Source organism: Psychrobacter sp., from assembly GCF_049295055.1.
Classification (GTDB): Bacteria; Pseudomonadota; Gammaproteobacteria; order Pseudomonadales; family Moraxellaceae; genus Psychrobacter.
Window position 1 is genome coordinate 1 of sequence record NZ_JBAQQF010000003.1, and the last position, 57671, is coordinate 57671.

A 57671-nucleotide genomic window follows, 5' to 3' on the forward strand; every position below is an offset into this window, starting at 1 on the left:
ACCCTATCGAAAAGAAATGGGCGCAAGCTAAGTTTATACGCCAAGGTTGGATGGAGAATAATCTACCTAAACTGTTTCGTGATATTTGTCCTGGCCATAACAATTTTATTTTGAACTGACTATATTATGGATAGTGTTCTTTCAAAGTTTTTAATTTATTATAAATGTCTATCTAATATATAAAATCATTAACCCAGTACGTTAATCGGTACTTTTAAATAACGGGTACCATTGCTTTCGGGTTTTGGCAGATGACCAGCATCAATATTGATTTGTACTGATGGAATAATCAGCCGCGGCATCTCAAGATTGACATCGCGGCGCTCACGCATCTCGACGAATTCCGCTTCATTAATACCATCTTTCACATGAATATTGGCTAGTTTTTGCGCAGCTACCGTAGTGGTTGGGCAATGCTTTCGTCCTTTACTTGGATAATCATGACACAGATACATGATTGTCTCCTCAGGCAGTGCCAGCAGCTTTTTGATCGACTGATACAGAGTTTTGGCATCGCCACCTGGGAAATCACAACGCGCCGTACCTACATCTGGCGCGAATAGAGTATCACCTACGAAAACCACGGTTTTTTCATCATCGGTGGCAATGTAGGCCATATCAGCACGCGTGTGACCTGGCACATACATAGCAGTGATAGTGATGCTACCAAGCGCTAAGGTTTCGCCGTCATCTGTCAAAATATCGAACTGACTGGCATCGGTGCGAAAGCTGGTATCAAAGTTAAAAATTTGCTTAAATATTTTTTGTACTTCAGTGATGTGTTGACCGATCACCAATTGTCCACCAAGCGTTTCTTTGACGTGTATAGCGCCTGATATATGGTCGGCATGGGCATGGGTTTCTATAATATACACCAGCTCCCAACCATGACCTTTGACAAACGCTATGACTTCATCGATGCTAATAGTGGCAGTACGTCCTGACTTTGGATTAAAGTCTAGTACTGGGTCGACAATGGCACAGACTTGCTGCTGAACATCTGCAAGTACGTGAGTATAAGTTTCTGTGTCGCGATGTAAGAATGAGTGAACTTGCATGGCTACCTCTTGATTATTATATGAATTTTTAACTTTTTATTATGTATTAAGTATAATATGTATTTATAATATTTGAATATACATAGTTTTTATCTCTTAATACTAATATAGCAACCATCACTTAATTTAACAATTTATATAATGTAAATAAATATAATTTAATATTGCTTGCGTTATCCTTGATAATTAACTGTATATAACGATATCTTATCTATAAACTCTGCACTTTCTATTTATATTTCATATAAGGAGCTCGCTCTGACTACTTCCACTTTAGCATTGAGCACACCTGCTACTAACACTAGCGACAATATGTCTCCCAGCGTAGTAGACTTTGCTCCCAATGACCTTGCTAAACAAATGCAACAAGCCTCACTGCAAGCTAGCCAATTATTAAAGTCGCTATCGCACCCTGATCGCTTATTACTCCTATGTCAGCTGACTCAAGGCGAATACTGTGTCAGTGAGCTTGAGCACTTGGTCGGTGTCGGTCAGCCAAGCTTATCGCAGCAGCTGGGTATCCTACGTAAGGATGAGTTGGTCTCAACACGCCGCGACGGCAAGCAAATCTATTACAGTATCGCCAGTGATGATGCTTTAGCGGTATTACAGCTGCTGTATCAGCGCTTTTGTGATGCACCTGACGACGATGCTAATGCCTAACTTGTTAGCTTAACGCTTGCTGTTAATTAATTTTCTTTATTGTGATGATGTATTGCTATGCCTTCTATCGCCGCTCGTCTGATTCCTGCTTGGTTGCGCCACTATCAGATGTCGGCTTTACCGGCTGACATCATCGCAGGACTGGTAGTCGGCGTGCTTGTTATTCCACAAAGCTTAGGCTACGCGGTATTAGCAGGGCTACCACCAGTTTATGGTTTATATGCGGCGATTGTGCCAGTCGCCGTTTATGCGTGGCTAGGCTCTAGTAATGTACAAGCAGTCGGACCAGCCGCTGTTACCGCTATCATGACCGCTAGTGCTTTGCATCCTTATGCTGATAAAGGCGCTGAGCAGTATGTACTGATGGCAGGTTTACTGGCGTTGATGTTAGGCGCTATTTTGTGGCTTGCAGGACAGCTCAAATTGGGCTGGATTATGCAGTTTATCAGCCGTGGTGTATCGGCTGGCTTTATTAGCGGCGCAGCAGTACTCATCTTTATCAGTCAGCTTAAATATTTGACCGCTATACCTATCGCTGGAAACGGCTTAATCGGTTATTTATCTAGCATGCGGATGTATGCCAGTCAATTGCATCCATTGACGCTACTCATTGGCGTGATTGCATTCGTACTTATGGTTATGAATCGCTACGGTAAAAAATGGATTTGGCTATCGTGGCTGTCGCCATCCTATGCTAAATGGGCAGAACGTTTATTTCCACTGATACTGCTCGGTATCGCAATCACCCTGAGCATCAGCTTGCATTGGACAGCCAATGGCGTGGCGACTATCGGTAGTGTTCCGCAAGGACTACCAAGCTTTACTCTTACTTACTTGCCAGACTTCTCTGAAATCCTAAATTTGTTACCTACAGCAGGACTGATGGCGCTAATTGCTTTTGTATCAAGCAGCTCAGTCGCCAGCACTTATGCGCGTCTGCGCGGTGAGACTTTTGATGCCAATCGTGAGCTAACCGGACTAGGGCTTGCCAATATTGCCGGCGGCTTCTTTCAAAGCTTTCCCATCGCTGGTGGCTTTTCACGTACCGCTATTAATGTCGATTCAGGGGCAAAAACACCACTGGCTAGCCTAGTAACCGTACTAGTAATGATTGCCGCCTTGATAGCGTTTGGCGATATTCTTGCCCCTCTACCCTATGCCATTTTGGGTGCGACTATCATGGCTGCTATCATCGGTCTTATCGATATAGCAACTTTAAAATCTGCATGGCAACGTGATCGCTTAGATGCCGCCAGCTTTATGGCAGCATTTGCAGGTGTGTTGATATTTGGGCTAAATACAGGACTAATTATTGGCTTAATGGTGTCTTTTGCCAGCTTGATTTGGCAATCGAGCCAACCACATGTCGCTATTGTTGGTCAACTGGCAGGTACGGGGCATTTCCGTAATATCAACCGCCATGATGTGGTGACATTCCATAATTTATTGATGCTACGTATCGATGAGAGCTTATTTTTTGGTAATAGTGAATCGGTACATCGCCGTGTGATACAAGCGACCCAGCAATATCCAGAAGCGCATGAGATTATTCTTATTATGTCAGCGGTTAATCACATTGATTTTACCGGACAAGAGATGCTCATTAGCCTCAATCAAGAACTTTTGAACCAAAACAAGCATTTAAGCTTTAGCTTTATCAAAGGACCAGTGATGGATATTATTGGGCATACTCCAGTCATTACCAAGCTATCAGGGTACGTTTATTTAAGTACGATGGATGCGGTGAATGCCTTAAAAGACATTTAATCGCTCTTTAATATTTATGTTATTAAGTTAATAATAATTATTGTCTGTGACAACATATAGTTATGATAAAAGCTGTGTTATGCTAAATTATTATAATATCCAAAACTACAGCTTCTAAAACTACAGCCTCTAAAACTACAGCCTCTAAAACCTCTAAAACTACATTTTCTAAAGCTAAAGCCTCTAGAAAATGTGCTTAGCTACAATGCTCTACTTCCTAACGCCCTTTCATATACATGACCGAACTTACTTATGACCGATGACTTAACTATTTATAAGCAAATTTATCCAAGCCAATGCATCAAGATTGCGGAGCTTGGCTACTGTTCTGTGCTCAATATTCGCCCAGATGCTGAAACAGAAACGCAGCCTAATAGCTGTGACTTAGCGCGTGCAACCGCAAAAGCCAACTTGACCTATCATCATCTACCATTTGATGATGAGCGCTTGAGTATGGCAACTGTCGAGCAGTTTGCTGCCTTTTATCGTACGATGCCTAAACCGATATTGATGTTTTGTGGTACAGGCGCACGCGCCAAGCTGCTTTATCAAAGCGCCTTGATGCAAGGTCTGCTATAAAGACTGCTGTAAAGGGTGGCTATAAAAATAGCTATCACGTTTACATACTTCATCTTTAGAAAGCTATCCATTCAGATTAGGCTCTGTAGTTGCATATCAAACTACTCATTTTTAATATAAAAAATAAAAGGAGCTCCTATGAGCCATCAAATTAGCATTACCGGACAAATCACCCCTGATCAAGTGCCTATGCTTGCTGAAAACGGTTTTAAAACCATTATTAATAACCGTCCAGATGGTGAAGAGCCGAATCAGCCAACCAGTGCTGAGATTGCTGCTGCCGCTGAAAAAGCCGGTCTTGCTTATAAAGAAATCTCCTTTGCAGGTAGTGAGCTCAATCAAACTCACGTCGAAGCATTTGCTGACTTTTTTAACCAAGCCGAACAGCCTATTTTAATATATTGCCGTACCGGTGCTCGTTCAACGGGTATCTATGAAGCAGCAAAGCGTATGGATTTATTGGACGACTGATATCATAAGCAATAATGTAAAGCAATAAACCAAGAAGCCCATATAAATATATGGGCTTTTATAATATTTGAGACTATATTTTAAATGACATTAAAACTTCAATCATATTAAGAAACATAGCGCCACAAGGAAAGGGCGTTATGGCATAGCACAATTATAATTGTCAATATTACAAGGAATGTTCTATGAGTAATACCGCATTAGCTCTGCTGCCGCTAGCCCTTGCCTACATTATGTTTACCTTAGGAACAGGGCTCAAACCTAGTGACTTTAAGGTTATCGCAAGTCACCCAAAACCCTTCATTGTAGGCTTAGTTAATCAAGTTATTTTTGTACCACTCGTGGCTTTAGCAGTGGTATTACTAATGTCGCCACCACCTGCCATCGCCTTCGGTATCATGCTGATTAGCTTTTGCCCCGGTGGCGTGACCAGTAATATGCTCACCTACTATGCCAAGGGTAACGTAGCACTGTCAGTTGCTCTCACTGGCGTAGTCAGCCTTTTATCAGTGGTGACCTTGCCTATCTTAATCACTTTGGCTTTCAATCACTTTATGAAAGACCAAGCAGGCTCGATCAGTGCGGTAAAAATAGGCTTAGTCATGTTTTTACTGACCACTTTACCAGTGACCCTTGGTATGCTCGCCCGCTATAAGTTCACTGATTTTATGGTACGTAAAAGCGGTATTCTTAATGGCTTAGCCAGTATCTTTTTTGTCCTAATTGTTTTTGCTGCGATTGCTACCAATTGGCAGCTACTACAAGAGCAATTGGCATCTATTGGGCTCGAGCTTGTGCTGATTATTGTCATATTATTTATAGTCAGTATTTTGACGGCAAAGGCGTTAAAGCTTAGCTGGTTTGATACCAAAACTATCGCCATTGAAACCAGCATTCAAAACAGTACGACCGCGATTACTTTGGCACCTATCATCATGGGCGTCAGTACATTACCAGTCATTGCCCTACCCGCTGCCTTATATGGTGTGCTGATGTATGTGATTGCACTGCCCATTATTTTTCTGATTAGGAATAAAAACTGATTATAGCTCAACGATTTCTATAGTCGATTTAATTTAAGAAAGATATAGTGCTAGTGCTAGTGCTAGTGCTATGAATTTTTCGTAGCCTCTATCACGCTTGTACACAGCAGACTAGAAAAATTTATAGTAGTAGCACCTCGTGATAAATGTATCTTTAAATAAAAATAGACCTACGCTAAAAAATGCTTGTCCAGAACTGGTATTGGTATTTTTTGAAAATTACTAAACTATAGACTGGTTAATTTCTAATATTGAGGACATAATAAATTTTTATTTATACAGCTTAATAGGATTCTTTTTATGCAAAAACCTCTCCTTATCATCGGTAATAAAAACTACTCCTCATGGTCACTGCGAGCTTGGCTATTATTAAAAGCCTTTGACGTTGATTTTGATGAACAGTCTATCCAACTGTTTGCCCCGTCCGCCATACCTACTCTTAAAGCACATTCGCCTACAGGAAAAGTTCCTATCTTAATAAGTGAACAGGGCGAGGAAAAAGTCACTGTTTGGGATTGTCTAGCTATTATAACGTATGCCAATGACTATTTGACGACTACAGACATTTGGTCAGGTAACCCTAAGTCTACCTTAGAAAACAATGACTCTAATTTAAGAAAGAACAGAGCCTATTGCCAAAGTATCGTCGCTGAGATGCATTCTGGTCTGATGGGAATTCGCAGTGAGATGCCAATGAATATCCGAGCAACGGCGCGTATTAAACCAAGCACTGCATGTTTGACTGATATTGCCCGTATTGAGCATATCTTTACAGAATGTCTAACAAACAGATCAGCAGATAGTTATTTATTTGGGCATTTTACGGCTGCTGATGCATTTTTTGCGCCTGTTGTCTTACGACTGCAAACCTATGCCAAGGCTTCAGGAATAATATTAAAACCGTCTACTGAACAATATTGTCAGACTATGCTAAACAATCCTCATGTTCAAGCATGGCAACAAGCAGCTTTACAAGAAGATTATGTTATCGAATCAGACGAAGCAGGTGAGATATTGTCTGTAGAGGGAATCTTAGCTGAGTAGCAATTAGTTACTTTATACTTATAAGCAAAAAACCCGACGCATTAGCATCGGGTTTTTTTATTGGGCGTATAGAAAACTAATTTAAAACTTACTGCATCACTAAATAATCAAACGCTGATAATGCCGCTTTAGAACCTTCACCCATCGCAATATTAATCTGCTTAAAAGGTACGGTCGTTACATCACCACAAGCAAAGATACCTTTGCGATCCGTACGGCAGCGCTCATCAATCTCAATCTCACCAAAGCGGTTCAAGTCGACAAAGCCTTTAACAAACCCAGTATTAGGTATTAAGCCAATTTGGACAAATACTGCTGATAAATCAATCTCTTTAGTCTCGCTAGTATGACGATCTTCATAGACGATAGAGCTGACTTTACCATCAGTCGCTTTAATTTCTTTAGTCGCGGCACTGGTGATGATATCGATGTTAGATTTTTCTTTGGCTTTATTAATCAATACCTGATCCGCTTTTAGCTCATCTGCAAATTCAAATACCGTCACATGCTTAACAATACCTGCTAAGTCAATTGCCGCTTCGATACCTGAGTTACCACCACCAATGACAGAGACGTCTTTACCTTTGAAGAACGGACCATCGCAATGAGCACAGTAGGCCACGCCTTGACCAACGTTTTCATCTTCACCAGGGACACCAAGCTTACGCCATTGCGCACCTGTCGCTAAGATGATACTGCGCGTCTCAAATATCTCGCCAGTATTTAGCTGAATGCTATAGTTCTCATCTTTAGTCTCATTAATCTCTTTGACGCTCACATGTTCTTTCAGCGTAATATTATATTCATGCAAATGTTTAACAAAATTATTCGACAATTCAGTGCCTGTTGTTAAAGGCACAGAAATTAAGTTTTCAATATCTTGGGTATCTTTGACCTGACCACCAATACGATCAGCAACCATCGTCACTTTTAAGCCTTTACGAGCCGTATAAATAGCAGCCGCAATACCTGCAGGACCTGCACCTATGATTGTCACATCTTGCTGCTCTAACTGCTCAGCGTCATCTGTACTGCCTTCGCTTAACAAGTCAGGGAATTGCTCTTGTAACTTTTCAATCAATTTTGCTGTGTCAATTTTACCATTGGCAAAAGGCTTACCGTTTAGGAATACCGCTGGCACACCTTGGATATTATTGGCATCAACTTGTTCTTGGAACAAGGCGCCATCGATCATCTCGTTACTAATACCATCGTTAAGCAATGCAAATTGGTTTAACGCTTGCACAACATCTGGGCAGCTATGGCAAGAAAGTGATACATAAGTCTGAAACTGTAGAGGCTTATTAAAACGCTTCACCAGCTTCTGAATACCTTCGTCCAGTTTTAGCGTATGACCGCCCGCTTGCAAAATCGCTAAGATGAGCGAGGTAAATTCATGTCCGCCAGGAATACCACTAAACACGATACCGTTATCGATCAACTCGCCGTCTATATGACTACGAACGGCAAAGCTAATCGGGCTTGGTAAGCTGTCATCATTATCTGTGCTATTAAAATTAATTTTATCCGTTGTACCAGCGATTTTAGTCAAAAATTCAATCAGCTCGGCACGCTTGCTATGTTCGCCACTACCCAATACAAAGGTAATTGGGCGAGTCATATTTTCACTATAGCTTTTAACCGCGTCTAATAAGCCTTGGTCTATCATGTTTGTTCCTCATTATTATTCAATATGTAACGGCAACTAAGCAGTTGTACGTTTAAAGATAGAAAGTCTAAAGTAAGTAATACTGTTTAAAACGTAATTTGAATAAGGCTTATGCCTTTCGATGTCCCTATTATCATAGGTTTCATAGATTTGAGCAAGCTGAGAAACTCAAACCTTATGTTTAATAAAACCAATCGTAATTTCTTATTCATACTTAATTTTAAAACTACTAGCGAATAACAATCAATGATAATCATAGTATCTACTAATATTTTTCGCTACAATCGAGTGACACCGATAGGAAAAAACCCTTATTAGTGTTATGGCAGATTCGCTTTTAAGCGTGTTTATTAAAAGTCATTTCTGCTTGTATTAAGCCTTATCGCTACCCAGTCAAACAGCGGTCTGTCTTAATATCATCTAGGTCTATAAATCATAGCAATTCATGATAGCAACTCATTACAGCAATCTTAACTAAAATGCGCGGATGCTTATTACAAGCTTGCGCTTCATAACAAGGATGACAACATGAGAAAGACTGACACATGGCAAGATAATAAAGAGATTATTGCGGAGCTTAAGCAGAAAGACAGCCACTTTGCGACTATTTTTGATGAGCATACTCAGCTTGATCAGCACATTAATCAGCTGGATAAAAATTTGGTCACGCATGCCAGTTGCGACGAAGAAATCGAACAAATGAAACGGCGAAAACTGTATTTAAAAGATGAGATTTATAAAATAATTGATAAAAATAGATTAGAGTCTCATGCTTAAATAGTAGCGGTTTTAGATGATCAGATACTATAAGAATTATAATATTAAAGTAAAAAAAAGACCCCGTTAGCATAAGTTAACGGGGTCCCTTTTTAACACTTTATTTAGTATTATCAATCAGCAAACACAGCTTTAAATAATACTAAAATCTTAATCTAATCAATAGCTGCTTAGATTTTACCGACTAGATCAAGACTTGGTTTTAACGTCGCTTGACCGGCTTCCCAAGCTGCTGGGCAAACTTCACCGTCATTTTCACGAACGTATTGTGCTGCTTTTACTTTACGTAGCATGTCTTTTGCACTACGGCCGATACCACCAGCATGAATTTCAGCAACTTGAATCAAGCCATCAGGATCTACTAAGAATGTACCACGCTCAGCAAGACCAGCTTCTTCAATCATGACGTTAAAGCCACGAGTGATACGACCAGTAGGATCGCCAATCATTGGGTAAGTTACTTTACCGATGGCTTCTGAAGAATCATGCCATGCTTTATGGGTGAAATGGGTATCGGTTGATACTGAGTACACTTCTACGCCTAAGCCTTTTAGCTCTTCGTAATGGGCTGCCATATCTTCAAGTTCAGTTGGGCAAACAAAGGTAAAATCGGCTGGGTAAAATAGGAAAATCGCCCAGCTACCTTTTACGTCTTCAGAAGTGATAGTTTTGAACTCACCATTTACAAAAGCTTCTGCTGAAAATTCTGGGATTTCTTGATTAATAATAGACGCCATGAGTGGCTCCTTTTTTGATTGATTAACAGTAAGTGGTTTAAAATTTATTTATAGGTTGGTATCTACTAGCCTTTCTAATATCTGGGCTACCTGACAAACTATACGCGAATTCTATGTTTAATCCAATTAAAAGTATTTAATTTGATGTTTTGTTTTATTAAACTTGTTAAACTATTCTATCTGCTTTTTTTATCTATGTATCAACGCTAATAGATCGTTGACATAAGATAAATAAGTACAATAAATTGCCTAAAAAACCCATTAATAGAGAGGTTTTATGATTACTTTACGCCAACTCGAGTTTGCCTTAGCCGTTGCTAAACACCGTCATTTTAAACGGGCAGCAGAGGACTGTAATATCTCGCAGTCTGCGCTAAGCCTTGGTATCGCAGAGTTAGAAAAGCAGCTTGATACCCAGATTTTTGAGCGTAATAACAAGCAAGTATTGATTACCCCTATCGGTGAAGACATCTTAGTACGGGCACAGCGGGTATTCTCAGAAGTAAATGATTTGACCACGCGCGCGCATAGCCATCAGTCACCGCTTGCCTACCCTATGACCGTAGGTATCATTCCAACGATTGCGCCTTATCTGCTACCAAAGGTACTACCTGCACTGCGTGAGCACTATCCAGAATTTCGCATGACCATCGTTGAGCAGCAAACCGAGCGCTTACTAGAACAAGTACGTTACGGTCATATCGATACCGCTATTATTGCGCTGCCTTATGCCGTAGATGGTTTACATAGCTTTGAGTTTTGGAGCGAAGATTTCTTTGCAGTATTCCCAAAAGATGATGTACATGCAAAGCTAAAAACCATCAATGCTGATGAGCTGGCAACCGCTAACCTTATGCTATTAGGTGAAGGACATTGCCTGACTGATCAGACGTTATCAGTTTGTCACTTCGACCGTGCGCAGATGAAATCTAGCTTTTCGGATGCCAGCTTAAATACGTTAATTCAAATGGCACTTGCTAATATGGGTACAACCTTGGTGCCAGAAATGGCGCTCGATCAATTGCATCTGCAAAACCAAAACGCGGTCGCTGTGCCGCTGGCAGAAAAAGGCCCGCATCGTCATATCGCCTTTGTTACTCGTCTCAATTATGCGCGTGTCGATGATGTCAATTTGCTTGGTAAGCTATTTAAACAAGCGTTTGAAGATGCCGCTGATAAAAGCTAGAAATCTATATATCGTAGGTTAACGATGAATGACGTTTTGCAGGTAAAAATTGAGTTTGGTGAGCGCTTTCAACAGCACTTATCTGCGTTGAATAATGCTGTCGCGCCAGCAGCAGTAAAAGCACTTTGGCTAGATATTGCGACTTACTATAATGAACCACAGCGTGCTTATCATACCTTAAAACATATTCAGAAATTATTTGGAGAGTTTGAGCAGATAAAGCATAACCTGCATGAGCCACATATCATCGCCTTGGCGCTTTATTATCATGACGTGATATATGAGCCAACGCGCTCAGATAATGAATTGAAAAGTGCAGAATATGCAGTAGCAACGTTAAGATGCTATCTGAGTGAGGCGCAATGCCAACATATCTATGCGCTTATTATGATGACTGCTACTCATCAACTTCATAAGTTAGTAGATGAGGATAACGTCAGCGACGCCGCGTATTTATTAGATATGGACTTAAGTATTTTAGGTGCGCCTTGGGCTGAGTATCGACAATATACGCAAGCCGTCCGTCAAGAATATGTACACGTAATAAAAGAGAATTACCGTGTTGGACGCATTGCCATATTAGAAAAACTATTAACACACCAAACGCTGTATCTAACAGCGTATTATCGCGCACGCTTAGAAGAACAAGCTCGAGACAATATCAAATATGAAATCAGTCTTTTACGTGCATCTTGATAAATAACTCGCTACCTTGACGCGCTGGATGTGAATTATAACTCCGCTCCATAGTTTCAATATCAAAATGAGTCTCAAAACACTGCTGATATTCTTCTCTTGTACCGCCGAATGGTGGCTCTTTTCGCCCAAAGTCTTTATCAAATAGTAAACCAACCAACTTACCTTTAGGTTTAAGTAACGCTGCCATGTGCTGGACGTACTCATCACGGCGCGCAGGATTTATCGCACAAAAAAACGTTTGCTCAAGCACCCAGTCAAATTGATATTGCTTAGGCGATAAGTTGAAGAAATCTGCGCAGAGTAAATGCTCAGCTGGAAAATCAGGATAACGCTCAACAAATGCCTCAATTGGTGATGGCGCAAAATCAACCAAGGTAACATTGGTAAAACCTTGCTCATGTAAGTAGCCGACTTCATAAGCATTACCTGCACCCGCCACCAAAACAGCCTGACCTTTAGCCGACTCAGGCAACTGGTCAATATAAGCTTTAAGCGGTGGCGACACCTGTCCCATATCCCAACCGATACTGTCTTGCTCGTAACGCTGCTGCCAAAACTCTACTTGATTGACATTTTCCATAAGACATCCTTGTATGTACGATAGATAAGAATATTATTTAAACGAAATAATTTGTATCGTTATGATTAATCATATCAGTCTTATGACGCTTGTTGATAGTATTCAGATGAAGGGTTTAATCTAACTGTCCCGTCTTCCCTGCCAGCATATTATGCCAACGTTGATAGTCAGGCATCGCTATTGCCACCGTTTGCCAGAACGCAGCACTGTGATTGGCATAATGTAAATGACAGAGCTCATGGACAATAACGTATTCAGTACACTCAATCGGATAAGCAGGTAAATAGACAGACAGCCAAATTCGACGTGCGCGAGTGTTACAGCTACCCCAGCGCGTATGCATCTTTTTTAGGCGTATTTCATTAGCTGTCGCACCGACTATCGGTTGCCATTTATCAAACAATGAAGGTATTACTTCGGAGAGATGTTGCCGATAGTAGGCAATCTTTTCATCGTGGTTTAAAGTGAACGGTTGCGTGATACTCCACAATAAAATTGGGCTATCAGCAATTGAAGATTCGGACGAGGTGCTTTGTTTACGCTTGTATTGTTCTAAAACTTGCGCGTGATTTTCTATCGCCCACGGTACTCTTTTGGCAATAGACGTTGCCATCTGTGCAGAGCTAATAAACTTGGGCACAGATACCATCAATATATTTGGCTTTAAGCGAAAATTGATATTTTTGACGCGCTTTTTGGTTACTTGTAAATTAATACCTGCCTCTAACAAACGCTGAATAGCACTCTCTAATAAAGGCATACTATATACAGGATATTCAGGTGGCAAGTTCATTCTCAAAGCGCTTGTAAATGGTTATCAAAAGACATCATATGGCGTTTACTGTCTATGCCGATAGTATTATTTTTGGCGATAGCATCTGAATTTAGTTCTGGGTCTACTATGGTTAAATTATGGATATTTAATCTGGTTAATTGACCTTGTCCATCACTAACGATAAAGCTTGATTCCTCACCTTTACTATCATTACTAATATCACTATCTATGTTATTAATCCACACTGATGCGCCTGCACAATCTAGCAGACTGACATCATCAATCAGCGCGCGGGTATTTAGGTCAAATATTGCCGCACAACCGCCGATTGGCGTGGTCACACACAGCTGATTACGTTTACTATCGACCGCTACGCTAGCGATATATTGATGAAAGCGTTGCCACTGATTATTGGGCATTATCAAAGGGGTAAAATCGATGTCGCCGCGCTTATGGGTTAGAACTAACGGCACATTGATATGTTTCTCACCTTGAAACTGAATGCCAATCATCACTGTGCCATCATCGTACATGGCTAAATGACGTACACTCATCTGATTATGTTCAGGGACAATTTGCTCAAGTAATGCACCATCATGGCGGTTTAGATACACCAGTGAAGGGTGCATAGTATCAAGATTGAGCTCTTCGCGTGAAGCTTGCTCAGTTTTAATACCACCATTAGCAATCACTAAAGTTTCGCTATCAGGATGCATTATCAGCTCATGAGGACCGATGCCGTGCGAGTCAAATTCTGCTACTTTTTGATAACTATCATAAGCATCATAAACACCGATCTTACCGTCTAAACTTAGCGTATCATTTTCGGTCACATATAACTTTGAACCATCTAAGCTATAGCAAGCATGCCCATAAAAATGGCGATTGCTTGCAGCATTGATCGCAAACTTTACTTGCCCTGTCGCAGTATCAAGCACCCAGAATTTTTCACTAGGACGACGTCCCATAACCACAACGTCACGATTGCTGTGATTGTTCACCGTACTATCTTGATCACTAAACACAGGTTGAACGACGATATCGTGGACACGCTCTGGCATGGTAGTTTGCCATACTATCTCTCTATCAGCATCGATACCAACTACCCCAAAGTCGTTTTCATTTAACAATGAGCTATCTTTTGGCATAGAAGCCACGCCACTGACCCAGCAAACTGGTCGCGCCAGCATAGTAGTAGTATGTATTATGCTAAAATCATTGGTCGCTAAATCATGGCTATTAGTCTGCTTCTCATTCATTGGCAGGCGATATGCTTGATGCCACGCAGAAGCAGCTTGCTGACAGGCAGAGCTAAAACGTATTAACTGCGGCTTCGATATTGATGGCAATACGTGCAACTGCGAGCGAATACCGATCACATAATCTTGCAGACTTGCATGAGGATGACGCTGCTTACGATAGCGATGATGGATACCAACGAGTGTCACTGTACCCATTACAGTACCAAGCGCTGTCAAAACCGACATTACTAGCAACTCATTACTTGAATGTTCAGGTGCTTGCTCATTTATTGACGAATTGAACTGACAGCTATTTGCAAGTCCAGATGCTAAAATATCGGCTTTAGTAGTGTGCATGATTTAATCACCATCGTTACTGTTAAAGCCGACACGGAGACCAAGTGCCGGAATCAATTGACGCTTAATTAAGCGCGTAACAGTAGTAAGATGATCATATAATTCTTGCTGCGTGGCTTTATCGGCAGTCCCTAGATCTTCTGGCATTTGTGCTAATAACGTAGTGGTATCAGCGAGCGCAGTTGATAGATTGTCCGCCACTGTGTTTTCATTGTTGCTACCTAAAATAGCAGTCAGTACCGGGTCGGTCATGGCTTGATTTAATGTGGCCAATTTAGCATTGATAATCGCGCGACTTTGCCCTGCAGTCGCAGCTGGTAGATGACCCTTCGCCTTTCCCGTTAAGCCTAACGGCTGATCGATGGCGTTAGATTTCATGGTCTCAACCAATGAGAGTAAAGAGTTAAACCATTGGTTCAACCCTTGGTCACTTTCAGCGGTTTTATCAATCGCTAATAAATCAGTTGAATTTTGCTGCCAGTTTTTCTCAATATCTTTGAGGCGTGTACTCAATGCGCTGCTTGCGCTTATAACATAGGCGCACTGACCAGCGTCTAAACTTTCATTAGCATATAGCGCTTCTTCTAAACCTGGTACACCTTGAACGATGGCACTTTCATTAGCAAGCTGCTCTGCCGTCAGCTTTGGATTGGCAGTAATAAGATCGGCCACGCCGCCATGTACCAAACCGCGCTCGTCAGGATAGTAGTTGATATATAGATTGCTCATACTGGCAGTCGCAGGACCAAAATTGACCATTTCAGCACTTGCCCATGCTTGTGCTAATACTAGCCACTGGTCACGCAGCGCTTGCAGTTCATCGCCACTGACTGGCGCTTTTTGACAATGTTTTTGTGCCAAATCATGCAATAAATCACTTTGTTTCGCCGCGTCAGCATAAGCGGGAATGACAATGTCATTAGCCACATGGGTTAAATAGGTTTTTTCAGTTTCAGCACTGATATCAACAGCGACTATCTTTTCAGCATTCTGGTCAACATTTTTATCTACACTGTCATTAACCGCAGCATTTTCGCCAGTTTTCGGCGCGGCACTGTCTTGGGCAACTTGGCTATCTACTTCAGCAGCCTTATTGTCATCAGCAGGTTTGACGCAGCTAATGAGTATGCCGGCACTCAATGCCGATAGCGCCATTGCTAGCGCATGGTTTATTTTCATAGGATTCTCAGTAATATTATCAATCGTTATTGTAGAGCATCAGTATCGTAGTGACAGAGCAGGCAGGCGGATAACCTTACCTATCTGTCATTTAAATATTAAAAATACACAGTCAGATGCTTATAATGACTGTAAAAAGGCGTTCAATTCAGCACGCCCTTGTTTGTCGAGCTTTAGTACTTTTTGCTGCTGTTTTTTAGCTTCTCCGCCATGCCACAATACTGCTTCCATCAGCGTACGGGCACGGCCATCATGTAAAAATGTCGCTTGTGGATCAACCGTTTGCGCAAGCCCAATACCCCATAATGCCGGTGTACGCCATTCATAAGAGTTGGCCAAAAACTCAACCTGCAAGTTTTTTGACGGCAGTTTACCAGCGATGTTACGATCAGCAAGATCATCACCCATATCATGAAGCAATAAATCGGTATAAGGATAAATCACTTGTCCATGCTGCTCAAGATGATCATCAGCGGTTTTTGGTAGCTGATATCTTGGCGTATGGCAGCTTTGACAGCCCATATCATAAAAGCGTTTTTTGCCAGCCAGTACCAGCTTATCATCAGCATTACGCCGATGCGGCACCGCCAAATTACGAGTATAAAACTCTACAAATTTTGCCACTTCATCACTAACTTCAACCGGTGATTTGCCGTTACCCTGCTCGTCCGCGCCCGTTATCGCTTTTATACAAGCGGTTTGCGTTGGCATACAGGATTCATGTGGGCGAATATTTGACGTCAAACCCATATCTTCATTAAAAGCACTTTGGTTTTGGGTAATCAGCTTGGTTTGACCTGCTTTCCAGCCAAAGCGACCTAAGACCACTTTACCGGTTTGCGGATCCATGACTAAATTGAATTTACCTTTAATATCACTGCTATTTTTATGATTGCTAGCCGCTTGTTTTTTAATATCAGCGTCTGGGATTTGATCGAGTAGCCCAAGACCAATCATAGGTAAGGCAATACGCGGCGATACCATGAGATCATCATCAAATGACCCATAACCTGGATTGGTTAAGTTAAAGGTCGGTGCACGCAAGGTTTCGACATGCCCATCAGCAAAGGTAACAGGCTTATCCGTCCACTGTATGGCAATTCTTGCTTCTGCTGGAACGCCTTGGATACCGCGATCTTGCAATTGACCACCATACATGGGATGAGCAACCTTCTCGATAAGTGAATTCTGTAACTGTTGCCGCTGCTTATCCGTTGTGGCTGGCATGGCCAAACGAATCAGTAAACTGTCTGCATCATCGTCACTAGTCATAGGCGCGTGACCACGACCGTCTTTGACATGACATGATTGACAGGCGGCGACGTTAAATAATGCGCCAAGACCATCACGGCTATCAGTGCTAGCAGGTGCAATCACCCACGGCTGGCGAAAGAACGCATTGCCAATAAAGAAAGAGCCTTTACGTGAGGCGGTTATATTTGATGAAGGTTTAGAATAGCTCTCACTACTCGTAATACTAATACCAGTATCACCACCTTGCTTAATCTCTTGCGGATCAAACGATGCAAGCTGCTGCATAGACACACCAGCCAGCGCCTCGACAGTTTTTACGCGTTCAGAAGTTAATGCTTGAGATTGTGAGCTTTTCTGAGTTTTACGGTCACTTTTAGCAGCATTGTTAGCAACATCATCAGCTGGCTGACAGGCACTTATCAATAGTAAACATAGCATACTTAGCGATAGTTTTAACGGCGCAGTTTTGCGTATAAGAGAAGAGTCAAACAAGGCGAATTGTTTACCTGTTAAAACATTTGCGGTGTTCATAGAGAGTACCTTAGTTCTAGTATAGAACCATTAAAATCGCGTGCTATAAAGTGTTTCACTTCTAGTCGATAAGTGACAGCTACGCACTGACCTTATCTAACCTGTCCGGCTATTTTAATACGCTATAAAAAAACACGCTGCCAACCAAAATCGACAACGTGTTTATTATACATAATTTACTTTCTTATGAAAATAATTCTCATTCACTTATAGCGACTTATCAGGCATTATAAATATATATACTTGATAAGATTAAATAGTGGTAATTTAAAACAGTGATAGTTTTAAAAAGCGACAACTTAAAACTGTGAGCCTGCATCTGCATCCAAATTGTCAATACCAACGGCTTTTGCGGCATTTTCGATACCAGCGGTCAGCTCTTGCAAGCTTGTGATACTGCTTTCAATCCAACCACGACGCTTATTTTGCTCTTCAGCAGAAACACCGTGTTTACTCGCCTGCCCTACGGTGGCAATCATCTGATCAATCTTGATATTTTCTTTTTCGCCTTTTTCAACAATGACGTTAAATGCCGCTTCTACTTTTGCAAAATCAGCAGCTAATTTATCAGCAGCTTCAGTGTTGCCTGTATCGACAAGATAGTTTTTAAGTCCATAACCACCTATGGTTTTGCCCGCGACGGTTTTGTAGCTACCATTAAAGACATTTTGAATACCGCGAGCGTTATTGGCATAGCTTAAATGGGTCAAATCACTAAAACACTCATGCTCATCTTCAGTAGAGCCAGTGACAAACGCTACCTGGATGCGCTGAGAGGCAAGCTCCCCAAGTGCTAAACTGCCCATTTGATACATGATTTGGCGCAGACTATTACTATCCTTACGTGCCATCATGTCGCTGCGTAAAGTATTTTCACTCTCAGGCTGCCACTGTGCTTCCATCGCGGTCAAATCATCAACCAGCAGTTGAGTTGCTGCTTTTAAATACTGTCCTCGGCGCTCGCAGATACTAACATCAGGATTGACAGTCTCGCCGCTAGTGCATTGACCATCAGTCGTTAGATAATCACTGAACGGGCGGTTGCCAGCACCTTCAGCGACGCCATTGGTATCTTGACCCCATAGCATAAACTCAATAGCATGATAACCTGTGGTCACATTGGATTCACTACCGCCAATCTCATTCATCTCTGCGAGCAGCTCAGGCGTGATAGTACCGGTATCTTGCTTGAGGCTGCCAACGCTAATAATATCGCTATTGATAATATTGTCTTTACTGTTGTACTCGCCTTCATAGTCAGCGTTTACGTAGTCAATTAAAGCTTCATCTAATGGCCAAGCATTCACCTGCCCCTCCCAACTATCTGTACTAGCAATTTTACGCTGCTCATTAGGTGTCACAAAACCTTCATCGAATCGGAATACTTCAGTCTGTGAGTAGGGCTGGCGTGCCGCTTTATATGCGGCCTTTGCTGCATCCAAATTGACTTGTGTTGGGGTTTCTACATAGGTATTCACTGCAGTTTGTAAAATTTTTGCCGTATCCAAAGAATCTTTATAGGCAGCATGCGCCATATCAGCATAACTAATCAGCAAGCGATCCGTATGTGCTTGGTCAGCCGCTGATGAGGTTTTGCTGTCTTTATTTTCTGTGCCTTTTACTTCAGCTTGCGTATCCGTCGTCGCCTTCTCATCAGACTGTTTGGTACAACCTGATAACATTAATATCCCTGCCAGTGCAGCAGCTAAAGTAGTCGGTAAAATTTTACGGCTTGTCACTGTAGTGATATTCATATATGTCCTTGATGGGCTACACTAAAATAAAAAAGAAAGGGGAATAAGAGGGATATTCAACATTGATACCAGTAACGTGCTTAAGCTGACGACACTAGACGCTGGTTAATAATCGTCTATTCAGTCGTAAAGTACGGACGGAATATAAATATCTAGCAGTTGAATAATTGGGAATTATAATGTTATTGATAACTATTATCAAATATAATTTTGCAAAAACATGGACAAAATTTAGTCAAAAAAAAGGTCAGCTTTCGCTGACCTTTTTATCTGAATCTTTATACTGTCAACTTAGCGAGAATTAACGAACGCTGTTTGGCGCATTAACCGTTAGCTCAACACGGCGGTTTTGCTGACGACCATATTCACTGTTGTTGTCGGCAACTGGACGAGATTCACCATAGGCTACTACGCTGATACGGTTAGAAGATACACCACGTGCGCTTAGGTAATTAGCAACTGCATAAGCACGGTCACGTGATAACTTCATGTTATAAGCATCAGTACCTTTGCTGTCTGTATGACCAGCGATGGTTATTGTATTTTGGTTGTACTCATTCATAGTAGAGGCAAGCTTTTCAAGCGTTGGCTTAAACGAGTTATTCAAAGTCGCGTCATCAAACGAGAAAGTGATGCTACCTGGCATAACTAGGTCGATATTACCATTAGCATTTGGCTTAACTGTCACGCCAGTACCAGCCATTTGCTGCTCAAGCTGACGAGCTTGACGCTCCATGTAGTAACCAACACCAGCACCAAGTACACCGCCAATAGCAGCATCACGACCGGTTTTGTCGCCACCAGTCGCTTTAGAGATAGCTGCGCCACCTGCCGCACCAGCTAGAGCACCGATAGCAGATTTATTAAGACGTTGTTGTCCAGTGTTAGGATCCGTCGCACAGCCAGTAAGAGCCAAACCTGATGCTAGTGCTGCAACCATTAATGTATTACGCATAATATTTCCTCATAAGTTTTAAATAAAATAATAGATAAGTTGTGCTTTTTATGAAAATTGCTCATGACCAATATCACTTAATAATCACTTAGCAACATCGTTTAGTTTTTTATCTACGCTGTTTATATTATGGCAAACTCATTCTAATTCTGTGTAACATTTTGTCACATCTATGTGTTAGAAGTGCATAAGTGTTCACAGATAATTCTCTATACCTATTCATTATTTGCTATGACAAGTCACGTTTACAGCCGTACACTCTAATTTTTTTCTGCTAGAATCGTGCAGTAAAGTGATTATCTGGTAGATAACTCGCCTCTTGCACCAACAACACTTTGCTACCTTGCTATGATAAAACGTCAAGGGCTAGCGATGATGATACAAATAATTTAATGCTAGAGTAGAAAATAAAAAACTGGGCTTATATAAACAGTCTTAGCTTTTATAAATATTTTCTTGGCTTTTATAGATATTTTATAGCCACTTTAGCTTTCTTCATTAATCATTTTTTACTTGTACTAGGTTAAACATATCATCGCTTCATATAGCAATCAAACTAGTAGCAATCAAACTAGGCTCCCATGCCGCCACCTTGCATTATAATCAACAAAAAGACAGATATTTTTGCGGTAATTGATAAATAGCGATTCTCTAGAAACAGGCTTAATAGATTCATAAAACTAATATAAAGAGATTGGATATGCGATTGAACTCCACTATGCAAAAAATACATAAGCGTGCTCCTAGACTGGGGAAAGCCGTATCGCTGGCGACTGCCACAAGTGTACTAATGGTCAATAGCTTTGGTGGCAGTATTCCTCTATGGTTGATGGGTGCGACCAAAATACTTACCGGCTCACAAATTGCCGATAAGACAGTGATTAGCATTACCAATCATTGGATTAGCAGTAATAATATGGTAATCGACAATATTTTACCTAAAAAAGACTGGCGTATCAGCTTACCTGATGATGTTAATACGCAAGGTAAGTATTTATTGGTTAGCAACCATCAGTCGTGGGTTGATACCAGTATCGTGCAATATATTAGTGAAAACCGCTTACCTTTAACACGATTTTTCACCAAATTTGAGCTGATTTATATTCCTGTGGTTGGGCAAGCGTTTTACTTTTTAGACTTCCCTATGATGCGTAGACACTCTAAAGAGGCAATCGCCAAGAATCCAGCGCTGCAAGGCAAAGATATCGAAGAAGCAAAGCGCGCTTGTGCGCTATTAAAAAATAAACCATTTACTTTGCTAAACTATTTAGAAGGTACGCGCTTTACAGTCATGAAACGTGATAAACAGCACTCACCTTATAAGAATTTATTAAAACCACGTGCGGGTGGTTTGTCACTGGCAATCAATGCGCTAGGTGATGATATGGATGGTATTTTGGATATGACCATTGTTTATCCTGATGGTGTACCGACGTATGGCGACTTATGGAAAGGCAATATCAAACGCCTCGGCGTCGATGTTCGCCATATCAAGATGCCAGATACATTATTTATGGCCATCCAAAATGGCGGTTATGAAAATGACGAGACTGTTAAAGCGCAAATGTTCGATTGGGTCGAGCAAATTTGGCAGCAAAAAGACCAGCGTATTACGGATATGTTGGCTGAGTTTACTGAGACAGCTGAGATTGAAAATTAAGTTAATCAAAAATGCGGGTTCTGTATAAAAAAATAATTTGTAAAATATCAAATTATAATGGTTGATGGCTTGTTTTTTGGTGTTATTCATTGATAATGTGAATAACCATTAAACTCATTATTTATTTAGTAGTGATTGGCGTAAAGCTATTCATTACTGATGCCATTTACTATTTATAAGGTATGACTGTGCCCGCCTCTTCTACTACTAGCCCGCCTATAGAGTCAACGTCAGCGCTCAATCAGTCCTCAGCAGCTTACTCAGAGTTACCAGATAGCCTATCACCATTATCACCGAAACCTAATCGTCCACAGCCAAACCGATTGCGGTTGACCTATGATATTGTGATGATTGTCGCGATCAGTATCGATTTATTACTGATTAGTATTGATACTATCTTGATGAGTGACTTTATTAGCGCTAATGTTGCAGGTAGGCTATCACTTAGTGATGCTTTGGTCTGGTATCAAAATACGATACACGACTCACTGCGTACTACGGGCGGATTTTTTACTATATTCTTAGTGATTGAGTTATTACTACGCTGGGCCATTGCTATTAAACAAAAGATCTATTATCGCTGGTTCTTTTTCCCTTTTGTACATTGGTATGAAGTGCTTGGTTGCTTTCCGCAGCTACGAGCGCTACGTTTATTCCGAGCCGTCATCATCGGACGACGCTTACACCAGCTCGGCTATCAAGTGTTACCACAACCTTGGATCAACCGGATTAAATTCTATATCAATTTACTGTTAGAAGAGTTGTCGGATCGCGTTGTTCTGACCACCATTCATAACTATCGGCAGCAATTGACTGATCCCAAGATGCAAAAGTCGTTGATTGATGCGACCTTTAATCGCAATCGTAATGAGATTGAAGCCGCGCTTCTCTCCTTATTACGCAAAGAGCTTGCGCCAAAACTACAAAACCTGAACAGCAACTCAGAAAGTGGCAAAATGCTCGCCATTGATATTGGTAATGCCGTCGAAAATGCATTGGCGAACACCCCAGAGTTGCACCGTTTGCTGCGCTTAATTCCAATCGCCGGTAAACTAATTGAGGGGCAATTACTAGATATCGGTCATAATATTGGTGAAAACGTTGTCAATACCCTTAATGAGTGCTTGCTCGATCCTGAGCGCATCGATACGCTAATGGTGGTAATTGCAGAGGGTGTCGCCCAACTTGATACTAATAATACTGAACTTGAAAGTCTTATAGCCCGTGTCTTCTCTGAGAGCTTGTTAGAATTTGAATCAAATTTGAAAATACAACAATGGAAGAATAAAGACATACTTAACTTATAGAATTTTTAAAATAGCGACTTGATAATAAAAAACGGCACCGTGAATACAGCAATATGACCATCTTTTGAGGATTTATACTATGACAATTTCAGACAATGACAACACTACCCTCGCCTCGACAACCACGCCAGCCTTAGCTTTTTATGGCAAAATGTTGACCTTTTCACGGTTGCAGTTGAGCACTGATGATTTCGCTGCGATTACAGCCCAGCTGCAAACAACGCTAAGTAACAAGAGCAGTCATATCCCAGTATTGATTGATAGTGAAGTAGAGCAAGATTTATCAGCATTGGTAGAGCTACTTTGGTCTTGGGGCTTGCAACCTATCGGCGTGGTGACCGGTCTGCTTGACGCACAAGCGCGCGAGTTACGCTTGGCGATATTCCCAGCAGATGGTAAGCGTATCGAGCGCATTTTACCGAGTAAAAAAGCCATGACTCAGCTAAGCCAAGTAGCCGCCACTACAACAGCTACTGATGCTAATAGCGACTCTAAAACCACTACCGATAACGCTGATTCAATAGCCAGTAATCAAGCGGCTGAAACGAGTGCACCAAATGAAGCAGCTTTGCCTGCCGAAACACTTATTAGTGCTGAACACATTACTAGCCTCATCTATGATCAAATGCTGCGCTCAGGACAAAGCCTCAATCATGTTGGCGGTGATTTAATTCTGACCAACAGTGTCAATAGTGGCGCAGAAGCAATCACTGATAATAATTTACATGTGTATGGGCGCGCTCAAGGACGTTTGGTCGCAGGTGCCACTGGTGATAAGGACGCGCGTATCTTCTGCCAGATATTTAACCCTTCTCTTGTGTCAGTGGCAGGTACCTATTGCTTACGTGATAATCTACCAGAGCATGTGGTTGATAAGTCAGTAGAGGTACGTTTTTTGGAAGGTCAAGGACTGGTATTTACCATAATGGACGAATCTCAGCTGGCTAAAGGTGTTAAACCGTAAATCCCTACTAAGGTAAATGCAGGTATAAATACCAAATGGTTTAATCCATGGCTTAATTCATATTGTAGTAAGTTTATTTAACAAAACTGCGCTATGATAAATTGATAGCTCTGCCACTATTTACCATATCTGTAAGCGTTCATATGAGCTTGTCATTGTATAGATTTAATATCGACGCTGTTTTTATGCTTTAATATAGAGTTGCTATAAGTTTTTGTATATTTATGCTAGGCTTACGCTCGCAGATAGTACATATACGGTATATGGACGACCACCAAATATGCTACTTTATATACGTGCTGTTTTATATAATAACTATTTCATAGATCATTTCATTCATTCATAGGAGTGTGCCATTGTGGCGAAGATTGTTGTAATCACTTCGGGTAAAGGCGGCGTGGGCAAAACCACGACTAGTGCGTCTTTTGCCGCCGGTTTAGCATTGCGTGGCTATAAGACAGTTGTTATCGATTTTGATGTGGGCTTACGTAATTTAGACTTGATTATGGGCTGCGAGAATCGAATTGTTTATGACTTTGTCGATGTTATCAGTGGTAATGCACGCTTATCACAAGCGCTTGTCAAAGATAAGCAGCTAGAAAACCTATACATATTGCCTGCCAGTCAAACGCGTGATAAAGACGCGTTAACAGACGAGGGTGTGGCGGAAGTTATGGAAGAGCTTTCTAAGCAATTTGACTATATCATTTGCGACTCACCTGCTGGTATCGAGCGCGGCGCTCAGCTAGCGATGTATCATGCAGATGAAGCCATCATCGTGACGAATCCTGAGATATCTTCAGTACGTGACTCAGATCGGATTATTGGTATCTTGCAAAGCCAGACAAAAAAGGTTGCTGAAAACCAAGGTTCTGTACGTGAGCACCTTATCATCACACGCTATAATGCAGAACGTGCAGCTGCTAACGAGATGATGGATATTGATACCATCTCAAATGACATCTTGAAAGTTCCTTTACTTGGTGTTGTTCCCGAAAGCCACTCTGTGCTCGAAGCCTCTAACCACGGTGAGCCAGTGATTCATTATACGGATTCTGTTGCTGGTCAGTGTTATGACGATATTGTCGCTCGTTTCTTAGGGGAAGAGCGTCCGCTACGTCATATCGATGCAAAGAAAAAGAGTCTATTACAGCGCTGGTTTGGGGGTTAATAATGAGTAAGAAAAAAGGATTTTGGAGCAGTCTATTCGGTACGGATGACAACAGTAACTCAGGTAGTGCCAATATGGCAACTGAGCGTCTAAAAGTCATTGTTGCTAGCGAAAATCGCTTGAGTAATCGCTTGACCCCAGACCGCATCGAAAAAATGAAGCGCGAGATATTAGAAGTGGTCAATAAGTATGTCAATGGCGTACAGATTGATGATGTGAATATCAATCATCGCTCTGAAGACAGCCTAGACGTACTAGAGATGAATATCAGTTTGCCTGAGCATAAAAAGTAATTTTATTACTGATAAAAAATTTATTTTAGTCAGAAAAAAAGCCCTAAGTATCCTACCTAGGGCTTTTTTGTGCGCATATTTTCTATTATCTATTATCTATTATCAACTATTTCATACGCGACATTAGATTGTCTTTTTTCACAAACTGATGATATAAAGCTGCGCCGATATGTATAAGTGTAAAGGCGATAATCATTGGCCAGATAATATCGGTATGCCAGTCATTATAAAGTCGTGCTAAGCCTCTATCTGGAGTAACAAATACGGGAATCTGAAACAAACCAAAAATATCAACCGGTCGACCACCATATACGGACATGAGCAGTCCTGCTATTGGCATAGCTATTAGTAGTGCATATAGCGCAAAATGTGACAATTGCGATAATAGCATTTGCCATTTCGGCATCGCTGCCGGTGGCGGCGCCCTAGTAAAGACGCGATTAATCACTCGCGCTATCATCCAAAACAATAAGCTGACCCCAAAAGCTTTATGTAGGCCAATATAGACCTTGCTATCAAGGTTCGTATATAACAGCATCATTGCCCATGTGATCAGTAATAAAATCGCGCTAATCCAGTGGAAAACTCGACTAGTAGCAGACCACTTTGTCAGATTTGAATTGATATTATTCATGGATTACTGTGTCACCTCTATCGCTAACGGTTGCTTAATAATGTGGATAGACAACTAAGTAGACAGCTACTGACTAGCAAAGCGTAACTAACAAGCCATCGAAAAAACCTGATATAAAGCTTCATTACGAGTGAGCAATCAGCTGTCTAAATCAATCAATTGGTGCGCGATTTTATCCAAATCTGGCACCAAGTAAAGGGTATTATCAATCATAACCGTTTGAAATAGGTAGGATAGCACAACATCTTCTTGCACACGTTCATGAACCGTATCAATGATGCTATCTGTTTTGTAATAATGCTCAGGAAGCTCCACATCTTTAACATCAGAGATACGCGCCTGTAGTTGGCGCAGCTCACCAGCTGTCTGTAGAGCGATACGATGCGCTGAGGTATTGCCTTCTAATACAATCATTTTATCTGGCGTTTGATGACGCGGTAGCATATGAAAAACAGCGACTTCTTGCTGTTGCCACTCATAAGTCCAAGTATGTTCGCCATACTCATCCACACTCAAAATTAAACTACTGGGAATAATCCAGTCAGGCTGGTCGAACGCTGGGACGATAGTAACGTCGAGCATACCGTTGTTGGTGGTCAGTAAGCTTACTGCCTCAAACGAATGTTTTAAAATCTGTTTCATAGTTCGCTCACAATAGATGAATGTGAAGAGGCGCTTGTCGCCCTTTCAGCAATATAATCGGTCAATTTCTCTGCTAACGCTTTAGGGCTACCAACAAATTTACAATATCCTGAATCAATGATAGCCTGTGGCTGGCTAGGGCAAGCACTTAAACTTGGCTCTTGCGCCCACAATTGACTGTCATTGTCTTGAATTAAATCTAAATACTGCGTGCCATCGTTGCCCATACCTGAAAAGATAATGTTTATCAGCTCACTGCCATAAACATCACTGGTGTTTTTAATAATCTGACCAATACAAGGCTTATAATCACCTTCCCAAGCCAAATCTGACAAAATAATGCGCCCTGTTGAATCACAAACAATCTGTTTATCAATGGGTACAATCAGACATTGACCGGCTCTCAAGCGCTGTGACGAGGTAATCATCTGACAGCGCCAGTCATTATGACGATTCAAGATACGGGGTAGTGTACCAATCATCGTTTGGTTGAAATGATGGGCTAATAAAATACTAACGGGTAGCTTGGGCGACAAATGATCTAAGAACTCTTTGACTGCACTAGGGCCACCCATAGAAGCCCCTAAAAACACGACATAACGCCAATCGTTGGCTTCATTCTTGTAAGCGACGGTATCTATGAGCGTTGGTAGAGCAAGCATTTGGGCAAGCTTACGCTTTAATTTACGCTGCCACTTGGCATACTGCTGTGCTTCATTGAGATAAGGTGCTTGACTAAAACCGACCAAGACAGAGGCGGATTTAGACAATACAGTCATAGTAGCCACGTGTTCATCGTAATCACTGTCTATCAACCAGATATCGATAGGTGCTTCATAATTATTGAACTTTTCTTGCAACTGTGACCGTGTGATGCAATCAATAAGCTGAAAGCCACAATGACGTACCGTATCGGAAAAAGCCATACGCTGACGATGGTCCTCTGCGACTACTAACACCTTGATATCACCTTTATCTTTTAGCGCCAAGGCACGTACATTATCCTTCATCAGTTAAGCTAACCTTCTTACCCAATAAGCTTTGGATTTTATTAAGCAGCTCATTTTCTTGGAAAGGTTTGCCCATGTAATCATTTACCCCAATCTCAAGTGCGCGCTCACGATGTTTTTCACCCGTACGTGACGTAATCATAATGATAGGCAAATGCTGCAAACGTCTATTATGTCTGATTTGGGTTGCAACTTCAAAACCGTCCATACGCGGCATTTCAATATCTAATAACATTAAGTCTGGTGTCATCTCTTGTAATATCTCAAGCGCATCAATACCATCTTTGGCAAGTGCAACATTGAAGCCTTGACGTTCTAAGAAGCGTGACGTTACTTTTCGTACCGTGACTGAGTCATCGACTACTAAAATAGTCGCCTTAGACTCTAGGCTTCTACGCTCAACGATAGCAGGTTGTGAGACTTCTTTGACCAAAGAGGCATTACGCATCAAAGCAATCAAATCTAGGATAAGCATTACTGAACCATCGCCCATAATCGTGGCTGCTGAGATACCTGATAGATTCGAGAACTGTTGCCCCAAAGGTTTTACGACGACTTCAATACGTGAGCCCGCTATTTGATCGACCTGTAGCGCCATATTCTGTCCACTACGGTTTTTAATAATAATAAGCGGTACGCTGGTATTGGTATTAACGACCAACTCATTAAGCTTATTACCTGATAAAATCTCATTTAAATAACGTACACGGTAATCGGTATCTTCAAAATTAAGCGTTGCCTCACCTGATTGGTAATAGTCGTAAATCTTTTCTGGGTTGATACGCACCACACGCTCAATCTGAACCAACGGGATGGCATAGTAACGATCAGCAGCACGAACAATCAACGCGTCAGAGACTGCAACGGTAAGTGGTACACGTATGGTAAAACGAGAGCCTTTACCCAGTTCTGATGTGACCGATACCGCGCCACCTAGCTGACGAATCTCACTGATAACGACATCCATGCCCACACCGCGCCCTGATATCTGTGTTACTTGCTTACTGGTGCTTAGCCCCGCATTAAAGATATATTGCATGATATCAATGTCACTGAGACTGCTATCGTCAGCGTCAATAAGACCTTGAGAAATAGCCTTTTCACGTACCGCTTCAACATCAATACCATGACCATCGTCGGTCAGTTGAATGACGATTTCGCTACCTTCGCGTAGTACCTCTAGAGTAATTTGTCCACTGCGCTCTTTACCCGCTTCTAGTCGCGTTGAGACATTTTCAATACCATGGTCGACTGCGTTACGTAACATGTGCTCAAGCGGTGAGGTAATACGCTCTAGGATGGTTCTGTCCATCTCATCGTCAGCATTGATAATCTTTAGCTCAACCGATTTATTAAGCTCATTGGCTGTTTGACGTACGATACGCTCAAGCCTTGGCGTCAATCGAGTGAAAGGCACCATACGCGATTTCATCAAGCCATCTTGTAGTTCAGTTTGCGTCCGCGATAGCTGTAGCAATAAACTTTCACTGTCTCGCGTTTTTTCTAATAAGGTGCTGTTAATATCTACCAAATCCGATGCCGATTCTGTTAAAGATTTTGACAACTGATTTAAAGAAGAATACTGATCCATCTCTAACGGGTCAAAGCCTTCGTGATTAACCAGCTCCTCATGTATCTGCGATAAAATCTGAGCTTCAAGCTCAATTTCCATCCGGCGTAGCTGATCAGCCAAGCGCTGTACGGTAGTACCCATCTCCTCAATACTATTCGTCAAGCTACTAATACCCATATCAATACGCGCACGGTTAATCGCCGATTCTCCCGACAAATTAATCATATGCTCAATCAAACCGCCTGAGATACGAATCATCTCATTATTATTGGCGTTCTGTTCTTGCTCACTGACATCACTAACCATGAGCGGCATGTCACTGATATCTTTTTGGATATAGGTTGTCTCTTGCTTTTCTTTAGCAATTAAAATCGCTTCACGCTGAGGCTGCAGGGTTTCTTTAGGTATTTGTTTTAGGCTGTCAGGGTTTTTACTAAATTGTTGTAATGCTTCAATCAATAAGTCAGGTGTTGGCGGATTAACCTGTTGTGAGAGAATAAATACGGCATCTGCAAGCCAATCGTGACAAGCCACAAGTAGCTCTAATACTTTCTTAGTAGTAGGACGGCGGCGATCAACAAAATCTTTATATACCGATTCCATTTCATGGGCTAGATCAGCAATACCACTGGCAGTCACCATACGTGCGCCACCTTTTAGGGTGTGCAAGTCACGCTGCAGTCCTTGTAATGCGACCATATCACCAGCATCACTTAAGAATAATTTAAGATACTCGTTACGGTTGGTGAGCGCTTCAGCTTCTTCTAAAAATACCTCTAAAATATCAGGATCAGGCAAGCCATTAGCCCATGATTGCTTGATAATTCTATCTAAGCTTAAAGTATCAGCCGCTTTTTCTATACGATGCGTATATTCATTTGCATAGATTTCAGGCTGGGCATCAACATGGTTTTTTGGCATAGGTACAATAAGTTGTACCATTTCTGGTAATACTTTTGCTTTTTCAAACTGCTGTAGTTGTTCAATAAGCTCAGGCGCAAAAAACGATTTTTGGTAACGTACAATATGCGCTACTTGCAATGATAAGGTATCTTGCACCACTTGCATAATCTCAAGCCACTGCGCCGTTGGCGCGCGTCGAACCTCTACAAACGCTTCATAGATGCTCTCCGCCTCATGGGTCAAATCCCCAATACTACGAATACCCGCCATGCGCGCGCCACCTTTGATGGTATGCAGATGGCGTTGCAGTACCTTTAAGGTATTGATATTAGTAATATCTGCTCGCCACTTACTAAAGCTATCGACCAGGGCATCATCTAATTCTTGGGCTTCTTCTAAGAAAATCTCCAACAGTTCGATGTCAGTATCGATAGACTCAAGCTCTAGCTCAGGCGCTGCAATACTTTGCACAGCTACAACATCTTCATAAGTTTCTTGAGCAATAACCGCATCACTGTGTTTATTTTGCTCACTGTAATCACTGTAATCACTGTAACCATTGTTTTGAGAAATACTCTGCAATTGCTCAAGCACTTGCTCATCAATTTTTAATGAGGTGCTACCCGCTAAAGCGTCAAATAAACCAATTAACTGAGCATGCCCCGCAAGTAATATGGCTTGAACATCAGGATTAGCAGATTTTTCAACATGCTTACTCAAATAATCATAAGCATTTTCCAATGCATTAAGAATAGAGGTAAATTTTGGAAATACCTTTGCTTTGTCAGTGAGGTATTTTATTTGTGTAATTTGCTGAGCTATATATTTCTGAACTTCGTCGATTTCTGAGTTGCTAAGCCCATCAACCAATTGCCACTCTGCATCTAATAAGTCATCAATATCGCTATCTAATAACTGGTTTATCGTTGGCTTATCATCAGCTATAGCCTCGCCATCGTCGATATCTTGCTTGTCAAGCAACGCCTGTAATGAGGCGATATCTTGCTCGCTTTGCATATTTTCTACCAACATATCTTGCTGTTGCGCATTTTGTTTATAGTTATCGAGATAACCATCAATAAGCGTCACAGATTGGGCTAGCGCACTTAAGTGCTTCGCATGCATCGGTATATCTTGCTGCTGCAGTAGCTCTAAGCTCTGCTCTATGGTCGCGCTAACATCGCTGATTGCTACCAAAGCGCTAGAGCCAGAAGCCGCTCTCAGTGTATGGAATGCACGCACAATCTCATCACTCACTGCAACGTGTGACTCGCCTTGATGACTACGTACAAATTCATTGATACCCTCTAACAACTCTTCCGCTTCTTCGATAAAAATATCGAAAAAAGCTTGCTCTTCTTCGCTTTGAGGCGTCAAAATGATAGGCGCTTCAGCCATCTTTTCATTGACCGAATGAATCGTCTGCAATGCACGATCAACTGTTTGATCACTACCATTTTCAGAATCTTGAACATGGTTATCTAGCTCAGAATGTAGTGTTATATGCTCAGAAGCTTGCTGTTCAGAAGAGCTTACTAATTGACGGCATAGCACACTGTAGCTGAACTGATCGCCCAACTGCTTACTATAAGCATCAGCACATGCGACCCACAATGGCAAGATAGCGGGATAATCTTCGCTTTCATTTTCAAAAATTGTTAGCAGCGCAGGATAAGCTGTCAATACATCGCCAATAAGCTGTTGTATATCTGCTGACGCAGCAATACTCTTATCTAAAATGCGATTGAGCATGTTTTCTATAGACCACGCTAATTCAGCACTATAGTTAGCGCCAACCATACGGCCAGAACCTTTTAGCGTATGGAAGCCACGGCGAATGTCCGTCAGTTCAGTCAAATCACTGGGAGAAAGCTGCCAATGCTCATATAAAGGAACGATGTCATCCAATACTTCATTGGCTTCTTCTATAAATATTTCTTTGATATCAGGATCGGCATCGTTTGCATCCGCTGCTAGCACTTTTGATTCTGAGATAAATGGTTTCAGTACCATGGGTATTTCTAAACCAGCTAATAACTCAGAGAGATTTCTTGCTTCGCCAGTATTATGAGTATGCTTGATAATAGTAAGAGCATCTATAGGACTGCCAGTCTCAGCAATTAAGCTTGGCGCTTGTGAATGTAAACTATGGTCTAATGCAGAATTTTCTGGTATAAAATTAGCTTTTTCGATGTCGGTTTGTGAAGATACCGGTTCGGCTATCTCCAATCCAAAATTAATAGGTTGTTGGGTTATTAAATTATGACTTTGCAAAATAGTAATGGCAGGATCAAAACTTGGCGTTTGCTGTGCCTCAAAGTCGCTTAACATGGCTGGTAAGCGCTTTGTAGTTTCTATCACGAAACCGACGACGTCATCCGTCACTGGTAAGGTTTTATCTAATAAATGATTGAGTAGTTCTTCAATAGACCATGCCATCTCACTAAGGCTAAAAGCACCAACCATGCGTCCTGAACCCTTCAAGGTATGAAAACCTCGACGCACTTCCGTTAATGGCGTTAGATCTTGTGCGTCTTCCTGCCATATTGGTAAAAAATCCTCTAAATCAGCAACAACTTCTTCAACTTCTTCAATAAATATTTCACGAATATCTTCATCTATATCAAAATTATCAGCTTTGAGTTGCTGACGAGCGCGCAGTAAAGCCTCACTAACAGCCTCACTAACAGCCTCACTAACAGCCTCAGCGACGATACTTTGACTCTCTTCATCTATGACAATCTCATCAGCTAATAGTGACTCAATCGATGTTTCAGCGCCGAAATATTGATCGATAATAGGCAAAATCTCACCACTATCATCATAGCGCAGTACATCGCTTGCTGCCGGTTTTTGGCTAAGGAAAGTATCATTGACCGTTTCAGGCGCATCAATATACTCACTAAGCAGTGTTGCTGCTTTATCAATATATACGTTTGCCTTTTCTAATAATGATTGGTCAAAGAACTGCTGGGCAAGATAATCGAGTAACAACTCAATAGAAGTTAAACCCTCTGCCAGCGCCTGGGTAACGTCCCAACTGAGCGCTTCTATCTCATGAGTTTGTATTTGTACAAATACATCAGCTATTTTAGCAGTTGCTTGACCAATCGAAGGCAGTTCCATGCTATCAAAAGCATGGCTCATTCTAGTGAAATCTGCTTGATCTGGTAATAGATCTATATCTTGGCGTTGTATATAGTCCAGAAAACCTTGCTTAACTTCTTCAACAGCAATACGCAGCTCACGTAAACCTTCATCATTGGCGCTAATATAAGTCCTGCTTTCTGGCTGCAAGTCGTCACTAGCAACAACTACTTGAGATAGCGACGTCAAAGAAGCCGCATTACCTATTTTCGTAGATATGACTTGCTCTGTATTATAAACAGCGCTATATAGCTCTTGAAGCTGACGCTCAATTTGCCATTGTTCTTGAGTAAAGTCTTTGTCCGACGATAGGTTGTGCTCTATATCAGTCAGAATAGAAGCTACTTGTGACGCAAACAAGGTCCAACCACGATTTTCAAGCTGAGTATTTATGTGTTGTAAAGGTTTTAGCAGAGTGTGAGGCTTATCAAGACTAAAGATAATCGTCTCAATCTCGCTCAGTATACGCGGTAAGAAACGTGATTCTGTACCCGTTTGCGACCAGCCGCTCAATACAGATTGCGTATTATCGCTATGATTAACAAGGCCGTTTAACTCAATATAAATACTGCTTATTAAGTTCTTAATGATACTAGTTGATAGCTCAGTTTGATTCTGGAAAGACTCTATGACCTGATCTAACTGACTTAATAGCGTTGCATAATACTTAGGCAGCGGTGTTTCATTTTTTCCAAGATCGTGCAGCCACAATTCAGCCAAATACCAAAGACGCTGTAAATCTGCCTCTTGTGCAGTCTGCCATAGGTAGTGACTGACTTTTTCTAGTACAGTCAATATAGAAGGGTTATTTGCATTTTCAGCTAGTAACTGTTGCGCTTGCTGGCGCCAAACCAATAACAATTGCTGATATTGATTGTTGTCTAAGTCTGATACCAACATGCTAACTGGTATGCTTATGTCAATATCATCATGAGCTGATAGGCTATCTACATCATTATCTGTAGATAATAAGACCGAATCTAGAAGGTGATCTGTCTCTATTTCAAACCGTGATAAAGCTTGAGATAACGCAGCCGAATTTTTTTTGATTAAAGCGCTATGGTGGTTGCCCGTTCGCGCATAGTACGCAAGCTCACGCTGCAACAATCTATGAGCGACCTGCCCGATTTGATGTTTCTCAGCAGCAAGATGACTATCAAGGTTATCATTACCTGAACTGTCGTTACCTAAACTATTATCATTGAAACTACTATTTAAGTCATTGTACTTATCACTTAAATTTTGAGGAGTACTTGCTCCCACTAATAGGCCGAGCTTAGTCGCTAGACTTGCCAAAGAAGGCAAGTTGATCATGGTGAGCGCACCACTAATCTGATGATAGTGCTGTGCCATTTGCTCATAATTAGAGTTTTCTGTCCCTAACCGCCAGCCATCAGCTACCTGTGATAATTGCTGATTAAACAGTGGCAATAACCACTCGATCGTTACCATGTCATTGGGCTGGTTTTTCATAGGTTTATCCTAACTTGTCTAGGCGCTAATTTAGGCACTGATTTTCTGCCACGCATTAATCTGTGGGTGCGCAATACGGCGCATATTTGAAGGACGCCAAAATAACGCCTCACCTGGAGCCAATATAATATAACCACCTAATGCGCATTGTTCTGATAGCCGTGCCAAAATATCGCGCTGATCAAACTTGCGAAAATATAACAGCATGTTTTGGCAGACTATCACTTGCTGTAAATAGGGCGTGGGTGGTTTTTTATCCATAATATTGTGTAAAGCAAAGCAAACATGTGATTTTAACAGTGCCGTAATATGCCAGTCTGCACGGCCACTATTTACTTTATTTTTTTCAATAGAAGCAGTATTAAAGCGTGAATTTTTGGTGGTACTGACAGGCTGTAATGGTTGCACAAACTGCTGACATTCCAGCGGGATTAACGATTGCTGTCTTTTGTCATATTGACCTAAGCGTGCCGTTTTAAGTGCCTGCTGACTGACATCAGTGCCCAATATAGCGTAATTACTGAGCTGCTTTGAGGCTAAGCTCATCGCAAGCGACCACGTCTCTTGCCCACTAGCGCAGCCCACACTCCAAATACGAAATATCTCATTAGCACCAGCCTCTATAAGCTGATGTCGCTGATACTGTAATGCATAGTCTGTGACAAACGCTATAGAAGGCAAATGACGAAAGAAGCGGCTTTCATGAATCAATACTTTATCTAGTAATTGCTGGCGCAGCTCATCATTGTGCGGTAACTGATGCCATAACTGTATACTGGTCAGCCCATACGATAATGCTGTCTGACTAACGGCATTTACTAACCATTTGCGCTGAACAGTGGGTAAGATAAATCCAATCTCTTGCTCTATATAGCGTTGCCACCGTTGCGTATCAAAAGCAGCATCATCAATTGACGTTTCACTATCGTCTTGCATGAAAGATTCTAGCGATGCCGTTTCAGCCTTATTAATGATAATGCTACCTTTTCGAGTATGATTATTCATGTAACCTGCTATTAGTTTTGCGGCCTTAGTCATAGATAATGATCAAGGCAACAATTTGGTTAACATCTCAATATAAAAAATCATAAACGCTATCAACAGCCATTAGATACTGTCTGATTCTCTTTCATCAATATCCAAATACTCATTATCAGTATTTTCATTATTCAACTGCTCATCATCATCAGATATTTTAAAGCCCGTCACAGATTCTTGTAGTGCCGCGGCCATTTCACTTAGCTCACCAATAGAACGTGCCGTCGCCATCGTACCAGACGAGGTTTGTGAAGTGATATCTTGAATAATGTTCATGGTATGAGAGATGTGACCAGCTGACTCTGCCTGTTGTAGCGCAGCGTTTGAGATGTTTTGGATAAGGTCAGCCAAGGTATTAGAAACGGTTTGCACCTCTTCCAGTGCCTCACCAGCGTCTTTTGCCAAACGTGCACCGCGTACAACCTCAGAAGTCGTTGATTCCATTGACATAACGGCTTCGCTCGTATCCGCCTGAATGGTTTTTACCAGCGTTTCGATCTGTTTGGTTGCATTTGCTGAACGCTCAGCAAGACGTTGAACTTCATCAGCAACAACCGCGAATCCTCGCCCAGCCTCACCTGCCATTGATGCCTGAATCGCCGCATTCAATGCTAGAACGTTGGTCTGGTCAGCAATATCGTTAATCAGACCAACAATATCACCAATCTCTTGCGAAGACTCACCAAGGCGTTTGATACGTTTTGATGTCTCTTGAATCTGATCACGAATGACGTTCATACCTTCAATAGAACGCTGTACAACTTCTGCCCCATTATAAGAGATGGCGACCGAGCGCTGAGCAACCGTCGCAGATTCTGCAGCATTGTTTGAAACTTGGTCAATTGATACCGTCATCTCATTAATAGCCGCTGACACGCCAGCAATTTCTTGTGCTTGGTGTTCAGATGCTTCAGCAAGCTCAACAGCGTTCATCTGCGTCTGCTCTGAGGACTGCGAAACACGATCAGCAGTACTGTTAATAACCAATACCAATTGACGTAGTTGGTCAATTGCAAAGTTAACGGAGTCAGCAATCGCACCAGTAAAATCTTCTGATACCGTCGCATTGACCGTCAAGTCACCATCTGCTAAATCACCCAGTTCATCAAGCAAGCGTAAAATTGCAATCTGGTTACGCTCATTTTCTTCTTGGATTTGGCGCGCACGTTCAGACTCCGCTTCAGCTTCTTGGCGGCGACGTAACGTTTCTTTTTCGATGAGTAAGCGTTCTGACCCACCGCGCTGTTGTAGTAACTGGTATGAGGCAAATAAGATACCTACTATACCTACTACAAATACAATCACTGGAAATATGACTGATTGATTAAAATCCGTTAAATACTGACTAATCGATGATAATGAATTGACCAGCCAAAACAGACAAGCAATACTCACTAAAGCACAAAGGCCTAGTAACAGCTTCCATTTACTATTAGCATCTGCCGTTGTTTTATTTGTACGAGCTACAGGGTTGTTTATAACATCACTCATCGTGCGTATTCCTTTCAAACAATCGTCAAAGTCTTATCGTGACTGACTCTGAAATCATATTGTTATTGAAACAACAGTGATTCACAAAGCCTGTATGAATGCTGACATACTACCGATCATGTCAACCATTATTCTTCTGCTATCATTTTAATGAACAAACATTTATTAGAAATCATTGTTTATTAAAAATTGTTTATTAAAAATAGCTATATTGCAGCATCGGTATACTGTAGATCTTGTGCCAGCAAGCTTGGCATAAAAACATACCAATCTTGTTCATCTTTGAAAAACTTGCCATGGTTGTAAGGTGCAAATGGCGAATTAGGCTCAATAGCTTCTGGAAAATATTGATCTTTAGTAAACTGCTCGATACCCAAAACCTGGTCTACTAGCAGTCCTGAAAACACATTATCATGTTCGACAACGATGACTTTACGCTGGCTCATTTGCGACAACTTGCTAGGAACTTGCAAAAACCGAGATAGATCGGTTAACGGTAGCAAGCGGCCACGAATATTTGCAATGCCGAGCATCCAAGGCTTTACTAAAGGTACGCTGGTATATTCTGGCATGGTTAATACTTCTGATACTTGACCCATTGGCGCAACTAAGCGTTGACCACCGATCTCAAATACCACCCCTTGCCAGTCAAACTCTTGTCCACCGCGGCGACCACTTTTACGCGCGCGTGCCAAATCTGCTATACGCAGAAGCTCAATAAACCCTTTGGATGCCACAAGCTACCCCATTACTTTACGAATTATCTGGACCAGACCACTTTCATCAATAGGCTTAGTAATATACTCTTTAGCACCTTGACGCTTACCCCAAACTCTATCGGTTTCTTGATTTTTGGTACTAATCATGATGATAGGAATATGAGAGGTTGTCTTACCGCGAGTTATCTTACGAGTCGCTTGAAAACCATTCATCTCAGGCATGACCACATCCATTAAGATGACGTCGGGCAGATGATCAACGGCCATCTGACAACCTTGCTCACCATTTGTCGCTTCTAACACTTGATAGTTATTTTTAGCAAGCATGTCGCGAAATTTCGCCATCTCAGATGGCGAGTCGTCAATGACTAAAACGGTAGTCATAGGTATTTCCTTTATTTTCGATGATATCCACTAGGATATATTGTTGAAACAAACCGGTTAAAAATAATAGTCTACGATTAAATGGCAGTATTATTCTCATAATGGCAAAATTAAGTGGCACACACTCATTAATAGCATTAGTAACTGGTAAGCGCTGCATATCTATTTATATAGTATGATTTTATAAACAGCTATTTAAGTTATCACCATTCATTAAGCTAGCTTCACTAACCACTTTTCACAACCTTTACTGACGGTGCTGCGAAGCTTGTTATTGCATGAAGTGTGCCAACTTTTGCACACGCATCTCAATTTTATATATAAAGCTATACTTGAGATTTACTACTATTTTTAGCATTAGCGATACTGGTTAATCGCCTCAAAAAGCTCATCCTTACTAAACGGTTTGGTCAGATATTCATCAGAACCAACAATACGTCCACGTGCTTTATCAAATAAACCATCTTTAGATGACAACATGATTACTGGCTTGCTGGCATAATCAGGATTGTTTTTTATCAAAGCGCATGTCTGATAACCATCCAAACGTGGCATCATAATGTCCACAAAAATAATATCTGGATTATGATCAACAATCTTAGCCAATGCGTCAAAACCATCAATTGCGGTCACAACTTCACAGCCAGCTTTTTGTAACAAGGTCTCTGCGGTACGGCGAATGGTTTTTGAGTCATCAATAACCATCACTTTTAAACCATCAAAATTATTTTCCATTCTCTTTGTCCTATTAATGACTATTTATTCGTAGTGCTATCCATCGATACAAACGATCAATTTAAAACGGGTTAACTGTCATCTCAACTGATAAGGTGGCTTATTTTTGATTGATATGAACGGCAAACTCTGTCTTGCTGTCTGTAATAATAGATACGTTTTATTTACTGACACCTGCTCATAAAGCATGGCATTACCATGAGTCACTATACCCACTTTATGATGAATTATCTTAGTAAATTGGGCATTATTCTAAATTTTTTTACAACGCTATTATACCTATATGATCAGTGAACAACCGTACCATACAGTCATTAATATTTACGACAAACTTGACGAGTCACTGGCTCAAAAAGTATTTAATTAAACGCTCGTTTTTTAGCTAGCGACTATACCGATAAAAATAGCGATAAAAATAGCGATAAAAATCTTTAGAAGCTCACTATCATCGAAAATCATATCGTATTAAAAGCCAATATTATTAACTCTTCAAATAGGTTAAATCTTAATAAATACAGGTCACTTTTCAGGCATTATATAGAATATACGTCTACCTTACCGGATAATTTTCCTTTGTAATAAAAATGTATCATTATATTTTATTATGTTTGTTTTAGCACAGTTACCACCGCTTTTCCAGTGATTTAACGAATTTATGTTCAAAATAATTTTTTAAATTCAATATGTTAATAAAACCTCGCTATACAGCAGTAAAGTTTATATCAGCATTTTTTGACCTCATATGCGCTTCAGTAAATACGCTGTAATCGTTTCCTCTCTGCTAAATTCACGATATAATAAAAGATCGTTTATGATGGTGATTGGTATGATATTTTCTATACGCTCCATGCGTTCTGTTGTTTTACGTCCTAGGCTGTTTAAAAAGAGCAGCTATGTATTGAGCGCATTACTCATTATCGCCTGTCAGCCATCGCCTCCTACTGCTGAACCTATGACCGCTGAAAACAGTGAGACGGTCGATACGCCGCTTATTATCAGTGCCGATAGTATCACTATGACACCGGATCATATTTTAAGTGTAAAACCCACCCGTTATCAGCCAAGCCTTGGATTACAAGGCTCCATTAAACCTATTAAACGAGTGAATCTTATTTCAGCTAAGCCGCTGATCGTAGAGCAAATATTGGTCAGCAAAAATCAATGGGTGAAAGAAGGCACGCCCCTATTTACAGTTCGACGCCAAGCCACTCAGAGCGAACCAACACCTCCATCTCATGATTCACTCGATGGAGATATCAGCTCGAACGAAACTGCCTCAGATAATGAAAAAGTAGACTCTTCAGCAACTTCCAATCGAGCAAGCACAGTCAGCAAAAAAGCTGATAATATTCAAGACTCTACGGCTTCAAAGCAACCCTATAACTTGGTCACGGTACGAGCGAGTTTTTCGGGTCGCGTAGAAAATCTGTCTGTCCAAGCTGGACAACCGTTAAGTGCTGATACATTTTTACTAAAACTTAGCGATGAGTCTGAATTGCACTTTATTGCGACTTTACCTATTGAAGCCAAATCGCAAATTTCTGTTGGACAAACGGTCAATTTTACCGCCGAAGGAATGATAGATAAATTTACCGGTCAAGTTAGTAAGTTGACGGCAACGGGACAACCAAAACAGCTACTGGTCTATGTCAATGTGGTTAATAACGAGGTAAGTCGTCATCAATTATTGCCAGGCATGAAAGTGACAGGTCGTGTTGATTATGGGCAAATAGAAGTTGGTACCATCGTCCCCAAACGTGCCTTGCACAATGTCGATCTAACAGAGTTACATGCCCCGCCTTATAAACCGCTTCGTTCTTTAAGCGCTAATATATGGATTATTGGACAAGATCAGCGTTTGACAAGCCAGCCTATTGAAGTAATCGAATACGATCCACTTACCAAACAATATTTAATCGCTGGAATTACCAATGACAGCTTAATTTGTCTAGCGAACTTACCCATTGAATCTGAAGGTAAAAAAGTGGTGGTTTCATAAGTATTAAGGCGAGTAGTTACATTGTGTAGGAACATTAACAAAGCATGTCTTGTTTAATAACATCCTGTTTAGGCAATATAGCGTATGCTAAGCAGAATTTTTTAAACCATTGCTTATGTTCTAATGCTTATATTATAAATCATCCTTACTTTGATGATTCAGAACGATTAGAGAAACGGTAATTGACATGCTTATATTGAAGGCACTTATACTAAGAATACTTTCAATATAAAGATTTAGAGTCATTGAAAATTAAGGGCAGGTGAGACTTTTTTGAATTCGAAAAGTACATTTATACAAACTATAACAACAACTAGAGGAAACACTATGAGTAAGCAGATTTTGTTAATTGAAGATGATCCAGACTTAGCAGAGTTAATTAGCGATTATCTGACCATGAATTATTATGATGTGCATCATGCAGGACTTGGTCAAGAAGGTCTTGATTTATTAGACACCAAAGAACGTGATATTGACTTGATTATACTCGACCTTATGCTCCCTGATATGGACGGTATGCAAGTTTGCCAAAAAATACGTGGCAACAAGAATAACATGACCAATAAAGTTCCTATTATTATGCTCACGGCTAAAGGCGACACGACAGATCGCGTACTGGGGTTAGAAATGGGTGCTGATGACTACATATCGAAGCCATTTGAGCCACGTGAACTATTGGCACGTATTCGTTCGGTTATTCGCCGACATGAGCAGCCTAATCAAGCAGACAGTCAATCAGACAGTCTAACGTTTGGTCGTTTAAGCGTCTTCCCTGACAGTCATGAAGTGACCATTGACGATCTGCCAGTACGCTTAACAACGCATCAGTTCCAGTTGCTACACTATTTTGCGACCCATTCTGGCAAAGTGTTAAACCGTGAACAGCTTTGGCAGGCCATGCCAAACGACGACAGCTCAGACAATATCGATCGCGCGATTGATGTGCATATCTCACGTCTGCGTGCTTTAATTGAAGACAATCCACGTCAACCAAAACGTATTATTACGGTACGTGGCGTCGGATATCAATTCGCTACCGATCAGGTTTAATTAGTAGTAAGTAAATCATTAGTAAATAAAGCAGTTAAACTGGTTTAAAAGCGTTCGTTAAAAGGGGTATCATAAGTATGATACCCCTTTTATGCTTGCTAATATAAAACGATATAAGCATAAAGTGATATAAACGTCTGATAATAGAGATGATTTAATGCAGCAATTGGGTTTCCGTTCCGTATTTGCTAAGCTATTTGCCAGTGTTATGCTGGCACTTATCTTATTTGCCGTTGCAATGGTGCTATTGACGCAGCTGGTACATGACAAAGATGCTGGCATTCGCTCAGAGGTATTGGCGACGCAAATTTTAGGACAAATCGACCCGTTTTTGCATGAGTTAAATATCGCTGTTAGCAAGGACAATCGTTTACAGTCACGCTTTATGCTGGCGGTAGTCAAAAAAAGCTTTGATATCTTTGATGAATCGTTGCAGGCAAAAATGGGCCTATATGACAGCGAAGGTCGTTTGCTGATGCAAACTGACAATAGCGACTTACCCTTAGAGCTACCTGCGCCTCCCTCTCTATTATCACGCGTTTTCCCTTCTTTTGCAGAGACTTCACCGACCAAGCAAGCACAGGTTTATAGCAGCACGGGCTATACGCTATTGTATGAATCACGCTTGCCACCCAAAAAACCGGTGCTGTCTGCGGCGCTGAATTTATTTACTGGTACGCTGCTGCTACTGCTAATTATGGCCGGCGTTCTTTGGTGGATTGCTCGTACCATTACTTGGCGCATCAATCAGCTGAGTCAGCAGATGGCTCAACTCGGTGACGGCGACTTTACGGTACGGGTCAATGCCCGTGGCAATGATGAAATTGCCTCACTCGCCCGCGGCTTTAACCAAGCGGCACAAAAAATCGAGCATCTTATCGATGCCAATAATTTATTACTAGCGCACGCCTCTCATGAGCTGCGCACTCCCATCACTCGCATTCGTTTGCAGATCGAGATGATGGATATGCTAGCTGGCGCTCTACCAACCGATACCAAAGAAAAATTTGATAAGCGTGCCCAAGCAATTAATCGCGACCTGTCAGGTCTCAACGATTTGGTCGAGAGTATTTTACTGGTAAGCCGTTTAGACGCAGGTCATGCCTTACAACAAGTTGAACATTTAGACTTGTATGACTTGGTGAATCAAGAGCGACAACACTATCCTGAAGCGACCTTGATTGGTGAGCATATTGCAATTGATGGTCAAGGATCAATGCTCACGCATTTAATTCGTAACCTACTAACTAATGCCATGCTACACGGCGAACCTCCAGTAACGGTATTGCTTTATGGTGTACAAACGATTGATGAAGCCAACGACATCCCTGATTTCTTATTACAAACGGTGCTATGCAGTAGCTTTGTTGACTATAACAGCTCAGACTTTGACTCCTATGATGAAGTATATTCTGATGGCGATCAGCTTGAGAGTCATTCACTTAATGAACATACCCTACCAGATCTCGATGACTCTGTTGGTGCTGCCAACCATAAGCCTAAAGTAGAAAATGGTGAGCATCTAGCAACATTACCCGCCCCAGATATCTATAAGAATGGTGAAAACGTGGTGATTGACGCAGATGTTAGCAGCGATGCCGATAGTGAAACTGCTATTAACAACAATATAAATACAGATGGCGATAGCATAAATACCGATATCACCACCAAATCAGACCAAATAGAACCTACTATTACGAACGATGAATCTGAAACGACCATCGAAACATCATTGAAGGCTAACTATCATAGTTTTACAACAGAATTAACGGATAAAATTAAAAAAGTCGTCTGGCGTGCTGTTCCTAATAACAAGCAACCATCTGGGATCGATAGCGATAAAACTGTTAAAAATACTCTCGAAAGCAAATCTATAGACATTACTACTAAAAATGAAACTACAGAAAATAAAAACAACGTTAATAAAACTGACGTTATAACCATAAAAGAAGATGCTAAAGTTAGTATCAAAGAGAATGGTGAAACGCTAACGCCAACCCGTAAAGAAAGTCTATTTAGCAAACATCTGAAAAAGACTAAAGCTGAACCAACGCGTCCGCTCCCAAAATATGCGGTCTTGGCCGTGATTGATGAAGGTGACGGTATCCCTGAAAATAAACGTGAAGAAGTGTTTAGTCCTTTTGTACGCTTACAGCAAAAAAACAAAGGCTCAGGGCTTGGCTTGTCGTTGGTGTCACAAATCGTGACCGCCCATCAAGGACGAATCACTACGGATACCATTAATGGTCATACGCGATTTTTAGTGGTATTACCTGTCAAACTTGATCCTCATTACAATCATTATGACAACTTGTGAATAATACTGGCCATTCATAGCGAAGGAATAGCGAATAACCTTTTATACGCTATTTTTAAATGGTTTCCCTTCAAACCGTATTCTAGTGTTAACAATTTGGGCTTTATCTTAAGCCTTATACATTTTCATTCTGCACGTCTTCATATCGACTAAACTCAGCTGTCAATCAATCATGGATGCCCGTATCCAAAACATTGCATAATATGCTATATTAGCGCCCCTTATTATGGGGTTATTGAATGTTGTTTTTAACTCAGCTGTTTGATGTTTAGCCTGCTATAGAAACGATACCTCTTCATGACTGTTAAAATATTTATTAAATTTTGAGCCCTCCATGAGTGACATGATTGTCTTAAACGATGTGACCAAAAGTTTTTTGAGTGACCGGTCTATAAAAGATAAAGACGGCAAGCCACATTGGTTTACTGCTGTCGAGCCGACGTCATTAACGGTTCAGCAAGGCGAAATCTTTGGCTTGATGGGCTATTCTGGGGCTGGTAAATCCACCCTTTTACGTCTCATCAATTTACTTGAACGTCCAGATTCAGGTCAAGTAATTATCGATGGTACTGACCTGACTACCTTGTCTGCTAGTGATTTGCGTATCGCTCGGCACAATATCGGTATGATTTTCCAGCAATTCAACCTGATGTCCAACCGCACTGTCTTTGACAATGTTGCCTTTAATTTGACGGTTGCCGGCTATCCTAGCGCTGACCTTCATAAGCGCGTCATGGATTGTCTAGAAATCGTTGATCTAACTGACCGTGCTGGTCACTATCCTGCGCAATTATCAGGAGGACAAAAGCAGCGTGTTGGTATCGCCCGCGCTATTGCCCCTAGTCCTAAAGTCCTATTGGCTGACGAGCCTACCAGTGCGCTTGATCCTGCGACCACACGCAGTTTATTGACTTGTTTACGTGATATTAATGAGCAGCTTGGCGTAACCATTGTTATCGTCACTCATGAAATGAGCGTTATTCGTAGATTATGTGACCGCGCGGCATTGTTACATCAAGGACAATTACTCGAAGTCGCAGATATTCGCGACGGTCTCATTCAGGCCACCACCCCAATTGGCAAAGGCTTAGTCTTTGAGGACTAATGAGGCAGGAGAAATAAACATGTTAACTGGTGCTGAATTATCCGCCTCAATAGACAAACTTTTAGTACTGCGCAAAGAGATTTGGCAAGCGTTTGTAGATACTTTTATTATGCTTGGTATCTCAACCACCGTAGCCATCCTTATCGGTGGTCTATTTGGGGTATTCTTATTTTTATCCAGCGATCGGCAGTTTTTACAGAATAAAACGCTATATGGCGTGCTTGGCGGCATCACTAACTTTATGCGCGCCTTTCCATTCGTGATTTTGATGATTGCCATGAGCCCCTTTACCAAAGCCATTGTAGGTACAGGGATTGGACCTATCGCCGCCTCATTAGTCCTAGCGATTGCAGGGTCGTTTTACTTTGCGCGTTTGGTTGAGCAAAACTTACGTGAAGTACCGCGCGGTATCATTGAAGCGACCGAATCAATGGGAGCAAAACCTTTTACTATCATTAAAGTATTGCTCAATGAAGCGCGTTCTGGCTTGGTATTGTCAGTAACCATTCTTTGTATTAGCTTACTCTCTTTTTCGGCAGCAGCTGGCATGATTGGTGGTGGCGGTCTGGGTGATCTGGCGATTCGTTATGGTTATTATCGCTATCAAACTGAGGTCATGGTATTTATCGTCATTATGCTATCGATTATGGTTATCGGCATTCAGGCTTCTGGCAACTGGATAGCAACTCGCTTGGATAAGCGTTAACACTGACGCATGATATTAGGCATTGATATTGATATTAAAAGTTAGATAACACTCGTTATGAATAATGTTCAGGGTTTAATGCCGATTCATCCTGAGCAAATGCTTGACTTTGTAACTGATTCCCTTTAGTTTTGATACCATCTTAACAACCGTTAACTTAGCAGCATTAGTACTCATAATGTTGCTTTTTTGATGCTGCATTTTAATCCCGTTCTTAATCTCAGTGTTTTATTCTTTTATTCTCATCCCTATCCCTTATTAAGGAAGTTCCATGAAATTAACAGATATCAGCCGTCAAGTAGCGACTGCATTTGCAGCTGTTGGTGTATCAGGCCTAGTGTTGGTCGGTTGCAACAATTCATCAGCACCAGAAGCGACCAAAGAACCAGTCACTGAAGGTGCCACTGAAACGACTGGCACAGAAACGACAGCGACCAGTGATATTGATCCTGAGCACAGTAAAATTATTATCGGTACGACCGAAGGTGACTTTGCAGATATGGTTCGTAACCAAGTAAAAGGTTCATTAGAAGCTCAAGGCTATGAAGTTGAGCTAGTGACTTTTACCGATTATGTCCGTCCAAACATTGCTTTGGCTGATGGCGATTTAGATATCAATATCTTCCAACATAAGCCTTATCTAGATACTTTCAAAAAAGAAAACAATCTTGATTTAGTAGAAGTCTTTCAAGTACCGACTGCCCCACTTGGCATTTACTCAGGTAAAAAGACCAAAATTGAAGAAGTCTATAAGGGCATGAGTGTCTCTGCACCGAATGATCCAAGTAACTTTGCTCGTGCTTTAGTGATGATGAATGAGCTTGGCTGGATTACGCTAAAAGACAATATCGATCCGCTTACTGCTTCAAAATCTGACATTGCTGATAACAGCAAATACGACATTAAAATCGTTGAGCTAGAAGCAGCGCAGTTGCCTCGTGCGCGTGATGAAGTAGACTTTGCTATCATTAATGGCAACTACGCGACCGACGCTGGTATCAAGCTGACAGAAGCGCTATTCCAAGAGCCAAGCTTTGCTTATGTCAACTGGTCAGCCATTAAAACTGCGGATAAAGACAAAAAGTGGGTTAAAGACGTTACTGAGGCCTATAACTCAGATACCTTTAAAAAGTACGCGCATGATAGCTTTCCTGGCTATAAATATCCAAAAATTTGGGGTGCTGACACTAGCGCAAAAACTTCTACCGCTGCAAGCACTACACCTGTAGAAGCACCTGCTAAATAAGTAACTAAACTAAAAAATGCCATGAACCTATGGCCATCTTAAGAGTTGGAAACGCCCATTACTAAATAGTAATGGGCGTTTTTTATGCCGTCAACATTGTGATTATTATTCTGTTGAGCGACGCTATAATCGTTAAACAGTTACTAAAAATGACGTTACAGCCTGTTTGTCGTTTGTAGGAAAGCGTCACCTGCTCTTTTATTTGTGACTTATTTTTTCTATAGTAGATCTGCAGACAATAGCTAAGCTGAAAAGACATTAAAATAAACAAGGATAATAATATGCGTGCTAAAACTTATAATATTCGTACAGCTGGACAAGCAAATATTCCGGTACTCGGGCTTGGTACTTGGCAATCAACGGGACAAGACTGTATCGATGTCGTCAGTCAGGGACTAAAAATGGGCTACGAACATATCGATACCGCCCAAGCTTATGGCAATGAAAAAGAAGTGGGTCAAGGTATCAAGCAATCAGGTATCGCTCGCGATAAGTTCTTTTTGACCACAAAAATATTTCCGGATGACATGAAGTTCGAGCCGAAAAAACTCATCGCCGCTGCTAAGCGCTCTTTGGATAACTTAGACACTGATTATGTTGATTTGCTGCTGTTACACTGGCCTGATGACCGTGTACCATTATCCGAAACCATTCCTGCACTATGTGAGCTACAAAAGCAGGGTCTGACGCGTCATATCGGTGTTTCAAACTTTAATATCGCCAATATCATTGAAGCCGAGAAATATGCTGATGTGCCGATTGTGGTCAACCAAGTTGAGTTTCATCCTTTTATTAAACAACAGACTTTGCAGACTTTTTTAAACAACCATCATATTTTATTAGAAGCTTACTCGCCACTTGCGCGCGGTGATGTATTTGATAATGACATTATTAAAGAAATCGCTGAACGCCATGGTATTACGCCAGCACAGGTATCACTGGCTTGGATTTTGTCAGATAAGCATCGTATCGCTATTCCAAAAACGGCCAACCCTGAGCACTTGCAAGGTAATCTAGACGCTATCAATATACAACTGAGTGCAGATGAGATTGAAAAAATAAGCAGCTTAGCTCGTGCTGATGGCCGAAAAATTAAGCATCCAGACTATTCACCTGAATGGGATGATTAAATCGACACTGATTATTAGAAAAATGGCATAAAAAAAGCCAGCGATTAGATATCGCTGGCTTTTTTATATTTTAAATACTAACTATTGTTACTGCTGCAGAGTCTTAGTCTCATGAAGCTTCTCAGCAGGATTATATTGCTCAGAAGACGGTACGGCACCACTACGATTGTTTTCTTTCATCGATTTAGCAACTTCTGGCGGCATATAATTTTCATCATGCTTTGCCAACACTTCGCCCGCGACAAAGGTTTCACCTTGCATTTTACCGGTCGCCACCACACCTGAATTCTCAGCGAATAAGTCTGGCAAGATACCTTGGTAAGTCACCGGCACTGTCGATTCAAAGTCTGTAATAGCGAATTCAATACTTAAAGGGTCATCTGGCGCACGCTGAACGCTACCTGCGACTACCATACCACCGGCGCGAATACGCTTATCTTGTGGCGCTTCCCCTTTGGCAATGGCGGTAGCGTCAAAGTAGTAATCGGTCTGTTGCCCAATGGCATAAATAACCAACATCACGGCTATCGCAGCCCCTGCAAGCGTAAACATAACCCACATCAGTTTTTTGCGACGAACTGCGTTCATACCACTACCTCATTGATGAATCAGTATTTTATAAACTATCAATCTATAAAATAGAAAATATTAAAGAAACTACCATTAGAAAAACGTTCTACCAATGTCTTTCTAATCGTACTCTTCTAATACCTATATAGTAGCATTTTTTGCACAATTCAATAAGCCCCATAACAAATTATGAGGTCATATATTTATCAGTAGGAAGTAATAGCTTTATAAGCTAAAGAGTTGATATTAGAATGGTTTTTCTAATTGGAAGGTTTATTGCCATGCGTCGGTGCTTTAGTAGTGCGCTGTGCTTGGCGTGCCTGCTGAATCGTCAACTGCTTGATAAGCGCTTGTCTTTGACGACGGCTATATAGGATGAAAACCAGCATCATGCCAACCGTAATCGCCCAGCATGACCAGACAAAAACACCATGCTCACCCATGGCAATAAACTCAGAGACGCTATAAAAGTAAGGCTGCTTCATATTTTCCTAGCCATTATTTGGTTTTTCTACGTTTATTTAGCTTGCCCACGAATGTATTCTTTCACCCACGCTTTGCCTTGATCGCGGTGCAAAATCAGGGTATTGGTACGATAAATCGCCAATGTAGCAACCAGTAAGTAGGTACCAATAATCATCAGTAACAACGGCATCCACATATCTGCTGACATTTTTGGTGCGGCGGTTAAAGTAAAAGTCGAGCCTTGATGCAAAGTATTCCACCACTGCACTGAATATTTGATAATAGGAAGGTTTACGGCACCGACGATAGATAAAATGGCCGCCGCTTTACCACGATTGGCAGTATGTTCGAATGCAGCAAATAATGCCATGACGCCGGCATATAAAAACGCCAAAATCAGCATAGACGTCAAACGCGCATCCCAAACCCAATACGTACCCCACGTTGGTTTTGCCCAAATAGAGCCAGTCAATAAGCTAATCACGGAGAGCAAAAATCCCAGAGGAGCAATTGCTTGCGCCACCAGACTGGCGGTCTTAATCTTCCAGACCAAATAAATTACCCCTAGTACTGCTAAGGCAAAATAAATAGATATAGCAATGCTAGCCGCAGGAACGTGGATAAAGATAATGCGATAGCTATTACCTTGCAAGTAATCGGGCGGCGCAAAAGCCAAACCCCAAACACTACCTATTAACAGACAAAGACTGGCTAATATCGCTAGCCACTTGACCCAAGGCGAGAAGATACGAAAAAACTCCTTGGTACCCACAGTGGTCAAGAAAACTTGCCAAATGCGTTGCCACAGGCTAGGAGATGAGACATTATTCAGGTTGGGCATGGACATAAACCTATTGCGCAGCTTATTGGTTATGGCGATATAACGTCTCAGTGACGCCACTATTCGCGAACCTGCTGGCGTTAAACGCTGGATAGAATCTACCGGTGACTGTTTGTTCAATGGACTATTATAGCAAAGTTGCCAGTTTTCACCATGATGTTAATGCAAAGCGCTTTAATAAGGGTATTAATCAAGGTATCAATAGCGTGCCAGTGTGTATTTTTTAATTCAACCACGCCATTTTTAAAGTCATAGCAATGACCCATGGCATGACCAAAACCGAGATGATACTACCTGCCAGTAACAACGCTAAAATAGGCAAGCCGTTCAGACCGCTGGCAAATAAATCGACCGAACCTGTCGCAAAAATCAATACTGGCAACTGCATTGGTAAGGCAATTAAAGGCACCAATACTGCGCCATTCTTAAGTGATAGCGTCAAACTACTGGCGACTGCTGATAGCATTAATAGCATCGGACTACCAGTGACAATAGAAGCCATCAATATCCACGCCTCAAACCAACTAAGCTGAAATAAAGGCACAGCCAGTAAACTGAGCACCGCTACAATACCACTGCTAAATACCCAGTGAATCACTAAACGAATCAGTACCCATAGCGGCAGCGAAACGTTAGCAACGACCAATTGCGCAAGCGTGCCGTTATCTAGTGCCGGCTTAAAAAGACCGTCAACACCCATGACTAGTGATAATAAAGCCGCAATCCACACTGCTGATACACCAAGCCGTTGCAACAGCGCTGGCTCACTACCAACCGCTAGCGGAAATAAGGTAATAATCACCAAAAACAGCACCAAAGGATACAACCACTGCACTGCTCCTTGCTGCTTCACTTGCCATTCGCGACGCCAAAGCTGCATAAAACTAATGCCGCGCACAGATATTGCGTTAGCATTTATTGCGTTAGCATTAGAGCTTTTATTCACCGCTTGTACTGGATTGTCTGTCTCTGTCATTTATTAACTCTTCCACTGATGCTTTTCGCATTTATACTGACAATGATACTGATAGCGTTATACCATGTAATCTGACAAATCGAGCACTTGATTGGCAACACCGACTGCTTGATGACTGGTCATTAATATCGATCCGCCAGTATCGGCAAAATCGCGCAATCTATCTTCCATTCGTGCGACCATATCGACATCAAGCGCAGTAAATGGCTCATCAAGTAACCATAATGGCGTCACTGCAGGCGTCAATAAATATAATCGTGCAAGGGTAATACGTCGAGTTTGTCCAGCGGATAAATGGCTCGAGCTTATGGTCTCAAACCCTTGCAGTCCTACCCAAGCTAGGGCGTCATCGATATCAGCAGCGCTTGGTGTGATACCATATAAATTCAGTAAAAAGGTCAGATTTTGTGCAACGGTGAGATTAGGATGAATACCCAACTGGTGCGACACATACAAAGGCTGAACGGGTAAGCTTACTGCTCCTTGGTAATAAACCTCGCCCGTCAGCACCGGTAATAATCCAGCCAGCTGCATAAGTAACGTCGTTTTACCCGTACCATTTGCTCCTACTAAATGGCAAATGCTGCCAGCCGCTAGATTGAGCGCAACCCCTTCACATAGAGGGATTTCGCCGCGCTGAACCGTCAGCTCATCAAGCGCAAGTAAGACTGTATTCAAAGCCGTCATCCAAACCTCTCATTATTTGTTAATCAGCAGTCAATATTCATCACAAACAAAGACGATGTTCGTGGCATAATACTTTATGCTTACTACAACTCCACAGTATAACAAATTGTCGATTACTATGACCTCAAAACCTATGCAGACTTCAAAAGATATCCAAAACCTAGCCATGCCAACGTTAACATTAGACAGCTTAATCGATGCGCAAGTTGCTTTTATGCAGCAATGGCTGCGTAAGCAAGCTGAACCGCTAAGCATGGAAGCTTGGCAGTGGTTAGGCGCGCAGCCACTCAGTCAATATGTTAAAGCAGCTGATCTACAGCGCTTAATTAATGACTGGCTACTTAGTCACCCGACAAGCGCTGTGATGCGCGCCGATATCCGCGATATCTTGCATACTGTGATTTACCATCCGGCCAATGACAACGTGCCTTTATCGGAGTTGATTGATGACACTCAGGTTGAGATTCTTGCTGGCTATGTGGGTAGCCACGAGCAGCAGCGTAATCTATTGATTCAGACGCTGGTCGGTAACGATACATTTGCAGATTTACTGACACAAACGCTCTATCACGCTATCAACGACTTTATGGAAAATACGCTAGACAAAGCAGGCGGTGTCGGTAAGCTCATGAAGCTTGGGCGCAGCTCTTTTGAAAAGGCGACCAACAAAAATCTCGATGAGAAACTGCAAACTTACCTGCATCGCAATATTAAAGATTTGGCACATCGAGCAGAAGCCAACGCCCAACAGCATTTATCAAACGAAGAAGTTACGCGATTGGTCGTCACGGGCTGGGCACGGATTAAAGAGCAGCCGATTAGCGAAATACAAACCTATTTGCGTAATGAGCCTGACGATAGCAGTATCAATCATATTGAAGCCAGCATTCAACAAAGCTATAACCGTCTGCGTGTGTCACCTTACTTGCATAGCTTAGTGGCGGCGAGCGTCGATACTTGGTACAGCAACCATCAGTCCGATAGCATTGCTACCGTGGCGGCAGGCTTACATATAAACGAGCAGGCAATGACGCAATTGAGTACCACCCTACTTCCCATCGTAACTGACGCTATTGAAAGCCCATGGGTGACAGCACATATCCGGGAGATGCTACAGGCATTTTATGAACAGCCTACTATCAAAGACAGTTTAGTGTTTAGCGGCGATTAATTTACTATTTTAGCGAATTGCTTATCTGTCTTTACTATTAAACCTTATTATTTTATTAATCACTTATTAGCCAGCACAGTATCTATGAGTCAACGTACTAAGCGCAACTTATGGCAAAAAATTAAACAGCTGCTAGTAGCATCGACTGTGCAGTCCGCTATTGATGAGGCAAAAACGCCTGAGAATATGCCAGCAGCTAAGGTTGATAATGAGATTAATACGTCGCAAGTGCAAATTGATAGCGTAAAGACTAGTAATGCGAGTACCAAAAACGCCGATAATAACTCTGATAGCGATGCTTATATTAGTGTTGATACGGATATTGACGCTGACAGTGGCAGTGGCAGTGGCAGTGGCAGTGGCAGTGGCAGTGATATCAATCTTGAAAACACCTCGAAACAATATAATGATGACGGCACGCCAATTGTCGATTACCTTAAACAGTATTTTAATGACAAAGATTGGCACTATAGCCATTATCGACCCGCAACCAACGATAAACAGCAATCGCACCATTTATTTTTAAGAATGCAAAATAAGCAGCTCGATTGTGGTTACTTGTTTCGTGTACAAGAGAAAAACAACCTGCTGGCAGTCTATGGTATTTTGCCGTTTTTAATACCAGAGAGCCATCAAAGTGCCGCCATACTTCTCATTACCCAAATCAACTATGATATGTTGATCGGTAACCTAGAGATAGATATCAACGATGGCGAGATACGCTACAAAAATGCCATCGATATCGAAGCAATCGGTATTGATGACAACATCATTGAGCATTTATTGCAAAGCGTCATCGCGATGACAACGGTTACCCATGAGATATTTAGTGATTTGGTCAACAACCAAAATCCTGCTGAAGAGTTGCAAACCTTACTGATGCAGCTAAGCCAACAGTCAGACTCACGAACGTTTTTTTTGCCTACTCAATTTGTGCAATAAAGTATAGTCAATTCTAGATAAAAAAATACAAATATTATAACGTGCTACTGGTATCAATTTTTCTTGCTTGCTGTGCCTACGCAGACAGAGGCTGCGAATAATTAATCCCAGTAGCACTGTATTGTTTTAAAAGTTGAGCTCCTATAGCACTACATTTAGCAACCACATTGTGCTCAATACGTTATTTTAAAAGCCATGCTTTCAAAGCTGCTATTTTAAAAAGCCTCTTTCAAAAACCAAACCTTTAGAAAATAATCAATATTATGCTAAAAATTGCCTACTCTGACATTTTTCGTTATTCGGTACCCGAAAAGCATCGCTTTCCGATGCAAAAATATACCATGATTCCTGAGCGCCTATTGGCAGAAGGAACTGTCCGCGCCGATAATTTTTTTGCGCCTGCACGCTTGAGTGAAGCTGAGATTTTAATCACTCATACACAGGATTATTGGCACAAGCTTAAAACCCAAACCTTGCCACGAAAAGAAGCAAGAGCCATCGGTTTTGAGATGACCCCTGAGCTGGTAGAGCGTGGTCGCTACATCGCTCACGCAACTTATGAATGTGCGCTTTATGCGCAGCAATATGGCGTGGCAATGAACGTCGCGGGTGGTACTCATCATGCCTTTGCCGATCACGGTGAGGGTTTTTGCGTCTTTAATGATGTTTGTATCGCCAGCAACTTATTATTAAGTCGCGGACTCGCACAAAGAATTTTGGTGGTCGATTTGGATGTCCATCAAGGCAATGGTAACGCCAGCATCATGGCAGACGAATCACGCGTTTTTATCTTTAGTATGCATGGCGCAAAGAATTATCCATTTCGCAAGCAAGTATCAGACTTAGATATTGAGCTGGACAATGATACGGGCGATGCAGAGTATTTACAGCTTTTGGCAGATACATTGCCACGATTAATTACTGATTTTGCACCCGATATGATTTTTTATCAGTCTGCTGTCGATGTCCTTGCAACGGATAAGCTGGGAAAACTGGGACTAACGATAGAAGGATGCAAGGCTCGTGATGCATACGTCTTACGTCAAGCCCAAGCAGCGAATATTCCAGTCGCCATTGTCATGGGCGGCGGCTATTCAGAGGATATCGAAGATGTCGTTGAAGCGCACTGTAATACTTTTCGGCTGGCGCAGCAGATATTCTTTGATAAGACAACTGACTAATGATTAGTGGATTAATAATTAGCGAATTAATAGGCGATGCGAAATAACGTCACGAGGCAGTTTTTATATGGCAAAAATATTGATTAGTATCGGGGTTATTTTCATTGTTATAGGCATTATCTGGCTGATATTTCCGAGCGCGTTTTCATGGATAGGTAATATGCCAGGAGATATTAAACACAAATCAGGCAATACTAGCGTTTATTTCCCAATCGTAACCATGATAATCATCAGTATAATCGCCACCATAGTGTTAAATTTATTTAATCGCTAAATAATCAGTCCAAATGGTGGGTTACGCTGCATCGACCATGTGTTGCGCCAATTTGGGAATAGCGCCCTATAAATTAATCTATCACTATTTTATAAAAACGCTGTAACACCCTGCCAGCCGATACGAATACCAAGTACGGTGAGAATCAATAAAATAAGCTGGCGAAAACGGGCTTGCGGTAAATAACGACGTAAGCGAATACCGATTAAAAGAGTAGCGATAGATAATACACTAAGCAAAGCAATCAGCTGCCATTCACCACTGCTCAGCGCCATAATAGGCTCACGTAGTACGATGATTTGGGCGATTTTACCTAAGAAATAGCACATGTTACCGACTTTGGCGATAGTGTTTTTATCGTCACTTGCAGACAATAGATACATCATCAGTATGGTCGACATGGCGTTGGTCGCGCCGCCAATAATACCTGCGCTAAAGCCAACAACAATAAGAACAGGCTTGGTATTTGGTAGCTGAATTTGCTTACCGAGTAGACTACTGATGACATAAAAACTAATAACAGCCGCCAATACCAATAAGATATAAGCACTATCGACCCATAGCAATAGCTTAGCACCTAATAAACTACCGAGTAAGCTGGTTAACGCCAGCAACCAATAACGTCTGCCATAATAAATAAAGTTTTGCCAAATCGTGCGGCCGCCACCTGCCAGCCAAGTCATCGCATTGAGTAATAACGATGGGAAAATAACTAAGACAATAGCATGAGGTAACGGATACATACTAGCAAGCGCGGTGGTAGTCACTAAGGTCACACCAAGCCCGCTAATGCCATGTAGCAATGATGCCAGCGCAAAAATAGCTATCAGCAATAGCGTTTGCGTGCTATCACCATCTATCATGCCTGCCATATCAGCCTTACCCGTCAAGGGTTACTGTCTTTTTTTATACCTATGCTTATATAACGAGGCTTTAAAATTATCATTGCACTAGCCACTACACTAACAATTGCATTAAGCACTGCACTATACATTGTGACGTTGCCAAATTGCCTCGCCAATAATACTGACTAACTGCTCAGCGATCTTATCTTTGCTCGCTTTATCAAGCGTGATGCTATCGTGCTCATAACGCTCCGAGAAAAACACCTCCATGGCATTATCATCACTCGCAAACCCAATATCTGCTCGTGAGACATCATTACAAGCAATCAAATCTAGGTCTTTAGACACGAGCTTACCACGAGCATAGCGCTCAACATCTTGCGTTTCTGCCGCAAAACCAACGACAAATAGCGCTGGATGAGCAAGCGAAATCGTCGCCAAGATATCAGGATTTTTAACCAAGCTCAGCGTCATCGCATCTTGGGTTTTTTTAATTTTTTGCGGAGCGGCTTCCTCGGTACGATAATCCGCTACAGCTGCCGTTGCAATAAAGATATCAGCGGCTCTCACACTATCATTGCTTGCCATAGTAGGCGCATGTGCCTCATGCTCATCACCGCAATCACAGTCGTTGTGGTTGTGATGATGTTGATGAATATGTTCATGGCTATGATCGTGAGAATGCTCATGCTCATCTTCAGAT

At 41.5% G+C, this 57671-nt stretch carries 50 protein-coding genes and 1 pseudogene (1 of these 51 running past the window's edge); 25 read left to right on the forward strand and 26 right to left on the reverse strand.

Going from position 1 to position 57671, the window contains the following annotated elements; genetic code table 11:
• Positions 1-188 precede the first annotated feature (188 nt).
• Entirely contained in the window at positions 189-1058 is an 870-nt protein-coding gene (locus WAZ74_RS00515) for an MBL fold metallo-hydrolase (RefSeq protein ID WP_422304655.1), read from the reverse strand.
• Positions 1059-1418: 360 nt separating this feature from the next.
• Here WAZ74_RS00515 and WAZ74_RS00520 point away from each other — a divergent pair, with 360 nt between their 5' ends.
• The 6 genes from WAZ74_RS00520 (at position 1419) to WAZ74_RS00545 (ending at position 6625) form a co-directional block, all read left to right on the forward strand.
• Positions 1419-1721, forward strand: coding sequence for an ArsR/SmtB family transcription factor (locus tag WAZ74_RS00520; RefSeq protein WP_422304785.1), 303 nt, complete (start codon positions 1419-1421; stop codon positions 1719-1721).
• A gap of 57 nt (positions 1722-1778) precedes the next feature.
• Entirely contained in the window at positions 1779-3488 is a 1710-nt protein-coding gene (locus WAZ74_RS00525; protein WP_422304657.1) for a SulP family inorganic anion transporter, read from the forward strand.
• A 252-nt stretch (positions 3489-3740) separates the two neighbouring features.
• The gene (locus WAZ74_RS00530) at positions 3741-4067 is read left to right on the forward strand and encodes a beta-lactamase hydrolase domain-containing protein (protein WP_413519338.1); all 327 of its coding nucleotides are present in this window, start codon (positions 3741-3743) and stop codon (positions 4065-4067) included.
• Positions 4068-4205: 138 nt separating this feature from the next.
• Positions 4206-4538, forward strand: coding sequence for a TIGR01244 family sulfur transferase (locus WAZ74_RS00535; RefSeq protein ID WP_422304660.1), 333 nt, complete (start codon positions 4206-4208; stop codon positions 4536-4538).
• A 185-nt stretch (positions 4539-4723) separates the two neighbouring features.
• Complete coding sequence (locus WAZ74_RS00540) at positions 4724-5581, forward strand: bile acid:sodium symporter family protein (RefSeq protein ID WP_422304662.1); 858 nt, start codon at positions 4724-4726, stop codon at positions 5579-5581.
• A gap of 300 nt (positions 5582-5881) precedes the next feature.
• The gene (locus WAZ74_RS00545; protein WP_422304664.1) at positions 5882-6625 is read left to right on the forward strand and encodes a glutathione S-transferase family protein; all 744 of its coding nucleotides are present in this window, start codon (positions 5882-5884) and stop codon (positions 6623-6625) included.
• Positions 6626-6713: 88 nt separating this feature from the next.
• Here WAZ74_RS00545 and ahpF read toward each other — a convergent pair whose 3' ends face one another.
• Positions 6714-8294, reverse strand: coding sequence for an alkyl hydroperoxide reductase subunit F (gene ahpF, locus WAZ74_RS00550; RefSeq protein ID WP_422304666.1), 1581 nt, complete (start codon positions 8292-8294; stop codon positions 6714-6716).
• A 528-nt stretch (positions 8295-8822) separates the two neighbouring features.
• On the opposite strand from ahpF, the gene WAZ74_RS00555 reads away from it, so the two are divergent.
• Entirely contained in the window at positions 8823-9071 is a 249-nt protein-coding gene (locus WAZ74_RS00555; RefSeq protein WP_422304668.1) for a YdcH family protein, read from the forward strand.
• 170 nt (positions 9072-9241) lie between these two features.
• On the opposite strand, the gene ahpC is transcribed toward WAZ74_RS00555, so the two are convergent.
• Positions 9242-9808, reverse strand: coding sequence for an alkyl hydroperoxide reductase subunit C (gene ahpC, locus WAZ74_RS00560; RefSeq protein ID WP_201544516.1), 567 nt, complete (start codon positions 9806-9808; stop codon positions 9242-9244).
• A gap of 277 nt (positions 9809-10085) precedes the next feature.
• On the opposite strand from ahpC, the gene WAZ74_RS00565 reads away from it, so the two are divergent.
• Both WAZ74_RS00565 and WAZ74_RS00570 read left to right on the forward strand, forming a co-directional pair.
• Positions 10086-10994 carry a hydrogen peroxide-inducible genes activator gene (locus WAZ74_RS00565; RefSeq protein ID WP_422304672.1) on the forward strand — a complete coding sequence of 303 codons (909 nt, stop codon included), beginning with the start codon at positions 10086-10088 and terminating at the stop codon, positions 10992-10994.
• Positions 10995-11018: 24 nt separating this feature from the next.
• Positions 11019-11690, forward strand: coding sequence for a hypothetical protein (locus WAZ74_RS00570; protein ID WP_422304674.1), 672 nt, complete (start codon positions 11019-11021; stop codon positions 11688-11690).
• Here the strand turns inward: WAZ74_RS00570 and WAZ74_RS00575 are convergent.
• The 7 genes from WAZ74_RS00575 to WAZ74_RS00605 all read right to left on the reverse strand — a co-directional run bounded on the left by WAZ74_RS00575 (position 11668) and on the right by WAZ74_RS00605 (position 20319).
• Positions 11668-12273, reverse strand: coding sequence for a methyltransferase domain-containing protein (locus WAZ74_RS00575; protein ID WP_422304676.1), 606 nt, complete (start codon positions 12271-12273; stop codon positions 11668-11670). The two genes, WAZ74_RS00570 and WAZ74_RS00575, sit on opposite strands and share 23 nt — an antisense overlap.
• Positions 12274-12388: 115 nt before the next feature.
• Positions 12389-13066, reverse strand: a complete 678-nt coding sequence (locus WAZ74_RS00580; RefSeq protein WP_422304678.1) for a M48 family metallopeptidase — start codon at positions 13064-13066, stop codon at positions 12389-12391.
• A gap of 2 nt (positions 13067-13068) precedes the next feature.
• Complete coding sequence (locus tag WAZ74_RS00585; protein WP_422304680.1) at positions 13069-14646, reverse strand: DUF1513 domain-containing protein; 1578 nt, start codon at positions 14644-14646, stop codon at positions 13069-13071.
• Between the two features lie 3 nt (positions 14647-14649).
• A complete protein-coding gene (locus tag WAZ74_RS00590; RefSeq protein ID WP_422304682.1) occupies positions 14650-15825 on the reverse strand; it encodes an imelysin family protein in 1176 nt (391 codons plus the stop codon).
• A gap of 120 nt (positions 15826-15945) precedes the next feature.
• Entirely contained in the window at positions 15946-17517 is a 1572-nt protein-coding gene (locus WAZ74_RS00595) for a di-heme oxidoredictase family protein (RefSeq protein WP_422304787.1), read from the reverse strand.
• A 392-nt stretch (positions 17518-17909) separates the two neighbouring features.
• Positions 17910-19364, reverse strand: a complete 1455-nt coding sequence (locus WAZ74_RS00600; protein WP_422304684.1) for an imelysin family protein — start codon at positions 19362-19364, stop codon at positions 17910-17912.
• A gap of 301 nt (positions 19365-19665) precedes the next feature.
• Positions 19666-20319: an OmpA family protein gene (locus tag WAZ74_RS00605; RefSeq protein WP_422304686.1), complete on the reverse strand. Its 654-nt coding sequence runs from the start codon at positions 20317-20319 to the stop codon at positions 19666-19668.
• Positions 20320-21019: 700 nt separating this feature from the next.
• On the opposite strand from WAZ74_RS00605, the gene WAZ74_RS00610 reads away from it, so the two are divergent.
• The 5 genes from WAZ74_RS00610 to minE all read left to right on the forward strand — a co-directional run bounded on the left by WAZ74_RS00610 (position 21020) and on the right by minE (position 25714).
• Positions 21020-21979 (forward strand): acyltransferase, encoded by a 960-nt coding sequence (locus WAZ74_RS00610; RefSeq protein WP_422304688.1) that lies wholly within the window; start codon positions 21020-21022, stop codon positions 21977-21979.
• Positions 21980-22161: 182 nt separating this feature from the next.
• Entirely contained in the window at positions 22162-23286 is a 1125-nt protein-coding gene (locus WAZ74_RS00615; protein ID WP_422304690.1) for a hypothetical protein, read from the forward strand.
• 79 nt (positions 23287-23365) lie between these two features.
• Positions 23366-24250 carry a septum site-determining protein MinC gene (minC, locus tag WAZ74_RS00620; RefSeq protein ID WP_422304692.1) on the forward strand — a complete coding sequence of 295 codons (885 nt, stop codon included), beginning with the start codon at positions 23366-23368 and terminating at the stop codon, positions 24248-24250.
• A 358-nt stretch (positions 24251-24608) separates the two neighbouring features.
• Positions 24609-25421: a septum site-determining protein MinD gene (gene minD / locus WAZ74_RS00625; RefSeq protein WP_422304694.1), complete on the forward strand. Its 813-nt coding sequence runs from the start codon at positions 24609-24611 to the stop codon at positions 25419-25421.
• Between the two features lie 2 nt (positions 25422-25423).
• Positions 25424-25714, forward strand: a complete 291-nt coding sequence (minE, locus tag WAZ74_RS00630) for a cell division topological specificity factor MinE (RefSeq protein ID WP_422304696.1) — start codon at positions 25424-25426, stop codon at positions 25712-25714.
• Between the two features lie 106 nt (positions 25715-25820).
• Here minE and WAZ74_RS00635 read toward each other — a convergent pair whose 3' ends face one another.
• The 9 genes and pseudogenes from WAZ74_RS00635 to pilG form a co-directional block, all read right to left on the reverse strand.
• Positions 25821-26348: a cytochrome b gene (locus tag WAZ74_RS00635; RefSeq protein ID WP_422304698.1), complete on the reverse strand. Its 528-nt coding sequence runs from the start codon at positions 26346-26348 to the stop codon at positions 25821-25823.
• Between the two features lie 138 nt (positions 26349-26486).
• Positions 26487-26990, reverse strand: coding sequence for a hypothetical protein (locus WAZ74_RS00640; RefSeq protein WP_422304700.1), 504 nt, complete (start codon positions 26988-26990; stop codon positions 26487-26489).
• Positions 26987-28000, reverse strand: coding sequence for a chemotaxis protein CheB (locus WAZ74_RS00645; protein ID WP_422304702.1), 1014 nt, complete (start codon positions 27998-28000; stop codon positions 26987-26989). Before WAZ74_RS00645 ends, WAZ74_RS00640 begins: the two co-directional genes overlap by 4 nt.
• Entirely contained in the window at positions 27990-35096 is a 7107-nt protein-coding gene (locus tag WAZ74_RS00650) for an Hpt domain-containing protein (RefSeq protein ID WP_422304704.1), read from the reverse strand. The genes WAZ74_RS00645 and WAZ74_RS00650 overlap by 11 nt, the downstream gene beginning before the upstream one ends.
• Positions 35097-35126: 30 nt before the next feature.
• Positions 35127-36101: a CheR family methyltransferase gene (locus tag WAZ74_RS00655; protein ID WP_422304706.1), complete on the reverse strand. Its 975-nt coding sequence runs from the start codon at positions 36099-36101 to the stop codon at positions 35127-35129.
• Positions 36102-36281: 180 nt separating this feature from the next.
• Positions 36282-37292: pseudogene (locus WAZ74_RS00660) on the reverse strand (methyl-accepting chemotaxis protein); the annotation flags it as partial.
• Between the two features lie 539 nt (positions 37293-37831).
• Positions 37832-38362: a chemotaxis protein CheW gene (locus WAZ74_RS00665; RefSeq protein WP_422304708.1), complete on the reverse strand. Its 531-nt coding sequence runs from the start codon at positions 38360-38362 to the stop codon at positions 37832-37834.
• A 3-nt stretch (positions 38363-38365) separates the two neighbouring features.
• The gene (locus WAZ74_RS00670; protein ID WP_422304710.1) at positions 38366-38728 is read right to left on the reverse strand and encodes a response regulator; all 363 of its coding nucleotides are present in this window, start codon (positions 38726-38728) and stop codon (positions 38366-38368) included.
• A gap of 357 nt (positions 38729-39085) precedes the next feature.
• A complete protein-coding gene (gene pilG, locus WAZ74_RS00675; protein WP_011514416.1) occupies positions 39086-39463 on the reverse strand; it encodes a twitching motility response regulator PilG in 378 nt (125 codons plus the stop codon).
• A gap of 826 nt (positions 39464-40289) precedes the next feature.
• On the opposite strand from pilG, the gene WAZ74_RS00680 reads away from it, so the two are divergent.
• From WAZ74_RS00680 to WAZ74_RS00710, 7 genes are all read left to right on the forward strand, one after another.
• Positions 40290-41462 carry an efflux RND transporter periplasmic adaptor subunit gene (locus WAZ74_RS00680; protein WP_422304719.1) on the forward strand — a complete coding sequence of 391 codons (1173 nt, stop codon included), beginning with the start codon at positions 40290-40292 and terminating at the stop codon, positions 41460-41462.
• A gap of 327 nt (positions 41463-41789) precedes the next feature.
• Entirely contained in the window at positions 41790-42512 is a 723-nt protein-coding gene (locus WAZ74_RS00685) for a response regulator transcription factor (protein ID WP_422304721.1), read from the forward strand.
• Positions 42513-42669: 157 nt separating this feature from the next.
• Positions 42670-44829, forward strand: a complete 2160-nt coding sequence (locus WAZ74_RS00690; protein ID WP_422304724.1) for an ATP-binding protein — start codon at positions 42670-42672, stop codon at positions 44827-44829.
• Positions 44830-45163: 334 nt separating this feature from the next.
• Positions 45164-45934: a methionine ABC transporter ATP-binding protein gene (locus WAZ74_RS00695; protein ID WP_422304726.1), complete on the forward strand. Its 771-nt coding sequence runs from the start codon at positions 45164-45166 to the stop codon at positions 45932-45934.
• Between the two features lie 19 nt (positions 45935-45953).
• Positions 45954-46640, forward strand: coding sequence for a methionine ABC transporter permease (locus WAZ74_RS00700; RefSeq protein WP_422304729.1), 687 nt, complete (start codon positions 45954-45956; stop codon positions 46638-46640).
• A 271-nt stretch (positions 46641-46911) separates the two neighbouring features.
• Positions 46912-47886, forward strand: coding sequence for a MetQ/NlpA family ABC transporter substrate-binding protein (locus tag WAZ74_RS00705; RefSeq protein WP_422304731.1), 975 nt, complete (start codon positions 46912-46914; stop codon positions 47884-47886).
• 281 nt (positions 47887-48167) lie between these two features.
• Positions 48168-49016 (forward strand): aldo/keto reductase, encoded by an 849-nt coding sequence (locus tag WAZ74_RS00710; protein WP_422304733.1) that lies wholly within the window; start codon positions 48168-48170, stop codon positions 49014-49016.
• A gap of 87 nt (positions 49017-49103) precedes the next feature.
• Here WAZ74_RS00710 and ccmE read toward each other — a convergent pair whose 3' ends face one another.
• From ccmE to ccmA, 5 genes are all read right to left on the reverse strand, one after another.
• Positions 49104-49604, reverse strand: coding sequence for a cytochrome c maturation protein CcmE (ccmE, locus tag WAZ74_RS00715; protein WP_422304735.1), 501 nt, complete (start codon positions 49602-49604; stop codon positions 49104-49106).
• A gap of 242 nt (positions 49605-49846) precedes the next feature.
• The gene (gene ccmD / locus WAZ74_RS00720; RefSeq protein ID WP_422304737.1) at positions 49847-50071 is read right to left on the reverse strand and encodes a heme exporter protein CcmD; all 225 of its coding nucleotides are present in this window, start codon (positions 50069-50071) and stop codon (positions 49847-49849) included.
• A gap of 32 nt (positions 50072-50103) precedes the next feature.
• Positions 50104-50892, reverse strand: coding sequence for a heme ABC transporter permease CcmC (gene ccmC, locus WAZ74_RS00725; RefSeq protein ID WP_422304739.1), 789 nt, complete (start codon positions 50890-50892; stop codon positions 50104-50106).
• 223 nt (positions 50893-51115) lie between these two features.
• The gene (locus WAZ74_RS00730; RefSeq protein WP_422304789.1) at positions 51116-51772 is read right to left on the reverse strand and encodes a heme exporter protein CcmB; all 657 of its coding nucleotides are present in this window, start codon (positions 51770-51772) and stop codon (positions 51116-51118) included.
• A gap of 153 nt (positions 51773-51925) precedes the next feature.
• Positions 51926-52555: a heme ABC exporter ATP-binding protein CcmA gene (ccmA, locus tag WAZ74_RS00735; protein ID WP_422304741.1), complete on the reverse strand. Its 630-nt coding sequence runs from the start codon at positions 52553-52555 to the stop codon at positions 51926-51928.
• Positions 52556-52673: 118 nt separating this feature from the next.
• On the opposite strand from ccmA, the gene WAZ74_RS00740 reads away from it, so the two are divergent.
• From WAZ74_RS00740 to WAZ74_RS00755, 4 genes are all read left to right on the forward strand, one after another.
• Positions 52674-53726, forward strand: a complete 1053-nt coding sequence (locus WAZ74_RS00740; protein WP_422304743.1) for a hypothetical protein — start codon at positions 52674-52676, stop codon at positions 53724-53726.
• 84 nt (positions 53727-53810) lie between these two features.
• Positions 53811-54668 carry a hypothetical protein gene (locus WAZ74_RS00745; RefSeq protein ID WP_422304745.1) on the forward strand — a complete coding sequence of 286 codons (858 nt, stop codon included), beginning with the start codon at positions 53811-53813 and terminating at the stop codon, positions 54666-54668.
• A gap of 263 nt (positions 54669-54931) precedes the next feature.
• The gene (locus WAZ74_RS00750) at positions 54932-55849 is read left to right on the forward strand and encodes a histone deacetylase (RefSeq protein ID WP_422304747.1); all 918 of its coding nucleotides are present in this window, start codon (positions 54932-54934) and stop codon (positions 55847-55849) included.
• Between the two features lie 67 nt (positions 55850-55916).
• A complete protein-coding gene (locus WAZ74_RS00755; RefSeq protein ID WP_422304749.1) occupies positions 55917-56123 on the forward strand; it encodes a DUF2905 family protein in 207 nt (68 codons plus the stop codon).
• Between the two features lie 89 nt (positions 56124-56212).
• On the opposite strand, the gene WAZ74_RS00760 is transcribed toward WAZ74_RS00755, so the two are convergent.
• Both WAZ74_RS00760 and coaBC read right to left on the reverse strand, forming a co-directional pair.
• The gene (locus tag WAZ74_RS00760; protein WP_422304751.1) at positions 56213-56995 is read right to left on the reverse strand and encodes a TSUP family transporter; all 783 of its coding nucleotides are present in this window, start codon (positions 56993-56995) and stop codon (positions 56213-56215) included.
• A gap of 114 nt (positions 56996-57109) precedes the next feature.
• Positions 57110-57671, reverse strand: the 3' portion of a protein-coding gene (coaBC, locus tag WAZ74_RS00765; protein WP_422304753.1) for a bifunctional phosphopantothenoylcysteine decarboxylase/phosphopantothenate--cysteine ligase CoaBC. 824 nt of this gene lie beyond the right edge of the window; the window shows 562 of its 1386 coding nt (coding positions 825-1386); the start codon falls outside the window, past its right edge; its stop codon occupies positions 57110-57112.

What these genes read in the sequence shown, in the direction of transcription:
- WAZ74_RS00515 (WP_422304655.1), bottom strand. Translation starts at nt 1,058, where the DNA reads ATGCAAGTTCACTCATTCTTACATCGCGACACAGAAACTTATACTCAC.
- WAZ74_RS00520 (WP_422304785.1), top strand. Translation starts at nt 1,419, where the DNA reads ATGCAACAAGCCTCACTGCAAGCTAGCCAATTATTAAAGTCGCTATCG.
- WAZ74_RS00525 (WP_422304657.1), top strand. Translation starts at nt 1,779, where the DNA reads ATGCCTTCTATCGCCGCTCGTCTGATTCCTGCTTGGTTGCGCCACTAT.
- WAZ74_RS00530 (WP_413519338.1), top strand. Translation starts at nt 3,741, where the DNA reads ATGACCGATGACTTAACTATTTATAAGCAAATTTATCCAAGCCAATGC.
- WAZ74_RS00535 (WP_422304660.1), top strand. Translation starts at nt 4,206, where the DNA reads ATGAGCCATCAAATTAGCATTACCGGACAAATCACCCCTGATCAAGTG.
- WAZ74_RS00540 (WP_422304662.1), top strand. Translation starts at nt 4,724, where the DNA reads ATGAGTAATACCGCATTAGCTCTGCTGCCGCTAGCCCTTGCCTACATT.
- WAZ74_RS00545 (WP_422304664.1), top strand. Translation starts at nt 5,882, where the DNA reads ATGCAAAAACCTCTCCTTATCATCGGTAATAAAAACTACTCCTCATGG.
- ahpF (WP_422304666.1), bottom strand. Translation starts at nt 8,294, where the DNA reads ATGATAGACCAAGGCTTATTAGACGCGGTTAAAAGCTATAGTGAAAAT.
- WAZ74_RS00555 (WP_422304668.1), top strand. Translation starts at nt 8,823, where the DNA reads ATGAGAAAGACTGACACATGGCAAGATAATAAAGAGATTATTGCGGAG.
- ahpC (WP_201544516.1), bottom strand. Translation starts at nt 9,808, where the DNA reads ATGGCGTCTATTATTAATCAAGAAATCCCAGAATTTTCAGCAGAAGCT.
- WAZ74_RS00565 (WP_422304672.1), top strand. Translation starts at nt 10,086, where the DNA reads ATGATTACTTTACGCCAACTCGAGTTTGCCTTAGCCGTTGCTAAACAC.
- WAZ74_RS00570 (WP_422304674.1), top strand. Translation starts at nt 11,019, where the DNA reads ATGAATGACGTTTTGCAGGTAAAAATTGAGTTTGGTGAGCGCTTTCAA.
- WAZ74_RS00575 (WP_422304676.1), bottom strand. Translation starts at nt 12,273, where the DNA reads ATGGAAAATGTCAATCAAGTAGAGTTTTGGCAGCAGCGTTACGAGCAA.
- WAZ74_RS00580 (WP_422304678.1), bottom strand. Translation starts at nt 13,066, where the DNA reads ATGAACTTGCCACCTGAATATCCTGTATATAGTATGCCTTTATTAGAG.
- WAZ74_RS00585 (WP_422304680.1), bottom strand. Translation starts at nt 14,646, where the DNA reads ATGCACACTACTAAAGCCGATATTTTAGCATCTGGACTTGCAAATAGC.
- WAZ74_RS00590 (WP_422304682.1), bottom strand. Translation starts at nt 15,825, where the DNA reads ATGAAAATAAACCATGCGCTAGCAATGGCGCTATCGGCATTGAGTGCC.
- WAZ74_RS00595 (WP_422304787.1), bottom strand. Translation starts at nt 17,517, where the DNA reads ATGCTATGTTTACTATTGATAAGTGCCTGTCAGCCAGCTGATGATGTT.
- WAZ74_RS00600 (WP_422304684.1), bottom strand. Translation starts at nt 19,364, where the DNA reads ATGAATATCACTACAGTGACAAGCCGTAAAATTTTACCGACTACTTTA.
- WAZ74_RS00605 (WP_422304686.1), bottom strand. Translation starts at nt 20,319, where the DNA reads ATGCGTAATACATTAATGGTTGCAGCACTAGCATCAGGTTTGGCTCTT.
- WAZ74_RS00610 (WP_422304688.1), top strand. Translation starts at nt 21,020, where the DNA reads ATGCGATTGAACTCCACTATGCAAAAAATACATAAGCGTGCTCCTAGA.
- WAZ74_RS00615 (WP_422304690.1), top strand. Translation starts at nt 22,162, where the DNA reads ATGACTGTGCCCGCCTCTTCTACTACTAGCCCGCCTATAGAGTCAACG.
- minC (WP_422304692.1), top strand. Translation starts at nt 23,366, where the DNA reads ATGACAATTTCAGACAATGACAACACTACCCTCGCCTCGACAACCACG.
- minE (WP_422304696.1), top strand. Translation starts at nt 25,424, where the DNA reads ATGAGTAAGAAAAAAGGATTTTGGAGCAGTCTATTCGGTACGGATGAC.
- WAZ74_RS00635 (WP_422304698.1), bottom strand. Translation starts at nt 26,348, where the DNA reads ATGAATAATATCAATTCAAATCTGACAAAGTGGTCTGCTACTAGTCGA.
- WAZ74_RS00640 (WP_422304700.1), bottom strand. Translation starts at nt 26,990, where the DNA reads ATGAAACAGATTTTAAAACATTCGTTTGAGGCAGTAAGCTTACTGACC.
- WAZ74_RS00645 (WP_422304702.1), bottom strand. Translation starts at nt 28,000, where the DNA reads ATGAAGGATAATGTACGTGCCTTGGCGCTAAAAGATAAAGGTGATATC.
- WAZ74_RS00650 (WP_422304704.1), bottom strand. Translation starts at nt 35,096, where the DNA reads ATGAAAAACCAGCCCAATGACATGGTAACGATCGAGTGGTTATTGCCA.
- WAZ74_RS00655 (WP_422304706.1), bottom strand. Translation starts at nt 36,101, where the DNA reads ATGAATAATCATACTCGAAAAGGTAGCATTATCATTAATAAGGCTGAA.
- WAZ74_RS00670 (WP_422304710.1), bottom strand. Translation starts at nt 38,728, where the DNA reads ATGACTACCGTTTTAGTCATTGACGACTCGCCATCTGAGATGGCGAAA.
- pilG (WP_011514416.1), bottom strand. Translation starts at nt 39,463, where the DNA reads ATGGAAAATAATTTTGATGGTTTAAAAGTGATGGTTATTGATGACTCA.
- WAZ74_RS00680 (WP_422304719.1), top strand. Translation starts at nt 40,290, where the DNA reads ATGATATTTTCTATACGCTCCATGCGTTCTGTTGTTTTACGTCCTAGG.
- WAZ74_RS00685 (WP_422304721.1), top strand. Translation starts at nt 41,790, where the DNA reads ATGAGTAAGCAGATTTTGTTAATTGAAGATGATCCAGACTTAGCAGAG.
- WAZ74_RS00690 (WP_422304724.1), top strand. Translation starts at nt 42,670, where the DNA reads ATGCAGCAATTGGGTTTCCGTTCCGTATTTGCTAAGCTATTTGCCAGT.
- WAZ74_RS00695 (WP_422304726.1), top strand. Translation starts at nt 45,164, where the DNA reads ATGAGTGACATGATTGTCTTAAACGATGTGACCAAAAGTTTTTTGAGT.
- WAZ74_RS00700 (WP_422304729.1), top strand. Translation starts at nt 45,954, where the DNA reads ATGTTAACTGGTGCTGAATTATCCGCCTCAATAGACAAACTTTTAGTA.
- WAZ74_RS00705 (WP_422304731.1), top strand. Translation starts at nt 46,912, where the DNA reads ATGAAATTAACAGATATCAGCCGTCAAGTAGCGACTGCATTTGCAGCT.
- WAZ74_RS00710 (WP_422304733.1), top strand. Translation starts at nt 48,168, where the DNA reads ATGCGTGCTAAAACTTATAATATTCGTACAGCTGGACAAGCAAATATT.
- ccmE (WP_422304735.1), bottom strand. Translation starts at nt 49,604, where the DNA reads ATGAACGCAGTTCGTCGCAAAAAACTGATGTGGGTTATGTTTACGCTT.
- ccmD (WP_422304737.1), bottom strand. Translation starts at nt 50,071, where the DNA reads ATGAAGCAGCCTTACTTTTATAGCGTCTCTGAGTTTATTGCCATGGGT.
- ccmC (WP_422304739.1), bottom strand. Translation starts at nt 50,892, where the DNA reads ATGCCCAACCTGAATAATGTCTCATCTCCTAGCCTGTGGCAACGCATT.
- WAZ74_RS00730 (WP_422304789.1), bottom strand. Translation starts at nt 51,772, where the DNA reads ATGCAGCTTTGGCGTCGCGAATGGCAAGTGAAGCAGCAAGGAGCAGTG.
- ccmA (WP_422304741.1), bottom strand. Translation starts at nt 52,555, where the DNA reads ATGACGGCTTTGAATACAGTCTTACTTGCGCTTGATGAGCTGACGGTT.
- WAZ74_RS00740 (WP_422304743.1), top strand. Translation starts at nt 52,674, where the DNA reads ATGACCTCAAAACCTATGCAGACTTCAAAAGATATCCAAAACCTAGCC.
- WAZ74_RS00745 (WP_422304745.1), top strand. Translation starts at nt 53,811, where the DNA reads ATGAGTCAACGTACTAAGCGCAACTTATGGCAAAAAATTAAACAGCTG.
- WAZ74_RS00750 (WP_422304747.1), top strand. Translation starts at nt 54,932, where the DNA reads ATGCTAAAAATTGCCTACTCTGACATTTTTCGTTATTCGGTACCCGAA.
- WAZ74_RS00755 (WP_422304749.1), top strand. Translation starts at nt 55,917, where the DNA reads ATGGCAAAAATATTGATTAGTATCGGGGTTATTTTCATTGTTATAGGC.
- WAZ74_RS00760 (WP_422304751.1), bottom strand. Translation starts at nt 56,995, where the DNA reads ATGGCAGGCATGATAGATGGTGATAGCACGCAAACGCTATTGCTGATA.